This is a genomic window from Streptomyces aurantiacus (assembly GCF_001418335.1).
GTDB classification, from domain to species: domain Bacteria; phylum Actinomycetota; class Actinomycetes; order Streptomycetales; family Streptomycetaceae; genus Streptomyces; species Streptomyces aurantiacus.
The window spans coordinates 1-51,422 of record NZ_LIPP01000102.1 but is presented as its reverse complement, the minus strand read 5'-3'; the positions used below and the strand labels follow the sequence as shown (position 1 = coordinate 51,422).

49 protein-coding genes, 1 tRNA gene and 10 pseudogenes are annotated in these 51,422 nt (G+C 69.8%); 28 read left to right on the top strand and 32 right to left on the bottom strand.

The window, feature by feature from the left end; translation table 11 throughout:
- A pseudogene (locus AOK01_RS41155) lies at positions 1-262 on the bottom strand (hypothetical protein); the annotation flags it as partial.
- A 124-nt stretch (positions 263-386) separates the two neighbouring features.
- Positions 387-899: a DinB family protein gene (locus AOK01_RS15240; RefSeq protein ID WP_055511808.1), complete on the bottom strand. Its 513-nt coding sequence runs from the start codon at positions 897-899 to the stop codon at positions 387-389.
- A gap of 137 nt (positions 900-1,036) precedes the next feature.
- Between AOK01_RS15240 and AOK01_RS15235 the strand changes: the two genes are divergently transcribed.
- Entirely contained in the window at positions 1,037-1,942 is a 906-nt protein-coding gene (locus AOK01_RS15235; protein ID WP_055511806.1) for a Gfo/Idh/MocA family protein, read from the top strand.
- Here the strand turns inward: AOK01_RS15235 and lnt are convergent.
- The 3 genes from lnt to AOK01_RS15220 form a co-directional block, all read right to left on the bottom strand.
- Complete coding sequence (gene lnt / locus AOK01_RS15230; RefSeq protein ID WP_055511803.1) at positions 1,866-3,566, bottom strand: apolipoprotein N-acyltransferase; 1,701 nt, start codon at positions 3,564-3,566, stop codon at positions 1,866-1,868. The genes AOK01_RS15235 and lnt overlap by 77 nt on opposite strands.
- A gap of 108 nt (positions 3,567-3,674) precedes the next feature.
- The gene (locus AOK01_RS15225) at positions 3,675-4,160 is read right to left on the bottom strand and encodes a nuclear transport factor 2 family protein (RefSeq protein ID WP_055511801.1); all 486 of its coding nucleotides are present in this window, start codon (positions 4,158-4,160) and stop codon (positions 3,675-3,677) included.
- Positions 4,161-4,262: 102 nt separating this feature from the next.
- On the bottom strand, positions 4,263-4,844 hold the full coding sequence (locus tag AOK01_RS15220) for a TetR/AcrR family transcriptional regulator (RefSeq protein WP_055511799.1): 582 nt from the start codon (positions 4,842-4,844) through the stop codon (positions 4,263-4,265).
- A gap of 108 nt (positions 4,845-4,952) precedes the next feature.
- Between AOK01_RS15220 and AOK01_RS15215 the strand changes: the two genes are divergently transcribed.
- Positions 4,953-5,381: a nuclear transport factor 2 family protein gene (locus AOK01_RS15215; protein WP_055511822.1), complete on the top strand. Its 429-nt coding sequence runs from the start codon at positions 4,953-4,955 to the stop codon at positions 5,379-5,381.
- Entirely contained in the window at positions 5,378-6,256 is an 879-nt protein-coding gene (locus AOK01_RS15210) for an NAD(P)H-binding protein (RefSeq protein WP_055511797.1), read from the top strand. The genes AOK01_RS15215 and AOK01_RS15210 overlap by 4 nt, the downstream gene beginning before the upstream one ends.
- A 22-nt stretch (positions 6,257-6,278) precedes the next feature.
- On the opposite strand, the gene AOK01_RS41150 is transcribed toward AOK01_RS15210, so the two are convergent.
- Positions 6,279-6,458 (bottom strand): hypothetical protein, encoded by a 180-nt coding sequence (locus AOK01_RS41150; protein ID WP_079103436.1) that lies wholly within the window; start codon positions 6,456-6,458, stop codon positions 6,279-6,281.
- Between the two features lie 198 nt (positions 6,459-6,656).
- Between AOK01_RS41150 and AOK01_RS43555 the strand changes: the two genes are divergently transcribed.
- A tRNA-OTHER gene (locus tag AOK01_RS43555) sits at positions 6,657-6,716 on the top strand.
- A 175-nt stretch (positions 6,717-6,891) separates the two neighbouring features.
- Here AOK01_RS43555 and AOK01_RS41145 read toward each other — a convergent pair.
- Positions 6,892-7,029, bottom strand: coding sequence for a UDP pyrophosphate phosphatase (locus AOK01_RS41145; RefSeq protein ID WP_079103433.1), 138 nt, complete (start codon positions 7,027-7,029; stop codon positions 6,892-6,894).
- A gap of 88 nt (positions 7,030-7,117) precedes the next feature.
- Between AOK01_RS41145 and AOK01_RS15205 the strand changes: the two are divergent.
- From AOK01_RS15205 to AOK01_RS41140, 4 genes and pseudogenes are all read left to right on the top strand, one after another.
- Positions 7,118-7,932: pseudogene (locus tag AOK01_RS15205) on the top strand (IS5 family transposase).
- Positions 7,933-8,034: 102 nt separating this feature from the next.
- Positions 8,035-8,586 carry a hypothetical protein gene (locus AOK01_RS15200; RefSeq protein ID WP_055511794.1) on the top strand — a complete coding sequence of 184 codons (552 nt, stop codon included), beginning with the start codon at positions 8,035-8,037 and terminating at the stop codon, positions 8,584-8,586.
- Positions 8,583-9,005 (top strand): hypothetical protein, encoded by a 423-nt coding sequence (locus AOK01_RS15195; protein WP_055511792.1) that lies wholly within the window; start codon positions 8,583-8,585, stop codon positions 9,003-9,005. Before AOK01_RS15200 ends, AOK01_RS15195 begins: the two co-directional genes overlap by 4 nt.
- Before the next feature lie 256 nt (positions 9,006-9,261).
- Positions 9,262-10,205 (top strand): IS5 family transposase gene (locus AOK01_RS41140; RefSeq protein WP_425424737.1). Its coding sequence is split into 2 segments (ribosomal slippage): positions 9,262-9,678 and positions 9,681-10,205, totalling 942 coding nucleotides; the frame shifts between segments, so codons are not numbered across the junction.
- A 9-nt stretch (positions 10,206-10,214) separates the two neighbouring features.
- Here AOK01_RS41140 and AOK01_RS45055 read toward each other — a convergent pair.
- Both AOK01_RS45055 and AOK01_RS15175 read right to left on the bottom strand, forming a co-directional pair.
- A pseudogene (locus AOK01_RS45055) lies at positions 10,215-10,417 on the bottom strand (IS1380 family transposase); the annotation flags it as partial.
- Positions 10,418-10,554: 137 nt separating this feature from the next.
- Positions 10,555-11,457, bottom strand: a complete 903-nt coding sequence (locus tag AOK01_RS15175) for an AraC family transcriptional regulator (RefSeq protein ID WP_055511784.1) — start codon at positions 11,455-11,457, stop codon at positions 10,555-10,557.
- A 139-nt stretch (positions 11,458-11,596) separates the two neighbouring features.
- Here AOK01_RS15175 and AOK01_RS41135 point away from each other — a divergent pair, with 139 nt between their 5' ends.
- Both AOK01_RS41135 and AOK01_RS15165 read left to right on the top strand, forming a co-directional pair.
- On the top strand, positions 11,597-12,436 hold the full coding sequence (locus AOK01_RS41135; RefSeq protein ID WP_157871321.1) for a class I SAM-dependent methyltransferase: 840 nt from the start codon (positions 11,597-11,599) through the stop codon (positions 12,434-12,436).
- Between the two features lie 207 nt (positions 12,437-12,643).
- Positions 12,644-13,426, top strand: coding sequence for an alpha/beta fold hydrolase (locus tag AOK01_RS15165; protein ID WP_198427948.1), 783 nt, complete (start codon positions 12,644-12,646; stop codon positions 13,424-13,426).
- A gap of 171 nt (positions 13,427-13,597) precedes the next feature.
- On the opposite strand, the pseudogene AOK01_RS45050 reads toward AOK01_RS15165, so the two are convergent.
- Positions 13,598-14,066, bottom strand: a pseudogene (locus AOK01_RS45050) (ISAzo13-like element transposase-related protein); the annotation flags it as partial.
- A gap of 6 nt (positions 14,067-14,072) precedes the next feature.
- A pseudogene (locus AOK01_RS15160) lies at positions 14,073-14,354 on the bottom strand (helix-turn-helix transcriptional regulator); the annotation flags it as partial.
- A 534-nt stretch (positions 14,355-14,888) separates the two neighbouring features.
- Here AOK01_RS15160 and AOK01_RS15155 point away from each other — a divergent pair.
- A complete protein-coding gene (locus tag AOK01_RS15155) occupies positions 14,889-15,548 on the top strand; it encodes an MBL fold metallo-hydrolase (RefSeq protein WP_157871319.1) in 660 nt (219 codons plus the stop codon).
- Here AOK01_RS15155 and AOK01_RS15150 read toward each other — a convergent pair.
- Positions 15,545-15,979, bottom strand: coding sequence for a DinB family protein (locus AOK01_RS15150; protein ID WP_382033429.1), 435 nt, complete (start codon positions 15,977-15,979; stop codon positions 15,545-15,547). The two genes, AOK01_RS15155 and AOK01_RS15150, sit on opposite strands and share 4 nt — an antisense overlap.
- A gap of 39 nt (positions 15,980-16,018) precedes the next feature.
- Between AOK01_RS15150 and AOK01_RS15145 the strand changes: the two genes are divergently transcribed.
- Entirely contained in the window at positions 16,019-16,714 is a 696-nt protein-coding gene (locus AOK01_RS15145) for a hypothetical protein (RefSeq protein ID WP_245702262.1), read from the top strand.
- A gap of 360 nt (positions 16,715-17,074) precedes the next feature.
- Here AOK01_RS15145 and AOK01_RS45045 read toward each other — a convergent pair whose 3' ends face one another.
- The 4 genes and pseudogenes from AOK01_RS45045 to AOK01_RS15125 all read right to left on the bottom strand — a co-directional run bounded on the left by AOK01_RS45045 (position 17,075) and on the right by AOK01_RS15125 (position 19,487).
- A complete protein-coding gene (locus AOK01_RS45045; RefSeq protein ID WP_245702261.1) occupies positions 17,075-17,761 on the bottom strand; it encodes an IS4 family transposase in 687 nt (228 codons plus the stop codon).
- Positions 17,686-18,186 carry a transposase domain-containing protein gene (locus AOK01_RS45040; protein WP_245702264.1) on the bottom strand — a complete coding sequence of 167 codons (501 nt, stop codon included), beginning with the start codon at positions 18,184-18,186 and terminating at the stop codon, positions 17,686-17,688. Before AOK01_RS45040 ends, AOK01_RS45045 begins: the two co-directional genes overlap by 76 nt.
- Positions 18,187-18,525: 339 nt before the next feature.
- Positions 18,526-18,969, bottom strand: a pseudogene (locus tag AOK01_RS15130) (transposase family protein); the annotation flags it as partial.
- Positions 18,970-19,046: 77 nt separating this feature from the next.
- Positions 19,047-19,487, bottom strand: a complete 441-nt coding sequence (locus AOK01_RS15125) for a MarR family winged helix-turn-helix transcriptional regulator (RefSeq protein WP_055511775.1) — start codon at positions 19,485-19,487, stop codon at positions 19,047-19,049.
- Between the two features lie 197 nt (positions 19,488-19,684).
- Between AOK01_RS15125 and AOK01_RS15120 the strand changes: the two genes are divergently transcribed.
- Positions 19,685-20,668 carry an amidohydrolase family protein gene (locus AOK01_RS15120; RefSeq protein WP_055511773.1) on the top strand — a complete coding sequence of 328 codons (984 nt, stop codon included), beginning with the start codon at positions 19,685-19,687 and terminating at the stop codon, positions 20,666-20,668.
- Positions 20,669-20,745: 77 nt separating this feature from the next.
- Complete coding sequence (locus AOK01_RS15115) at positions 20,746-21,453, top strand: SDR family NAD(P)-dependent oxidoreductase (protein WP_055511772.1); 708 nt, start codon at positions 20,746-20,748, stop codon at positions 21,451-21,453.
- Between the two features lie 208 nt (positions 21,454-21,661).
- Here AOK01_RS15115 and AOK01_RS15110 read toward each other — a convergent pair whose 3' ends face one another.
- Entirely contained in the window at positions 21,662-21,820 is a 159-nt protein-coding gene (locus AOK01_RS15110) for a hypothetical protein (RefSeq protein WP_213862099.1), read from the bottom strand.
- 10 nt (positions 21,821-21,830) lie between these two features.
- Here AOK01_RS15110 and AOK01_RS15105 point away from each other — a divergent pair, with 10 nt between their 5' ends.
- Positions 21,831-22,010 carry a helix-turn-helix domain-containing protein gene (locus AOK01_RS15105; protein ID WP_055511767.1) on the top strand — a complete coding sequence of 60 codons (180 nt, stop codon included), beginning with the start codon at positions 21,831-21,833 and terminating at the stop codon, positions 22,008-22,010.
- Between the two features lie 295 nt (positions 22,011-22,305).
- On the opposite strand, the gene AOK01_RS15100 is transcribed toward AOK01_RS15105, so the two are convergent.
- The 6 genes from AOK01_RS15100 to AOK01_RS41125 all read right to left on the bottom strand — a co-directional run bounded on the left by AOK01_RS15100 (position 22,306) and on the right by AOK01_RS41125 (position 26,493).
- Positions 22,306-23,142: an oxidoreductase gene (locus tag AOK01_RS15100; protein WP_055511765.1), complete on the bottom strand. Its 837-nt coding sequence runs from the start codon at positions 23,140-23,142 to the stop codon at positions 22,306-22,308.
- A gap of 184 nt (positions 23,143-23,326) precedes the next feature.
- Positions 23,327-24,247 (bottom strand): helix-turn-helix transcriptional regulator, encoded by a 921-nt coding sequence (locus tag AOK01_RS15095; RefSeq protein WP_079103431.1) that lies wholly within the window; start codon positions 24,245-24,247, stop codon positions 23,327-23,329.
- Between the two features lie 132 nt (positions 24,248-24,379).
- Positions 24,380-24,619 carry a hypothetical protein gene (locus tag AOK01_RS46335; protein WP_342671044.1) on the bottom strand — a complete coding sequence of 80 codons (240 nt, stop codon included), beginning with the start codon at positions 24,617-24,619 and terminating at the stop codon, positions 24,380-24,382.
- A 475-nt stretch (positions 24,620-25,094) separates the two neighbouring features.
- Entirely contained in the window at positions 25,095-25,565 is a 471-nt protein-coding gene (locus AOK01_RS46330; RefSeq protein ID WP_063792801.1) for a hypothetical protein, read from the bottom strand.
- Entirely contained in the window at positions 25,478-26,026 is a 549-nt protein-coding gene (locus tag AOK01_RS41130; protein WP_063792800.1) for a trimeric intracellular cation channel family protein, read from the bottom strand. The genes AOK01_RS46330 and AOK01_RS41130 overlap by 88 nt, the downstream gene beginning before the upstream one ends.
- Before the next feature lie 173 nt (positions 26,027-26,199).
- Positions 26,200-26,493 carry an MDR/zinc-dependent alcohol dehydrogenase-like family protein gene (locus tag AOK01_RS41125; RefSeq protein ID WP_055511764.1) on the bottom strand — a complete coding sequence of 98 codons (294 nt, stop codon included), beginning with the start codon at positions 26,491-26,493 and terminating at the stop codon, positions 26,200-26,202.
- A 682-nt stretch (positions 26,494-27,175) separates the two neighbouring features.
- On the opposite strand from AOK01_RS41125, the gene AOK01_RS46145 reads away from it, so the two are divergent.
- Complete coding sequence (locus AOK01_RS46145) at positions 27,176-27,310, top strand: bacterioferritin-associated ferredoxin (protein WP_281181358.1); 135 nt, start codon at positions 27,176-27,178, stop codon at positions 27,308-27,310.
- A 589-nt stretch (positions 27,311-27,899) separates the two neighbouring features.
- Positions 27,900-28,181, top strand: coding sequence for a hypothetical protein (locus AOK01_RS15080; protein WP_055511761.1), 282 nt, complete (start codon positions 27,900-27,902; stop codon positions 28,179-28,181).
- A gap of 778 nt (positions 28,182-28,959) precedes the next feature.
- On the opposite strand, the gene AOK01_RS15075 is transcribed toward AOK01_RS15080, so the two are convergent.
- On the bottom strand, positions 28,960-29,835 hold the full coding sequence (locus AOK01_RS15075; RefSeq protein WP_055511760.1) for an undecaprenyl-diphosphate phosphatase: 876 nt from the start codon (positions 29,833-29,835) through the stop codon (positions 28,960-28,962).
- 398 nt (positions 29,836-30,233) lie between these two features.
- On the opposite strand from AOK01_RS15075, the gene AOK01_RS15070 reads away from it, so the two are divergent.
- Genes AOK01_RS15070 through AOK01_RS43545 form a run of 3 tightly spaced genes read left to right on the top strand, consistent with a single transcriptional unit; the run spans position 30,234 to position 32,529 of the window.
- The gene (locus AOK01_RS15070) at positions 30,234-31,421 is read left to right on the top strand and encodes a Gfo/Idh/MocA family protein (protein ID WP_055511814.1); all 1,188 of its coding nucleotides are present in this window, start codon (positions 30,234-30,236) and stop codon (positions 31,419-31,421) included.
- The gene (locus tag AOK01_RS15065; RefSeq protein WP_055511758.1) at positions 31,418-32,380 is read left to right on the top strand and encodes a DUF6807 domain-containing protein; all 963 of its coding nucleotides are present in this window, start codon (positions 31,418-31,420) and stop codon (positions 32,378-32,380) included. The genes AOK01_RS15070 and AOK01_RS15065 overlap by 4 nt, the downstream gene beginning before the upstream one ends.
- Positions 32,377-32,529, top strand: coding sequence for a hypothetical protein (locus AOK01_RS43545; protein WP_157871315.1), 153 nt, complete (start codon positions 32,377-32,379; stop codon positions 32,527-32,529). The genes AOK01_RS15065 and AOK01_RS43545 overlap by 4 nt, the downstream gene beginning before the upstream one ends.
- 36 nt (positions 32,530-32,565) lie before the next feature.
- Here the strand turns inward: AOK01_RS43545 and AOK01_RS15060 are convergent, their stop codons facing one another.
- On the bottom strand, positions 32,566-33,351 hold the full coding sequence (locus tag AOK01_RS15060; RefSeq protein ID WP_055511756.1) for a TVP38/TMEM64 family protein: 786 nt from the start codon (positions 33,349-33,351) through the stop codon (positions 32,566-32,568).
- A 625-nt stretch (positions 33,352-33,976) separates the two neighbouring features.
- Between AOK01_RS15060 and AOK01_RS15055 the strand changes: the two genes are divergently transcribed.
- From AOK01_RS15055 to AOK01_RS15045, 3 genes are read left to right on the top strand one after another with little or no spacing between them, the layout of a single operon-like run.
- On the top strand, positions 33,977-36,229 hold the full coding sequence (locus AOK01_RS15055) for an MMPL family transporter (protein WP_055511754.1): 2,253 nt from the start codon (positions 33,977-33,979) through the stop codon (positions 36,227-36,229).
- Between the two features lie 7 nt (positions 36,230-36,236).
- On the top strand, positions 36,237-37,616 hold the full coding sequence (locus tag AOK01_RS15050) for a sensor histidine kinase (RefSeq protein WP_055511752.1): 1,380 nt from the start codon (positions 36,237-36,239) through the stop codon (positions 37,614-37,616).
- Positions 37,613-38,287: a response regulator transcription factor gene (locus AOK01_RS15045; protein WP_055511750.1), complete on the top strand. Its 675-nt coding sequence runs from the start codon at positions 37,613-37,615 to the stop codon at positions 38,285-38,287. Before AOK01_RS15050 ends, AOK01_RS15045 begins: the two co-directional genes overlap by 4 nt.
- A gap of 51 nt (positions 38,288-38,338) precedes the next feature.
- Here AOK01_RS15045 and AOK01_RS15040 read toward each other — a convergent pair whose 3' ends face one another.
- Positions 38,339-39,574, bottom strand: a complete 1,236-nt coding sequence (locus AOK01_RS15040; protein WP_055511748.1) for an FAD-dependent monooxygenase — start codon at positions 39,572-39,574, stop codon at positions 38,339-38,341.
- On the bottom strand, positions 39,571-40,974 hold the full coding sequence (locus AOK01_RS15035) for an MFS transporter (RefSeq protein WP_079103430.1): 1,404 nt from the start codon (positions 40,972-40,974) through the stop codon (positions 39,571-39,573). Before AOK01_RS15035 ends, AOK01_RS15040 begins: the two co-directional genes overlap by 4 nt.
- 464 nt (positions 40,975-41,438) lie before the next feature.
- Here AOK01_RS15035 and tuf point away from each other — a divergent pair, with 464 nt between their 5' ends.
- The gene (gene tuf, locus AOK01_RS15030) at positions 41,439-42,620 is read left to right on the top strand and encodes an elongation factor Tu (protein WP_055511746.1); all 1,182 of its coding nucleotides are present in this window, start codon (positions 41,439-41,441) and stop codon (positions 42,618-42,620) included.
- Positions 42,621-42,682: 62 nt separating this feature from the next.
- Positions 42,683-43,540: a spermidine synthase gene (locus AOK01_RS15025; protein WP_055511744.1), complete on the top strand. Its 858-nt coding sequence runs from the start codon at positions 42,683-42,685 to the stop codon at positions 43,538-43,540.
- A gap of 16 nt (positions 43,541-43,556) precedes the next feature.
- On the opposite strand, the gene AOK01_RS15020 is transcribed toward AOK01_RS15025, so the two are convergent.
- Together AOK01_RS15020 and AOK01_RS15015 are read right to left on the bottom strand one after the other, a co-directional pair.
- Positions 43,557-44,870 (bottom strand): MFS transporter, encoded by a 1,314-nt coding sequence (locus AOK01_RS15020; protein ID WP_055511742.1) that lies wholly within the window; start codon positions 44,868-44,870, stop codon positions 43,557-43,559.
- A gap of 151 nt (positions 44,871-45,021) precedes the next feature.
- Positions 45,022-46,047, bottom strand: coding sequence for a DUF8017 domain-containing protein (locus tag AOK01_RS15015; RefSeq protein WP_055511740.1), 1,026 nt, complete (start codon positions 46,045-46,047; stop codon positions 45,022-45,024).
- A 181-nt stretch (positions 46,048-46,228) separates the two neighbouring features.
- Here AOK01_RS15015 and AOK01_RS15010 point away from each other — a divergent pair, with 181 nt between their 5' ends.
- Positions 46,229-46,666, top strand: coding sequence for a DUF4442 domain-containing protein (locus AOK01_RS15010; RefSeq protein ID WP_055511738.1), 438 nt, complete (start codon positions 46,229-46,231; stop codon positions 46,664-46,666).
- Positions 46,667-46,739: 73 nt separating this feature from the next.
- Here the strand turns inward: AOK01_RS15010 and AOK01_RS15005 are convergent.
- Positions 46,740-47,413 (bottom strand): annotated as a pseudogene (locus AOK01_RS15005) (substrate-binding domain-containing protein); the annotation flags it as partial.
- Between AOK01_RS15005 and AOK01_RS15000 the strand changes: the two are divergent.
- Together AOK01_RS15000 and AOK01_RS14995 are read left to right on the top strand one after the other, a co-directional pair.
- A pseudogene (locus AOK01_RS15000) lies at positions 47,411-48,148 on the top strand (Gfo/Idh/MocA family protein); the annotation flags it as partial. The pseudogenes AOK01_RS15005 and AOK01_RS15000 sit on opposite strands and share 3 nt — an antisense overlap.
- A pseudogene (locus tag AOK01_RS14995) lies at positions 48,145-49,112 on the top strand (Gfo/Idh/MocA family protein). The pseudogenes AOK01_RS15000 and AOK01_RS14995, both read left to right, overlap by 4 nt.
- A gap of 182 nt (positions 49,113-49,294) precedes the next feature.
- Here AOK01_RS14995 and AOK01_RS14990 read toward each other — a convergent pair.
- Together AOK01_RS14990 and AOK01_RS14985 are read right to left on the bottom strand one after the other, a co-directional pair.
- Positions 49,295-50,324: pseudogene (locus AOK01_RS14990) on the bottom strand (Gfo/Idh/MocA family protein).
- Complete coding sequence (locus AOK01_RS14985; RefSeq protein ID WP_079103428.1) at positions 50,324-51,319, bottom strand: ATP-binding cassette domain-containing protein; 996 nt, start codon at positions 51,317-51,319, stop codon at positions 50,324-50,326. The pseudogene AOK01_RS14990 and the gene AOK01_RS14985 overlap by 1 nt, the downstream one beginning before the upstream one ends.
- Between the last annotated feature and the right edge of the window lie 103 nt (positions 51,320-51,422).

Genomic DNA, 51,422 nt, shown 5'->3' with positions numbered 1-51,422 from the left:
CCTTGGGATGCGTACGGGCCGGTGTGGACGCGGGTGCCGAGGGGCGGCGGGACGGGCCGACGCGTTCCAGGGCCTCGCGGGCCGGGGCCTGCACCACCCGCGGTGCGGCGCTGCCGTCCGGGCGGGGCTCCGACACCGGGGGCGGCGGGGGAGGCGGGCCGGACGAGGGCGGTCGCTGGACGGTCACACAGCCCGAGACGGCCGAGGCAGCCAAGACGGCCACGGTGACCAGGAGCGCTGCGGTGGTCGCGGTTCGAGGCACCCCGCAACTCTGCTGTGTCCTACGGGGTTTGGGGTGCCGGCCGGCGGACTGTGCCCCACACGGGTGAACGCCCGGCGAGCAGTGACCCGGGCGTCGGGCGCCGCCTCGGTCGCCGGTGGCTCCGTCAGTCGCCGGTGGCCCCGTCGACGCGCTCGCGGAGCAGGTCGGCGTGACCGTTGTGGCGGGCGTACTCCTCGACCATGTGGGTGTAGATCCACCGCAGGTTGAAGGGCTTGTCGGTGAATCTGCTCCTGCCCTCGGACAGGTCGTCCAGGCCGAAACGCGCCGCGTTGCGGCGGGCGACCGCGATCTCGCCCTGCCAGGTGGTGTACGCCTCCTCCCAGGTGTCCGCCTCGCCGAGATGGAACTCGCCGTCCGGGTCCTCGTCGCTGTAGTAGAGCGGACCGGCGTCGTCGTTCGCGAGGACCCTGCGGAACCAGCTGCGTTCCACCTCCGCCATGTGCCGGACGAGACCGAGCAGGGACAGCTCGGAGGGTGGCACCGAGGCCGTCCTGAGCTGGGCGTCGTCCAGGCCCTCGCACTTCACGGCGAGGGTGGCGCGGTGGTAGTCCAGCCAGCCCTCCAGCATGGCTCGCTCGCCGGCGTCCGTCGCGGGTTCCCTGCGCTCGATCGTCATGGCCGCATCATCGCGGACGACCGAGCCCCCGGCCCACCTCTTTGTTTCGCCGGCCGGCGGCCACCGCGGTCGCCGTATGCTTCCGGCGAGACGGGCGTACGCGTGCCCCGGACCCGCACTGCTCGAAGGAGATCCCTGTGAAGGTCGGCTGCATCGGACTCGGCGACATCGCGCTGAAGGCGTATCTGCCGGTGCTCGCCACCCGCCCGGGGCTCGAACTGCATCTGCACACGCGGACGCCGGCGACCCTCACCCGGGTCGCCGAGGGCCTGCACGTTCCGGCGGAGCGGCGGCACACGGACCTCTCCGCGCTGCTCGCGCAGGACCTCGACGCGGCGTTCGTGCACGCGCCCACGCACGCGCACCCCGAGATCGTGTCCCGGCTGCTCGAAGCGGGCGTCGCCACATATGTCGACAAGCCGATAGCGTACGAACTCGCCGAGTCGGAGCGCCTGGTGCGGCTCGCGGAGGAGCGGAACACCAGCCTGGCCGTCGGTTTCAACCGGCGTCACGCGCCCGGGTACGCGCAGTGCGTCGAACACCCCCGTGAGCTGATCCTGATGCAGAAGAACCGCGTCGGCCTGCCGGAACAGCCCCGCACGATGATCCTCGACGACTTCATCCACGTCGTGGACACCCTGCGGTTCCTGGTGCCGGGAACGGTCGACGACGTCAGCGTGCGGGCCCGCGTCGAGAACGGGCTGCTGCACCACGTCGTGCTGCAACTGGCCGGGGACGGCTTCACGGCGCTCGGCGTGATGAACCGGCTGAGCGGCTCCGCCGAGGAGATCCTGGAGGTGTCCGGGCAGGACACCAAGCGTCAGGTGATCAACCTCGCCGAGGTCGTCGACCACAAGGGGCAGCCGACGACACGGCGGCGCGGCGACTGGGTGCCGGTGGCCAGGCAGCGCGGTGTCGAGCAGATCGTGCTTGCCTTCCTCGACGCCGTACGCGCGGGCAAGGTCCTCAGCGCCCGGGACGCGCTGGCGACCCATGAACTGTGTGAGCGAGTGGTGCGTGCGGTGACGGAGCGCTCCGCCTGAGCCGCAGCGACCGTACGCCCTCGGTGGCGCCCAGGGCGGCGAGGATCAGCAGGGCCGCGCCGACCGGCCATTCGCCGAAGCGCGCGTACGGGGTGACACCGTGGGCCAGCGGCAGGTCGTACACGGCGGACGCGCTCGCGTCGGTGCCGAGTCGGGGGCCGACGCGCTCGCCGCTCGGCCCGTAGACCGCCGAGACGCCGGTGAGTGTGGCGTGGACCATCGGCCGGCCCGTCTCGGCGGCCCGCAGCGCCGCGAGCGACGCGTGCTGTTCGGGGGCCCAGCTGCTCTGGAACGAGGAGGTCGACGACTGCGCGAGCAGCACCTCGGCGCCGTCGCGCGCGAGATGCCGGCTGATGTCGGGGAACGCCGATTCGAAGCAGACCATCGGGCCCACCCGCAGTCCGTCGCCGGCGCCGGCTCGGTCGCCCGGTCCCTCGTCCCGTCCCTCGTCTTGTCCCTGCTCCTGTCCCTGGTCCTGTCCGTCGCCGACGGTCATCACGACCTGTTCGGTGCCGCGCATACGGTCCTCGCCCGCCGCCTTGCCCACGGAGGTGGCCCAGCCGAGGAGGGCGCGGGCCGGTACGTACTCGCCGAAGGGCACGAGCCGCATCTTGTCGTAGCGGTCGCCGGTCGGGCCCTGCGGACCCACGAGCACGGAACTCTTGTATATGCCCGGCCGGTCCGAGCGGTGCGCGTCCACGTTGACCATGATGTCGGCGTCGATCTCACGGGAGAGTGCCGCGAGCCGGTCCGCCAGATCGGGACGGTCGGCGAGGTCGAAGCCGACACTGCTCTCGCCCCACACGACGAGATCCACGTCCTGCCCGGCCAGTTCCCGGGTGAGCGCCTCCTCGCGCGCGAACCGCTTCTCCGGGCCGCTACCACCGCTACCACCACCACCGCTACCGCCACCACCGCCGACGCCGATCACGCCCGGCTGCACGACGGCGATCCGGGCCTGGCCGTCGACCGCCGGACGCGGTGACCAGGCCCAGACCGCCGAGGTGACCGCGGCCGTCGCGACGAGCCCGGCGACGGCCGGGACCCGGGAGGACCGCACCGCGACGAGGACGGCGAGTGCCACGTTCACGCCGACGAGCAGGAAGCTGAGCAGCCACACGCCGCCGACCGAGGCGAGCCGCAGCGCGGGCTCCACGTCCCACTGGCTCGACCCGAGCAGACCCCAGGGCCCGCCCAACCCCTCCCAGGACCGCACCAGTTCGACCATCAGCCAGCCGGAGGGCAGGACGAACAGGGCGGCCACCAGGCGGCCCGGCGAGGGCGCACCGGCCAGGAACCGGCGTACCAGCCAGCCCCACGGCGCCCAGAGCGCGCCCAGCAGCGCGGCTATCACGACCGTGAAGACATGCAGGCTCGGCAGCAGCCAGTGGTGCACGGCCAGCATGAAGCCGAGCCCGCCGAGCCAGCCGTCGTACGCCGCCCGCCGCCCCGTCGGAGCCGAGCGCACGAGCAGGATCCACGGCACCAGGGCGACGTACGCGAACCACCACAGGGACGGCGCGGGAAAACTCAGCATCGGCAGCGCACCGGCGAGCGCCGCCGCGGTGCCGCGCCACCACGGAGAGCCGAGGCGCCGGCGCCAACCAGTGGCGGACAGGTTCATCCAGCGCCTCCATCGACCCTCGAAGCACAGTGCGTGACCCAAGTGTGCGCGCCCGCGGACGATCTACGTAAGGGGGTCGGGCCGCGTGAGGGGAGGGACCGGGCCGGCTCAACGTGCGGCGGGCTCCTGGCGCGGCTGCGCGGTCCGGCGCCACTTCTCCTGCACGACCACCTCACGCAGCCGCCAGCCGTCGTCCGTACGCAGCAGCCCGAAGTCGTACCGGCCGCCGCACACGAAGTCGGGCTCGGTGGATCCGCCGTCGCGTCCCGCGAAGCGCATCGGGTTCACGTAGTCGGCCCTGACCCGGGCCGTGTCACCCCTGTCCTGCTCCAACAGGCCGAAGCGGACCCGCCGGTTGACGATCAGATGCTGCCGCATCGGGAACAGCTCCATGGTCTGCGAGAGCCATCCGGCGATCTGTCCGGCATCCCCTTCGACACCGCCTGCGGACCGGTAGTCCGCCCGCCCGTCCGGCGCGAACAGCTGCCGGTAGGCCTCCCAGTCCCCGTCGTCGACCGCCACCGCGTACTCGGTGACCACCTCGTCGACCGCGAGCCGGTCCATCACCGTCGCCAGTTCCACGCGCTGCGTCATCGGCTCAGTGTTGGCCACGGGGCGGACCGCGCCAAGGGGGCGTGCGGCGCTATTCACCGGCCGTCCGCCGTACCTGCGGTCGGTTCGCTTGTGTACGGACCGTTACGGGCTGTTCAGTACCTTTGTGGTGTAGGTGGCCAGGTCGGCCCGTAGCCGCTCGCGGGGGATGTTCCGGCGCCCGGCCAGGTGGTCGACGAGGTCGGCGCGGACCGCCGCGAGCAGGGCGTGGGCGGCGAAGTCGCTGCCGTCGAAGCCGGGAATCTCTGCGAGGACGCCCCGGAGTGTGCCGTGCCACCAGTCGTAGTGCTCGGCGCCGTAAGGGCTGCCGGTCGCGGCCTCCTCCAGGGCCAGCGAGAGGTGCCGGTGGTCGAGTTTGAAGCACAGGAGGGCGTCCAGGACGGCCGCGGCACGCTGAACCGGCGGGGTGCCGGGCCCGAGGGGGTGCGGGCCCTCCGCGACGGTTCGGCGGATCGGGTCCAGCCGGGCCTCGTAGAGCGCCTGGATCAGACCGGTGCGGTCCCCGAAGCCGCGGAAGAGGGTCCCTTTGCCGACGCCCGCCTCGGCCGCGATGTCGGCCATGCTCACGTGCTCGGGGCTGTCGCTGCGCGCGAAGAGCCGGTCGGCCGCGGCGAGTACGGCTTCCCGGTTGCGCACGGCGTCCGCACGGGGCCTGCGCTCGGGCATGGGGCACCTCCGGGTGCTGGGGGTTGCATAAACGGACCGACGGTCCGTATGGTTCGAGTGAAGCGGACCGCGGGTCCGTATCGTATCGTGATCGTATCGGAGGACCTCATGACCATGACCACGCGACCGGCGGACCTGTTCCGCCAGGGACTGCGACTGCTGCTCGACAAGGACATCACCGCCTGGGTCGACCTGTGGGACGACGCCGGTGTCCTGGAGTTCCCCTTCGCGCCCGAAGGGTGGCCGAAGCGGCTTGAGGGCAAGGCCGCCGTCCTGGACTACCTGCGCCACTATCCCGAACACATCGACCTGCACGACTTCCCGGACCTGGAGATCCACGAGACCACCGACCCCGGGCGGATCGTGGTGGAGATGCGCGGGGTGGGGCTGCTGGTGGAGACCGGGGCTCCGTTCGACCTGACCTACGTCGCCGTGGTGACGGTGGCCGACGGCCTCATCACTCACTACCGGGACTACTGGAACCCGCTCGTCGTCTCCCCGGGCGGCGCGGCCGACTTCACGCGGAGCAGCCGATGACGGCCCCCGGCGCCGCCCTCGCCCCTGGCGCCACCCTCGTCCTCGGGGCGACCGGCACCACCGGCAGCCGCGTGGCCTCCCGGCTCGCCGGACTGGGGCACAGGGTCAAGGCCGCGAGCCGACGGGCCACTCCCGTCGACGGCACGGAGGCCGTCCGCTTCGACTGGCACGACCCGGCCACGTACGAGGGGGCGTTGAGCGGCGCGGACCGCGTCTACCTCCTCGCGCCCGTGGACTCCGCGACCCCGGCCGAGGTCATGCTGCCCTTCCTGGAGCAGGCGCGTGCGTCCGGACTGCGCCGAGCGGTCCTCCTCAGTTCCTCCGCGATTCCAGCGGGCGGCCCGGCCGTCGGGCAGGTGCACCAGGCCCTGCCCGGCCTGTTCGACGAGTGGGCGGTGCTGCGGCCGTCATGGTTCATGCAGAACTTCACCGGCGACCACATGCACGCCCGGAGCATCCGGGAGGAGGGGGTGATCCGCACCGCGGCGGGAGAGGGGCGGGTGGCCTTCGTCGATGCCGACGACATCGCGGCCGTCGCCGTGCACGCACTGACCGATGTCCGGGCGCCCGGCACCGACCTGGTCATCACCGGCCCCGAGGCGCTGAGCCACGCCGACGTCGCGGCGTTCCTCGCCGACGTGACCGGGCGCGTGGTGGCTCACCGGCCGCTGACGTACGAGGAGATGAGGGATCACCTGGCTGCCTCGATGCCGATCGAGTACGCCGCGATGCTCGCTGGCCTGGACCGGTCGAACGCGGCGGGAGCCGAGGACCGCACCACCGACACGGTCCGACGTCTCACCGGCCGTCAGCCGCGCACCTTCCGTGACCACGTGACACGGGCGGTGCGAAGGGCGGTGCGAGGGGCGGTGTGACGGGACCCGCGGGCCCCGGAGGTCAGGCCGCTTCGACCATCTCGTCGCGTACCGCGGCGGCCCACTGCACGACCAGCAGTTCGTACTCGGCGCGCTCCTGGGGCGTGAGCGAACCGCCCGCGCGTATCCATAACGCTCGGATCTGCTCATTCAGCACGGCCGCGGACCGCACGGAACCAGGGGTCAGAGAATCGGGGGACATGCGCATCAGCGTAAGGCCAAGGACTGACGGTGCGCTACCGGATGACTACCGATGCCGTATGCGGTTGGTCACGCCATAGACGCCATAGACGCCATGGACGCCTGGGAGCCGCCGAGTTGGCGCCCGGTGCGACAGGAGCCCGTGCTTTATTCGGGTGCCCGCCACGACCGGGACCGCTACCGTCGTATCCGTCCAGGTGCGAAGGCAGCGGTTACTTCTCCTCTCAAGAGAGAAACGCGGGTTCGAATCCCGTCGCCGGCGCGAGTCGGTGTCGTCCAGCGGCCCAGGACACTTACGTCGCCGCCGCCGAGTCGGATCTCTGGACACCGAGCACGAAGCCGCCCGCCACGGGGGAATGAGGCGGGCGGCTTCGTCATCTGCGGATTGCCCGTACGTACGTAAGTCCGGCAGGGCGTTCGTGCGTGCGAGGGCGTCAGCCCGACGACTCCGCCGCGTGCGGGCTCAGCGCGCCCATGCTGACCAGCACGGTGATCAGGATGCCCAGCAGGACCCGGTAGTAGACGAACGGCATGAAGCTCTTGGTCGTGATGAACTTCATGAACCAGTTCAAGCATCGAAGTCCTGGCGGCTTGACCTGTTGTTTCCGTCATTCTTCAAGTTCGAATGGGAGATGGCACACTTTCCAGTGCCCTCCCTCGCTGGCTGCGAAGGAGCAGCCACCTGGTTTGCAGCGAACCACGCTCACCGCTTGGCGGGCCGAACTCAGAGGCAAGAGCTTGGACATCGGCCGCCCACCCGAGCACGACCTGCGCCGGATCATGGACGCCATCTTGTACGTCGACCGCACCGGGATCCCCTGGCGGTACTTGCCGCATGACTTCGCGCCGTGGGCAACGGTGTACGGCTACTTCGCCGCCTGGCAGAAGGAGGGCGTCTTCGACCAGCTCAACGGCCTGTTGTGGCGCCTGGTGCGTGAAGCCGAAGGCCGGGATGCCGAGCCGAGCGCCTGCGTGCTGGACGCACAGAGCATCAAGACTTCCGCCAATGTGCCGGCCGTCGGCCAGGGCATCGATGTAGGCAAGAAAAACGCAGGCCGCAAGCGCCACATTGGCGTCGACACCCTCGGGCTGCTGTTGGCCGTCTGGGTGAGCGCAGCGAGTGTCTCCGACAACATCGGCGGCATCCACCTGCTCTCCCAGATCTCCGCCGCCACCCCTCAAGTGACCAAGGCATTAACCGACACCGGCTACCGGACCAAGCCATCGACCACGGAGCCCGCCTCGGTATCGACGTCCAAGTCGTCCAACGCGACCCCGGCGTCAAAGGGTTCAAGGTGATCCCCCGACGTTGGGTGGTCGAGCGAACCTTCGCCCGGCTGATGCACCACCGCCGTCTCGCACGCGACTACGAGATCCACTCCCACCGATCCGAAGCCATGATCCACGTCGCAATGATCGACCTCATGAGCCGACGACTCACCAGCGAATCCACTCCGAACTGGCGTGACACCTGAACCTCAAACCAAACAACCTCGCAGAGACAAAACGCCCTTTAACCGCGTTCGGGCGCCTGTATCTGCAGGGTCGTATGCGGTTCTGATGAGTGGCGTGCCCAGATGATGCGCGGGGAGAGCCGCGAGGTGTTCGCCACCGCGGAGGGTGAGCTGGAGGCGCGTGAGTACGTGCGTCCCGTTTGGGCTCGCACCCAGGGCGGCTGGATCCGTGTCGACACGAGCCTGGCGGCCACTGCGGACGGAGCTATCGCGCCGAAGGCGTCGACGGTCGGGACGGAGTTCTCCGGGGGTGGTGGCACGCAGCCGTTGGTCCGGATGGAAAGGGCTGGGCGTGAGCTGAGTCTGTCGTGGCCGACGCCACTGCCGAAACCGCAGCTCGAAGGGGCGGTGGCCACCTATGCGTCGGTGCTGCCCGATGTGGATCTGCGGATGACGGCACAGGAGGACGGGTTCACTCAACTGCTGGTGGTGAGGACGGCCCGGGCTGCGGCGAGTGAGGACCTGGCCGAGTTGTGGCTGAAGCTGTCCGCCCAGGACCTGGACGTCCAGGAGACGGACGAGGGTGGTCTGCGGGCCCTGGACTTCGGCGCCAAGGGCGCTGTCTTCGAGGCTCCCAAGCCGATGATGCCCGATACCGAACCGGAAACGACATGAACGAGATCGCTGACGAGGACGTTCCCGCCCTCCTGCTGCGCACGGTGCCCGAATCCGCACCGTTCATTGCCGACAAGTACGGTCTGCCGGCGGAGCGGGCCGTCCTGACCCAGGACGCGGTTCTGGACCTGTACGAAGTGCTCACCGAGTGCTTCACTACACCTGTGCTGATGCCTCAGCTGCAGAGTTCCGTCCCGGACGCGGGCCTACTGCAGAGGTGCTGGGACTTCGTGGAGCCAATTGTGGACCATTCCTCGAATCACGTCCGGGGCGCCGTGTACTTCGAAGTGCTCGAACCACTCCTGAATGCCCACGGGCTGATCGAGAGATCCTGGCCGTACATGAAGGAGCGAACGCGGCAACGCACCCTTCTGATGCTCCACTCGTACGGTACTTCCGTGCCCGGTGTCACCTCGTAGCGGTCACGGTCATGCAATGACCAGAGGTGTGCCGTCGGACGAGAGGACCGAGGTAGGAGTCGGAAGGGCTCCGTCCCGGGCCCAGGGCCGTCCCCGATCCGTGCCGTAACAGTCGGCCGAGCTGGAGGAGCAGGAGGCGATCGTCCCTGTCCCCGGCGTGTTCGGTGCCGGGGACGCCGGTGACCACACTTAGGTCGTTTCTGATGGCTCTTGGTGGGCTGGGTGGATCTTGTGGTCGTCCGGGCAGGACGCTCATATGGTGCGGCGACACGAGCTCACGGACGCGCAGTGGCGGAAGATCGAGCCTCTTTTGCCTGGTAACGGAAGGCCGGGCGGTCAGTGGGCCGATCACCGGAAGGTCGTCAACGGAGTGTTGTTCAGGGCCCGGACCGGTGTTCCCTGGCCTGATCTGCGCGAGCGGTACGGTCCCTGGCAGACCGTCTATGAGCGTCATCGCCGCTGGTCGGCCGACGGGACTTGGCACAACATTCTGGAAGAGCTGCAGATCGAAGCAGATGCCGGCGACCCGGACGAAGCCCACGCCCGTAAAATCTCGCGGCAGGAATGGGCGGTCAACATCCACTCGACGTCCTGCCGGGCGCATCAGCATGCGGCCGGGGCGCCCCGCAGGGCTCCGGCCGACTACCCGCAAAAGGGGGCGGGGCGCGTGAGGAGGCGGATGGGCGCGAGGCGCTGCGGCGCTCGCGGGGTGGGCTGACCAGCAAGGTCCATCTGCTCTCCGACGACCGGGCCCGTCCGCTGCACTGGCTGACCTCGCCCGGTCAGCGGGGTGACAGCCCGATGTTCGCTCCGGTGCTGGACGGTTTACGCATCCGGCGCCGTGGTGCGGGCCGCCCGCGCAGCCGGCCGGACCGGGTGCGTGGCGACAAGGCGTACTCCAGCGGCGACAACCGCACCTACCTGCGACAACGCGGCATCAAAGCCACCATCGCGCAGCCTGATGACCAGCGGGCTCACCGCAAGCGCCGGGGACGAGTCGGCGGTCGGCCCCCGGCCTTCGACAAGGCCCAGTACCGTCGCCGCAACGCGGTCGAGCGGTGCGTGAACAAATGGAAGCAGTTCCGCGCGGTGGCCACCCGCTACGACAAACGTGACTACATCTTTAACGGCACCCTGGCCGTCACTGCGGTCGTCATCTGGCTCCGCGACACAGTCCAAGAGCCATCAGAAACGCCCTAGGGCACCTCGGGCCCGTGCGACGCGGACCGTCCGAAGGGCGTGCCGTCGGAGACGACGAGGGTATCGACCAGGCTGGAGGCCGTCGGGTCGCAGGCAACCGGCCCGAACACGGCCGGCCCGGTCCGTGGCGTGCCGACATCGACCAGGCAGTCCCCGCCCGTCGCGACTGCCAGCGCGAGGTCCAGCGGAACGAGACCGGGATCGTGGACGGCTCACGGCTCACGGCTTCCGCCGGCGCCGAACGCTCGTCGCCGACGGCCACAACGCGTTCCGACTGGTGAGGACGCGGCGAGTTCATGAAGCCTGGAGCCCCGTCAACAAACTGACGGGGACGCATGAACGAGTGAAGCTACCCCAGTTTGTCGCCTGGCGCCTGGGCGCGGCGTCGGAAGCGGCCGGGCGAGACACCGAACTCGCGTCGGAAAGCTACAGCAAAAGCGTATTCGGATGAGTAGCCGATCTGCCGCGCGATGGCGGAGAGCGGGGCTTCGGTCTCACGCAGCAACTGGGCGCCCCTGACCATCCGCCAACCGATCAAGTACGCCATCGGCGGCTTGCCCACCGCCGACGTGAATCGCCGGGTGAACGCGGTACGCGACATGCCCGCCATCACGCTGAGCTGTTGCACCGTCCAAGGGGTTTGCGGGCTCTGATGGATCTCCCGCAGCGCAGCGGCCACTGCCGCGTCGATTGCCGGCCAAGCGGCTGAGCCCTGCTCCTCCTGCCATAGACGCAGCACGTGCACGAGAAGCAGGTCAACAAGCGCGGAGCGCGTCACCCCGATACCCAAACGCGACTGGGTAACGTCGATATCGAGCAGGTCGATGAGTGAACGGAGTTCTGGGTGACGGCCGTAGTCGGGCGACACGCGGATGACTGCCGGCAGCTGGCGCAGAAAGAGGTGTACCTGGCCACCGTCCAGCCGGTAAGCACTACAGAGCATCTCGATGGCGGCGGGGCGCGGGTCGTGCTGCCGCGAGCCCATCGCCGACACTGGGAGGTCACTCAGGACACCAGGGGTGTGGCTGAGCCCGTGCTCCGCGCCATGCCCAGCTAAGACGATGTCGCCTGATCGCAGCGCGACTGGCTTTTCGGCGGCGGAGATCAGCCAGCCGGAACCCTGCAGAACAGCATGGAATCCGACGCCTGTGAAGGCTGGGAACCGCATGCCCCAAGGTCCGGACTCGCGAATCCGGCGGGCGAAGGCCCGCCCGGCTCGCGCACTGCCGACGACCTCCTCGATCACGTCCACAACATCCACTGTACCTCGGCGTGCGCACACGGTCGTATCTGAAGAGGCCAGACGAACATGGTCACTTGAGGTGCCTCAGTGTTTCGATCGAAGCCTGCTCTTCGACGTCCCCATGACACCAGGTGAAGGGAAACACACAATGACGAGGTCAACCATCCCGATGCCGCAACGCGGTACCCCGGAGGTGGAGTGGCAACGAGCAGGGGCGGCGACGGACACCACGCTCCCGGACACCACCCCCGTCGTCGAGGCCATTCTCGAACGGCTACCGGCGCTACCGGTCGGTTCAGTCGTATTGGACCTGGCCTGTGGTACGGGCCAGCCCACATTTGTTCTGGCGCGGGATCGTCCAGGACTCAAGGTGCTCGGTGTCGATGTGACTCCGGTACTGATCGAGCAGGCTCAGGAGAAGGCGCGCGCGAATTCGGTGCAGAATGCTAGCTTCGGTGTCATGTCCGTCGACCAGCTGGAGCTGGAAGACCGGAGCATGGACGCCGCGATCTCTCATTTCGGCCTGCTGCAGGAGGGAAATCTCGCGGCATCCGGACACGAACTCGCCCGGGTACTGGCCCCTGGTGCGCCTTTCAGTTTCGCGACCTTTGACGACATGGCGTTGAACACGCTCATGTCAACGATAGAGCGAATCCTGTCCGGACACGTACCGGCGGATACCTTGCCCGACTTTGACTACCTGACGCGGCTGGCAGTACCCGGCCTGCGGGAGCGGGTGTTGCGCGAGGCGCGACTGGAGCAGTTTCACACCGCAATCTTCCGCTGGTCTGTTCCCCTGCCGTCATTCGATGCCGTGTGGCAGATCGCGTCCGGCCCGGTTCCCTTCGCCCGAGCGTTCGACGCTCTTGATAGCGCCGACGTCGGCCGGGTCCGGTCGGATCTGGAGGATGCGGTGTCGCAATATCGCAACGACGGCGGGGCCTTCGTATTCCCGATGGCTTGCCGCCTGTTCTGGGGACACAGGTGATGACCTATCTCCTGGTCAAGCTTGATCAAGAATTCTTGAAATCCTCCGTACGGTACCGAACGATGGTGGACAGGCGTACCCGGCTGATGGTCCGAAGACCATCACGCCCTCGAAAAACCTACTCGGCCCCGCACTGGACACGTCCACAGCAGGGCGGGCCACTGCCCAAACGACGACAGTGGCCACTACCAATGAAAAGAGACAAGAGTGGCAATCAACCGCCGCCAATTTTCCGCACTGGGCGCGGGAGTCGCTGCCGCTGCCACACTGACCGGGGCCTCGACCGCTCAGGCGGCCCCTCGTTCGCGTCAGCGCCCAGCGATCCGCAATGTCGTGCTCGTGCACGGCGCTTACGCGGACGGATCCTCCTGGAGGAAGGTCATCTCGCTCCTTCAGGCCGCGGAGGTGAACGTCACTGCGGTACAGAACCCGCTCAGCTCCCTCGCTGATGACGTTGCCGCTACCAACTTCGCACTGGCGCGGCAGGACGGACCCACTATCCTCGTCGCACATTCCTACGGCGGCACTGTCATTTCCGAAGTCGGACTCGCCCCGAACGTCGCCGGGCTTGTCTACATCGCTGCGCGTGCCCCAGAAGCGGGTGAGGACTTCGCCGCACTCTCCGCGCAGTTCCCCACGCCTCCGGTCACCCGCGGAATCATTACTTCTGGCGGCTACAAGTTCATCGGGAGGACAGCGTTCCTTCAGGACTTCGCCAACGGCCTGCCCCGGAAGGAGGCACTTACCCTCTTCGCCGCGCAGGGACCGCTCTCGACGGCTGCGCCCACGACGAGTGCCGCCGCCTGGCAACAGAAGCCTTCTTGGTACGCAGTGTCGAAGAGTGACCGTACTATCAACCCCGACCTACAGCGTTTCATGGCCAAGCGCATGGGCGCCACGACCGTCGAGGTCAACTCCGGCCATCTTTCCCTCGTGTCGCACCCGGAGACGATCACTCGGCTGATTCTGGAAGCCGCAGCCAGCGTCTGAGGGGCCGCCACCGCGGAGCACTACCGGCTCGCACGCGAAAGAGGATCGGCGGTGCCATCGGCGCGATGTCCGCCGATGGCACCCGGAGGGGCCGCTGGCGGGGCGGCAACATCGACGCCGCCAGCCGATCAGCTTGGACACCAAGAAGGAGGTACTCGTCGGCGGCTATAACTGGGCCCCACGGTCGGGGTCCTGCTCGCCTTCCATGGTCTTCGCGCCGGCCCGCAGACTGAATCCCTCCTCACGCAGCAGGTCACGGACTGTGCCTGCGCTCGCTCCGTGGCCCAGCCCGGTGGCTTGCCGCGGGGCTCCTGGTCGACAGCGCGGGCAGCAGTTTCTGCTCAAAGTGCACGATCTTCCTCCGGCCTGCGTATCCGGCCCAGAGGCTCCTCGCCGGCCTCCATCTCGTCCACACCCTTGCGGACCGTCGTCTCGCTGACCTGGGCTGCCCGGGGGACCGCCGGGATACCGCCGTGCCCCAGCAAACTGGCCTCGGCCCCCTCGTCAGCCGCCGCTGCTGTTCGTCCAGATGAGGAGACAACGCCTCCAAACGCGCGGCGAGTTGACGACAGACCGACTCCGAGACACGCGTATCACACCAGCGAGTCGGATCAGGGGAAGCAACAGGTTGATTCTCCACGAGCCCTTAACTCTGGTCGCGGTTCCGCAGCCGGTAGCGGCCCGGAGAGACGCCGTGCTCCCGCTTGAAGGCGGCGAAGACGAAGTCCGAACTGTAGCCGACGCGTTGGGCGATCGGAGCCGGGGCGGTGTCGGAGTTGCGCAGAAGTCGCGCCGCCACGGTGAGCCGCCACCAGGTGACGTAGGCCAGAGGGGGTTGGCCGACCAGTGCGGTGAAGCGGCGGGAGAACGTTGATCGCGACAGGTTCGCCAATTTTCCCAGGGTCTCGACAGTCCAGGGCTTTGCCGGGATGGTCTCCGGCAGGATGCCCAGCAAGGGGTGCGGCCGGGAGCGGTCAGGGTGTGTCGGGTCTGTGCGGAGTGAGCACGACGTCCCCCGCGGTGAGGTTCACCGCGGGCGAGCAGGCAGGCCCGCTGCAGGACGATGTGGAAGCCCGCTCCGGTGAAAGGCTCAAAATGCGTGCGCCACACACGCCCTCTCTGTCCTCACGGTTGGCGAACGGGCTGCCGGTCCGCACGGCGGCGACGACATTACTGAGGACATCCATACCCGCAACGACAGGTGGTGAGACGAACACATATCAAGTGAGCACGATCGCTTATAACCCGTCTCGCCGCGCGTCCATACGCTGGAGAACATGGAAACGATAGAGATCGGCAACATCGAGGTCACGCGCATCGTGGAGTGGCAGGGGCCCGTCGCTCCGGTCGGGGTGGTCTTCCCAGACTTCGCCCTGAGAAGTGGCAGGAGCACAGCTCGTGGGTCGCTCCCCACTTCTGGGCCGGCGAGACCGACAACTACCTGGCCGCCACCCAGACTTGGGTGGTGCGCAGCACGGGAAGGGTCATTCTGGTCGACACCGGGCTCGGCAACCACAAGGAACGCTCGCACATGCCGGCGTGGACCCACCTGGAGACCGACTTCATCGACCGCCTGGCGGCAGAGGGCGTACGGCCCGAGGACGTGGACGTCGTGGTGAACACCCATGTGCATGCCGACCACGTGGGATGGAACACCACGCTTCGCGACCGTGAGTGGGTGCCGACATTCCCCAACGCCACCTGTCTGATCCACCGGGATGACTTCGAGTACTGGAATCGCCGGAATGGCGTACCCAAGCGGGGGAGGCATCGGGGGTGTCAACGCCGGCGTCGCCAACGGGCCGATGTCGAGGACAGCATCGATCCCGTTCACCGTGCCGGCCAGACCCTGCTGTGGGAGAGCTCTCATCACATCGACGGCAATCTCCAGCTGGAACCCGCCCCTGGGCGCACTCCGGGCTCAGCGGTGCTTCACTTGCGGTCCGGTACCGAATGGGCCTTGTTTGTCGGTGACTTGCTCCGCACCCCCCTGCAGATCCTCGAGCCGCACGTCGACACGTGCCTGAGCGAGGATCAGCGGGCTGCGGCGAAATCCCGTCGGCGTGTCCTTGAGTACGCTGCGGACACCAACGCCCTACTGGGTCCACCTAAGCCGCCCTAGGCGCCCGTGACGCCGTCGACGGCTTCGCGTATCAGGTCCGCGTGACCGTTGTGACGGGCGTACTCCTCGATCATGTGGAGCAGGATCCAGCGCAGGAACTCACTGTCCTTGCCGAGGACGGTGGCGTTCTCCTGCGACAGTCTGCCGGGGGCGTCGAGCGGAGCGTCGGCGATCAGCTCACGGCTGCGTTCCACCTCTGTCTGCCAGGTCGCCAGCGCCTCCTGGAGGGTCCGGTCCGGGTCGAGGGTGAATCCGAACCCGCCGTGGTCCCCGAACAGCAGCGCCACGTCCTCGCCAGCGAACACGCGGCTGAACCAGTTCCGCTCGATTTCCGCCAGGTGCTGGCCCAGGCCGATCATCGTCATGGACGAGGGCACTACGGCCGTCCTGCGCGCCTGCGTGTCGTCGAGGCCCGCGCACTTCAGCGCCAAAGTGGACCGGGCGTTCCGGCCGCCTCGTATGCTGCGCGGATGAGCGATCAGAGGATGAACGCGCCCGTGGCGGGCGGCGTCGGGGACACGGCCGGGGCCGGAGTGCCCGCTCCAGGTGGGCAGCGCACGGGAAGGAGCGCCGGGGCGTCCGTACTCGCCACGCTCTGGGCGCTGCTGGTCGCCTGGGGGATCGCCGCCGGCAACACCGGACTCGCCTACATCACGCTGGGCATGGACTTCATCCCGATCGCGGCGGGCGTGCTCGGCTGCCTGGTCTTCGTGATCGTGCTGCGGCTGCTCCACAGGGCGTGGTGGCTCGCCGTCCTCTCCGTGGTCCCCGCGCTCTTCATTCTCGTCGGGTCCGTCCAGTACGCCCCCGAGGCGGCGCTCGACCGACGTGGCGTCCGCGAGACCGTCACGATCACCGCGGACAGCGCGGCGGGAACGGCGAGCAAGAACCACCGGTTCACACTGGTCGGGCCGGGCGGTGAACTCGACGAGACCCTCGAGTACCGGGGGAGCAACCCCGGTTACCGGGTGGGCGACCGCATCGAGATCCTCCGCGACCCGGAAGGCGCCGTCCCGCTGGAGGACGCCGTGGACGTCGACCCCGAAAGCAGGCTCGGCGGCCTCGTCACGGGAGTCGCCGCATGGACGGGCATGACACTGCTCGCGGGCTGGCGCGGCCATGTGCGCCGACGGGAGAACCGCCAGGCGTGGAGCGGCACGATCTAGGAAGGCACGGGCGACAGGGGCCCCGTGCGGGACAGGGACTTGGGGACGGCGCCGTCGCAGCCCACCTCGTCGGCTTCCACCTGCGCGCCTCGATGATCTGGCTCAGAGAACTCACCCGGACCACCTGGTGATCGCAACCACATACGCTCCCTAGTAGCAATGCCGTTGCGTTACGTGTCTGCGTGTTGGGCTCGGGTGCCGGTGCGGGTGGGCTGCTGCCACGCGTGGTGCTCGGCCCGTTTGAGCCAGTAGTTGGACATCTTGCGCTTCACGACACGAGGCTGGCTGCGGAGCCGTCTGGCGGGCAGAAGCCTTTCCAGAAGGTCCTCTTGAAGGACGTGCAGTGCTTTCACCAGGAGCTCAGGGGGAAAAACCGCCCGGGGTGGCAGTCACGCTGCGCCGGGCGGAGCACAGAGTATCGGTGAACGAGATCCGGCCGGGGTCGAGTTTACGGGTGGCAGCGGTTCTCACCATGAGTTCCCGCAGTGCGTGGTGGACCAGGAGGTGAGCCCAGATCTGCTGGAGGACACCGTCAGGTGTCTTGCTGCTGAGGACGACTTTCGCGCCGCGCTGGTAGGTCTTGAGCTCGGCGAATACAGCTTCGGTCTCCCAGCGCTCCCGGTAGAGCGCGGCCAGCTGCCGGGCCGGATAACGGCGAGGATCCAGCAGGGTGGTGACCAGCCGGTAATCACCCGCCGCGGCAGCAGGGCCCGCGTCTTTGAGCTGGTAGGCCAGGACGCGTCCCTGCACCGGATCGCGTTTCGCCCGGTCGGTGCCGGCGTGGATGTCGGAAAGCCAGGATCCGTCCCGCAATGGTGTGCGCACCGGCATGATGCGGTTGGCCGGCACGCGCCACAGCAGGTCGGCGCCGGTCGCGGTGAAGGCCCGCCACAGCGGGACGCCCAGGAACTCACGGTCGGCCATAATCAGCTGACCTGTGCTGCAGGAACGGGGCAGGCGGCCCACGAGGGTCACTTCACCGGTGCGGCAGCCGGCAAGTTCTGCATCCAGCACCGCGTGGCTGCCCACTTCCACCAGGGCTGCCATCCGCACCTGGACGAAGGCACTGCGACCCGTTCCGCGGCCTTGCCAGGGCGGCCGAAAGCCATCTGGTTGGCTCCGGTGTCGGCGACGTCCCAGCAGGTCCCGTCGACGGCCAGCAGCCGCAGGCCCCGCCAGAACGCCCCCGGCGTCGACTCGGTCGCCATGGGTTTCGCAGTCGCCGCGAACAGGACCTGCAGCGGTTCGGATCCCAGCCTCTGGCGGGCTCTGAACAGTGAGGACTTCGCCGGAACGTGCCACTCACCCAGCTGCCCCAGCCCCCGCAGACCCGCCACCAGATGACGCATGACCTCCAGATACGGAGCAGGAGAGAACAGCGCCAGCCCCAACACGAAGTACACCACCAACCGCGCGGGCAGCAGGCGCTTGCGTTGCTCGACACGTCCGCACGCAGCCACCACCCGGTCCACCAACCCTGGCGGATACACCCAGGTCAACAAGCCCAGACCCGATAAGTCAGACGCACTCGCAGTCATCCGCACCACTCCCGGCACCGACTCCCAACCAGCCTACGCCCACGACAAAAGCAACGGCACTTTGCCTAGTCCCTGCGCACTTCACCGGACCTGGAGCCGCTGAGGTCCGCCGTGACGGATCGTCCTTCGCTAGCAAGAAGTGGGCGCCATTCCCCCCTTGGAACTGATCACTTAAAGGCTCCGAGACCGCATACACGGGTGCTCACATTGCACACACCAGCGGGCGACTGCGGGCCATAGCCACAGGTCGGAGCGGTGTTCGGGCGTGTGTGGTCATGCGGCGAGGGCGAGGTTGTTGTGCATGCGGGCGACAGCCTGGACGGCGTGGTGAAGACCGTCGCCGCGTTGCCGGCAGTCGCGGAGGATCTTGTAATTCTTCATGCGGGAGACGGTGTGCTCGACGCGGGCGCGGACCTTGCGGTGCTGCGCGTTGTCCTCTTCCTCACCTTTCGGCAGGGGGCATCCGGGGCGTTTGCGGTGCGGGACGATCAGGCCGGTGTCGATGTGGGCGCCGTGGCCGATGGCTGTCGCACCTTCGCAGTGCGCGGCCAGGCCGGAGTCCCGGCAGGCTGTCGCGTCCGCCGTATTGCCGGGCACAGGACGAGCCGCGGCCACCACCAGACGCGTCTCCGCGTCCACGATGACCGACGACACACCGATCTTGCGATCGCGGACCGGGACGAGAGCGCCGTCCACGATCCACAGCCGCTCGGCGGCTCATCACGACTTCTGCGACACCCCGAGCGTCCCGTTTCAGGGGCAGCTGGTGCCTCCCGCGACCCGCTGCCGTCTGTTCAGCTCCGGCTCACGCGGGCGAGTAGCTGCGACTCGATACGTCGTAGCGTAGTAATTGCCGCCTCCGCCTCAGCGGTGTCAGGGACGGCCTCGTCCAGGAGACGGCTCCACGCGTCCTCAAGGTGGCGCAGGTTTTCGCCCGCCTTCTGCGTCGGATACAGACGCACGCGCCGGGCGTCGCCGGGGTCGGCTTCCCGGCGGACCAGACCCTTCTGCTCCAGCTTGCGTAGTGCCCGACTGAAGTTGCTGGAGATCAGCTGGGTTGCCTCGGCCGCCTGGGTCGGTGTGGTGCCCGGCTGGTGGTCGATGTAGCGCATGACGGCCGCTTCGAGCGGCGTCCACGACTCCGCCGCGTCCGTCTTGGCGGCGTGAAGGTGCCGACTGATCGCCAGGATCAGGTCGGCGAGCTCGAACAGTCTGGCTCTCTGCTTTTCGTCCACACCCACAGGGTAATTTACCCATCAGTAGATTACTATCATTTGACAGGTAACTCGAACACGCCTACCTTTGCCACGAAGAGTAGGAGTTATCCCATCGGAGCTGCACTCGCAGGGCTCCTCCACAGCAGGTGAGACCCCGCACCCCCGCCCCGGCAGCGCGCGGAGTGTGCGCTCGCGACACCGAAGGAACACAGACCATGACCCTGACTGGCATCGAAGAACATTGGATGCTGCCGGAGCTGACCTCGGCCCTCAAGGCCGTATCCCACCCGGACGAGAGCCTCTTCTTCAACGCGCGCGGTGACGCCGGCGAGCGCCTTGAAGATCTTGGCGCGGGCCGGATCGCCACCATGGACGCCCAGGGTATCGACCTGGCCGTTCTCGCCCTCACCCCGCCGGGAACCCAGGCCCTGCCCGCGCGGGAGGCCGTCGCGCTCAGCCGTCTGGCGAACGACACCGCCACCGAAGCGGTCCGCACCCACCCGACAAGGTTCCGGTCACTGTCGACTCTGCCGCTGTCGTCCCCGCAACATGTCGCCGCTGAGCTCGAACGTGCCGCAGCCCAGGGCCACGTAGGAACCATGGTCTACGGCCGCACCGGCGACCGGTTCCTCGACGACCCCGCCTACGAGGACTTCTTCGCCGCAGCCGCCGAGCTGGGTCAGCCAGTCTTCATCCACCCGCAGATCCCCACCGCCGCCCTGCGCGACGCTGCCTATCGGGGCTTCGACCCCATGACCGACCTGGGTCTGGCCACCTTCGGCTGGGGCTGGCACGTGGAAGCGGCGACCGCGGCACTGCGGCTCATCCTGCGTGGCACCTTCGACCGGCACCCCGGTCTGCAGATCGTGCTGGGCCACTGGGGCGAGCTGCTTCCTTTCTGGCTCGACCGGGCTGACAGCCTCACCCACATGGCCGGACTCAAGCGTTCAGTCTCGGACTGCATCCGCACCAACGTCTTCCTGACGACCTCGGGAATGCTCAACCCCGCCCTGCTGCACCACGCCCTGACGGTGACGACCACCGACCGCCTGATCTTCTCCACCGACTACCCCTTCCAGCAGCCCACCCGAGCAGAGATCGATACCTTCTTCGGTCACCTCGCCACCGACGCCGACCGTCACAAGGTCAGCTCGGCCAACGCCGCCGCCCTCTTCGGCATCGACCCCGCCACGTCCTGACCGACGGCCAGAAGGGGACCACTCTCACGACCCCGATCACACGAGAATCCGCACCAGTAACACGGAGATGATGCAACGTGTCGCAGTCCACCACTGATGCCCGAACCGCCCTGATCGTCGGAGCGTCCCGAGGACTCGGATGCGCGATGGCGGCCGAACTCGCCGACCGAGGATGGTCGGTCATCGGCACCGTCCGCGGCAGCGCCCGCACACCGCTGCACGACCTCGCCGACCGACACCCCGAGAACATCCGTATCGAACACCTCGACATCACCCAGCCCGAAGAACTCCCGCCTCTGCGCGATCGGCTGACCGGAACTGAACTCGACGTGTTGTTTGTCAACGCGGGCACCACCAACAACGAACAGACCCCCATCGGCGATGTCCCCACCAAGGACTTCATCGACGTCATGGTGACCAACACCCTCAGCCCTCTGCGCGTCATCGAAGCACTCGATGAGCTGGTCATCCCCACCGGCCTGATCGGTGTCATGTCCTCAGGTCAGGGCAGCATCACCAACAACACCAACGGACTCCGCGAGGTCTACCGCGGCAGCAAGGCCGCGCTCAACATGTTCATGCGCAGCTACGCCGCCCGCCAGACCGCCACCGACCGCTCACTGCTGCTCATGGCCCCGGGCTGGATCCGCACCGCCCTCGGAGGTGACGACGCCCCGTACACGGTCGAGGAGAGCACCCCGCTCCTTGTGGATGTCCTGCTCTCACACCTCGACAACAAGGGTCTGGCCTTCCTGGACCGAAACGGCCAGCCCGTCCCCTGGTGACTTGGTGGTCGGCGCTGGAAGTTCTGCGGGGGTGGACTTGAAGCACTCGTCTTGTGGAGTCCAGGTAGCGGAGCGGACGTGCCACTGGTCTCGTTTCGCATGACGCCAGCGTGGCCCACTGGGAGATCCGGACCTGGACCCGGTCTGTGGCAGCGGGTGCGCCCAGTTTCCGTCCACGGTTTCCGGGCTGGTTACCAGCCGCAGCGGGTCAGCCGCGCACCGCAGCCAGGCACTCGTCGTACATGCCCATGATTTCGCCCTCGCCGTCGTTGGCGACCCACGTGATCGATGCGGCATCCAGGCACCCGAACGCCGTCGCAGATACCGCGCGGGCCTTCGCGCCCTCGTTGCCGGTAGCTGCCTCCATACGGGTCTCGATGAGCGGCATCGATCTCGCCGAGCAACTCCTCGAAGCAGGCGATCTCACTGTCGACGACGTCACCCGGCGGTTTGGCCTCGGAACCGCCGCCAACTTCCGCACCCGGTTCCGCAAAGCGACAGGTACCAGCCCATCCGCCTACCGCACGGCCTTCGTCCGCCGCCTGGTAACACCGTAGCCCGGTCTCGCCCAGGTGGCGCCGACCACCGGCCTCACCGCCCCGGACCGGCCCGCTTGCCTCAGCTTCAATTGGGCCTGTGCCGCTCAACCACGCTTTAGGGGAGCATTGTCGGCAATCGGCAAAAAAGGTGGCCTCTGCCGTTGCCGTGTGCGAATCGACCTCAAGCGTGGGACGCCGGGGCGGAGCAGCCAGCCTCCGGGCCGGCGGGCACATCGTCGCCAAGCAGGACGAGGACATCGCCCTGGTCAACATGTGCAGGATGCGCGCGGTCACCGTCGACGCGCGGGCGGCCTCAGTCTTTCTGGAAGTCGGTAGACACCGCGAGGGCGCGCCACAGGTCGAGTTCCTCGGCGACCGAGGCGAGCTTGCCCTCGACCAGGCCGACGCAGTCGCTGCCCAGTTGCAGGCGCAGCGGCGGCCGGTCGGCGGCGGCGAGTTCCAGGATGACGGCGGCAGCCTTCGCCGGGTTCCCCGGCTGGCGCCCGTCGTTGCCGTCGATCGCGGTGTGGAGCGCGCCGACGGTCTCGTCGTAGTCGGGGATGCGGACCGGCGCCTGCTGCTTGCTCACCGGGCTGAGGAACCCGGTGCGGAAGGAGCCGGGCTCCACCACCGTGGCGTGGACGCCCAGTGGCGCCAGTTCGCCGCGCAGCGCCTCGGTGATCGCCTCGACCGCGAACTTGGACGCCCCGTACAGCCCGCGGCCGGGGCCCGCGACGAATCCGGCGCTGGAGCTGATGTTGACGACGTGTCCGGCCCGCTGCCGCCGCAGCGTCGGCAGGGCGGCGCGGGTGACGTTGAGCATGCCGAACACGTTCGTGTCGAACAGGGCGCGCACCTGGGTGTCAGAGGTCTCCTCGACACTGCCGAACAGGCCGTAGCCGGCGTTGTTCACCAGCACGTCGATCCGTCCGAACCTCTCGACGGCCGCGTGGACGGCCGTGGCCGCCTGTTCGGGGTCGGTGACGTCGAGCGCGACGGCGAGCAGACGATCGCCCGCCTCGGGAAGCGCCTTCTCGACGGCGTACGGGTCGCGCGCGGCGGCGACAACCTGATCGCCTTGAGCGAGCGCCGCTTCGGTCAGCTCCTTGCCGAACCCGCGCGAGGCGCCGGTGATGAACCAGACAGACATGAGTACTCCGTAAGTTGCTGGGTGGCCCGGCCGATGGTCGGCCCGGCTGGTGGTGGGCCCGGCCATCGGTCGCGCCCGGCGCTCGCACAGCGCCGCAGGCAAGGAAGCCGCCTCCGGCCGTCGCGCCCCGCACGCAGCGCTCGCCTCGGTGCGGCGGTGTGCCCTCCCGCGGCGGGCAGGGTGGTCAGCGGTCGCCGTCTTCGGCGGCGCTGCCCTCCCGCGCAGCGCGACCCGCGCTTCGCGCGCTCCCGTCGCCCGGGCGGTCCGGGGCGGTGGCCGGCGGGCTGGAGTAGCTGCCCAGCAGGGCGAGGGCGTCGTCCTCGCGGCTGCCCGGCTCGGCGTGGTACACCACCAGGTGCTGGCCAGGAGCGCCGGGTATGGTCAGGTTTTCGAAGCGCAGCGCCAGCTCACCGACCAGCGGATGGCACAGATGCTTGACCTCCGCCGTCTTGGCCCGCACCTCCTGTCGCGCCCAGAGTTGGGCGAACCGCGCGCTGCCCAGTGACAGCTCCCCCACCAGCTCGGCGAGCCGGCGATCGCCCGGGTCAGTGTTCGCGGTGCGCAGCGCCGCCACGCACCCCTCGCCGATCCGCTCCCAGTCCCGGTAGAAGCTCCGGGCCGTCGAGTCCAGGAAGATCGCCCGCAGCAGGTTGTTCTCCTCGCCGAGCCAGGAGAACAGCGCCTCGCCGAGCGGGTTGGCGGCCAGCAGGTCCATGTACCGGCCGTAGACCAGGGCGGGGGTCTGCTGCCAGACCTCCAGCAGGGCGACGAGCCCGGGAGCGGCCCGCTCGCGGCGGCGCGTCCGGCGCGAGCGGGCCGACACGGCGGGCTCGGCCAGCTCCCGCAGGTACGCCACCGCCTCCTCGTCCAGCAGCAGCGCCTGGGCCAGCGCGGCGAGGACCTGCGGCGAGGGGTGCTTGTCCCGGCCCTGTTCGAGCCGCACGTAGTAGTCGGTGCTGACGCGCGCCAGCATCGCCACCTCTTCGCGCCGCAGGCCGGGCGTGCGGCGCGTCCCGGCGGGCATGCCGTGATCCTCGGGCCGGACCAGGGCACGCCGGGCCCTGAGGAACCCGCCCAGTCCGTGCACCGCCTCCTGCTCGCCCATCACGCACCTCCTCCTCCGCGACCTGGTCTTTCGCCTCCTGCCCTCTCGACACTACGAAACATCCGCCCACGCCGGGTGGCCCCACCAGGTCCCCCCAGCCCGCCTCTGCCGCCGCCCGGTCCGGTCTCCTTGCTACGCCGGGGGCTGTTCCCGGGCGCCGTAGCGGATGGGGAGGGTCAGTACTCCTCGCATCATGCCGGTGGAGATCCACGGCAGGTCCGAGGACAGGGCGACGAGTTCGAGGTCGGGCAGGCGGCACAGGACGGCCTGGTGGGCCACCGTCGCCTCCAGCCGGGCCAGCGGCGCGCCAAGGCAGTGGTGGATGCCGTGGCCGAAGGACAGGTGGCGCGCGGACGGCCGGGTGACGTCCAGCTCGTCGGCGGGCCGGCCGTCGGGATTTTCTGGACGTCAAGCCTTCTGAGAGTAGTGCGGGGGAAGGCGTGCTGTATGGCATTCTCGGTGTCGTCTCGCAAAGACATGGACGCTGTCAAGGCCCGCTGAAATCACGGGTGGTGTCCGGAACCGACCTCCAATCGGTGCCAGCGAACCCTCCAGGATTGCCCGTCTTGGGGGCTTTCGTATGCTTGGCTCTGGCGGAGACTGGCATCCTGATCGGGTCGGCCAACTCGGGCCCACTCAAAGGCAGGCTCAGGGGGATCGCCTCAAGCTGCCCCCGATCGTCTCTGCATCCGTCCTAGCAGGTCACAGTCGTTTCGGCTGCCATGATGCCGGAGGGCGGCTCACGCATTACCAGCGCGAGTCTGCGTTTTCGTTGCCGAGGGCGAAACACCAGCTCGCCGAATACACCTCGGTACGGGCCCTCGCAAGGTTCTCGAAGAGCATGTGCCTACGAGCGCGGGTGTAGACCCCTGTTCCCGTCCTCGCTCTTCTCGGGCGGCAGCTCGCGGTGCGGGCCGTCCGGGCGCAGGGGGCGGGGCGTTGCGGGGCCGCGTAACAGGATGCGCGGATCGGGTACCGGTTCGCGGCCATGCGGCCGCAGGTTCGGGCGCTGCAGCCTGATCGTGTCCGCCTCTACCTGACTCAGGGCCACCGTGTCCGTCTCGGTGGGTGGAGTCGCCGTGTACGGGCTCGGTTTGGTGGTCGGTGCCTGGCGCAGGTCCGAGAAGGGGTGGCGCCAGAAGTGGGAGCGCGGGGTGCGCCAGCGGTAGCGCAGGGCGAGCAGGCGCAGCAGGAAGGCGAAGACGGCCGCGCCGACGGTGGAGGCGACGTTCAGCAGGCCGGCCAGGTGGAGTACGGCGACCGAGCCCGCGCCGACGAGCGCGGGCAGCGCGTACAGGTCCCGGTCCCACCGCAGCAACGAGGGCACCTCCAGGGCCAGCAGGCTGGCCAGCACCCCGCCCCCCCCACGGCACTCGCGCAGCCCAGGGTGACCGCGGCCGGGACGTTCAGACCATGCGCCAGCGCCTTGATGGTGCCGGAGACGCTGAACAGCCCGAGCGCTCCGGCATCCGACACGTCGAACAGGGCGCTGCTGCTGACCAGACGGCCGGTGGAGAGCCGGTGACCGAAGTAGACCAGCGCGGCCGCGCCGATCGGGGTGAAGAAGTAGCCGAGATCGGTGAAGGCGACCGGCTGCACCCGCAACACCAGGTCCCGGAAGAAGCCCCCGCCCAGCCCGGCGGCCTCGCTCAGGATGACCGTTCCGAAGATGTCGAAGTCCCGGCGCACCGCGATGAACGCACCGGACAGCGCGAACGCGAAGATGGCCACCAGGTCCATGACGTACTGGGCGACGCCGCTCAGATCCTCGATCGGCATGGGACGGGGCCTCCGTGAGGTGATGAACAAGGGATACGAAGCGATACGGATGCGGCGAACGTCACGCACCGGGGCACACACCCGAACAGGGCGCCCCGAAACCACAGATGCCTCGCTCGCCCGTCAAGTTCCCACGGACCGCCTGTTGTTACAAACCATGGTCAGAGACCTTGTCAAAGGGTGGAGGCGTCCAGGACCAGGCGGTAGCGGACGCCGCCTGCCTCCAGACGCTTGAACGCGGTGCACATGGCCTGTTCGGCGGTGATGATTCCGGTCACGGCCGTGATGTCGCGCGCCGCGCACAAATCCAGCATGTCGCGGGTCTCCTGGACGCTTCCCATCGAGGTGCCCGTCAGGCGCCGGCGACTGCTGATCAACTGGCCCACGGGAACGGTCAGCAGTTCGCTCGGCGTACCTGCCATGACCAGCGTGCCGTTGACGTCCAGCAGAGCGAGCAGCGGAGCCATGTCCGAGACGGCCGAGACGGCCGAGACGGCCGAGATGATGGGTCGAAGACGTCGATGGGTGCGTCCGCGACCGTGGAGAAGACGGTGGCGCCGAAGCGTCGGCCGTCGTCCGCCTTGGCCGGTCGCGGTTGAGCACGGTGACCTGCGCGCCCATCGCTGCCGCCAGCTTCGCGCCGAGGTGCCCGAGCCCGCCCATGCCTGCGATCGCCCCCCGTGTGCCCGGACCGGTCCGCCACTGCCGCAGTGCCGAGTACATGGTGATCTCCGCGCACATCAGGGGCGCCGCCGCCATGTCCAGGCCCGGGGGAAGCCGGTGCACCAACCCCCAACTTCCATGGTCGTCCCTCGCCCATACCGGCCTGACCATCCGCCCGCCACACCCACCGAACTTACAAAGAGATCAGTAAGGCCCGTCTCATAGATCACGCCTGTGAGAGGCGGCTTGGCCCGCCCATCTGCAGCGTTACCATCAGCCGTCATGGTTTCGCCTCATCGGGTCCCCAGCCATGGCGGAGACAGGCGCCACACCGCCTCTCAAGGGCGCGTGTTTCGGCCCGGGCGTAGACGGCCTGATCCCCGGACACCGCCTAGGTCGTTTCTGACGGCTCTTGGTGGACTGGGTGGATCTCGTAGTCGGCTGGGCAGGACGCCCGTATGGTGCGGCGACTGGACGGCGCGGAGATTGTCGACGGTCCGTGTCCACTCGATCTGCGGGGGGACCGACCTGCCGCACGGCCAGGTGATCGGGGTACTGGTGGCGAACCGGCTGACCGCTCCCGCGCCGCTGTTCCGCGTCGCGGACTGGGCGAGCGCGTGAGAGGCCGCCAGAGGTCTGGTTGGAGGCCGATACGTGTCCCCGCTGGTGCCTTGACGAGCCTCATCGGTGTCTTGCTCGGGGCTTCGGCGATCAGTGTCGTTGCCGCGTCAGGCCGGTGGCAGCAGAACGTCTCCTGATGGACACCACCGCAACCCGGGGATGCCCATGACGAGACGCCGACGTGACAATCAGGTAGGAAGGCCGGATCGTCCGGCCCTCCTACCCGATTGCTACTCCGGCAGAAGAGCAGCTCAAGCTCAACTTCCGAAGACCATCCGCAGGACGAAGAATGAGCCGACGCAAAACGCTGCCATGCTGATCAACAGACAGCCGGGCATCCCGCAGCTGGTCTTCTCGACCGGATACGACTCCGCTGCAGTCATGACCTTGTGGTCACCGACCACCGCCTGGACATGGGCCAAGAACACATCCCCGTGTCGAGGTGTTTGAGCTCACGTATCTACGACGCCGAAATCGCACGTGTACTCCGACGAGCCGCCGTTCGACGGATGGGGCGACCCCCGGCCCGACACTGACCTGCCGCGACCCACCGTGCGGCTCTGACACCTCGCGACGCGGAGCGACGTACGTGACCACGCCCCTCAAAGCCCTCCCCGATTACGGGCCGCGCCAGTTCGGCGACCGGATCGCCTTCTCGGAGTGGCAGTTCGAGCGGGCCCTGCGACTGGGGCTGATCCCCGCCGCCGACCGGGCCGGCCGCTGGTCGGCGGCCGTCTTCGACGACGTCCTCGCCCGCCTCGACGCCATACGTGCAGTTGTCGGCAGCGTGCCCGATGTCGGGGCGACCTGCGCGGAGGAGTACCTCGCGGATCCTCGAAGAGCACTCACGGACCGCCGCCCCGTTGCCTGACGCATCCCAGCGCAGGAACTTCAAACGACCGAGAACTGCGGCTGCTCATGCCAACGAATATCGATCGAAGAGGCGAGGCCTTCCAGCGATTCGAGGCACTTCTCCCGGTTCGCCTCGGAGGGCGGCGACCGCGAGGCGGTCTGTGGACGAGGACTTCACCGAGAGCCTTCATGACCGCGGCCTGCGCGTCCACGTCGTCGAGCGCCGTCCATGCGGCGGTGGGAGTGGATGCACTCATCAGCCGCATGAGGGCGTTGGACGACCCGATGCGAGCCAGACGGGACTCCATATCCGCGAGTTCGCTCACGGTGACCTCTGTCGCCACCTCCAGCTGCCGCGCACTCAGCTCTCCTGCGGCGTAGTCCATCGTGATCTGGTCGAGCCGGGATCGCAGTCGGTTCGCCTCGTCACGCAGGCGTCGAACTTCCCCCACGGGGTTGTTCTCCGGCTACTGGCGGATCGCGGGCTCTCCCGTCCTGCGGCGGGCCCTGCGCAACGCCTACTGGGACGACTTCGGCCTGCACATGCTCAAACCGACCTGGCACCGGTTGAGATCAGCTCGGTGAACCGCCGGATGCGGGCCCGCATGTCCGGTGGTGCGAGAGGAGGGCCGGGCGACCCGGCCCTCCTGCTCGATGCATCCCTTGCTTTGCGGGCGCTCACGTCCTGGGGGAGTGCATCCCGACTCCCAAGTGGGAGACGAGTGGGAGATGATCATGGCGTGGTGATGCAGTCAGGCGCTAGAAAATGCTAGGTAGCGCTACATCTGTGCACTGCCTCAGCCCGCCGACTCCGCCGCGTGCGGGCTCAGCGCGCCCATGCTGACCAGCACGATGATCAGGATGCCGAGCGCGATGCGGTAGTAGACGAACGGCATGAAGCTCTTGGTCGTGATGAACTTCATGAACCACGCGATGACCACGTAACCCACCACGAAAGCGATGACCGTGGCGAAGGCCGTGGGGCCCCACGAGACATGGCCGCCCTCACTCGCGTCCTTCAGTTCGAACGCGCCGGAGGCGAGCACCGCGGGGACGGCGAGCAGGAACGAGTAGCGGGCCGCGGCCTCGCGGTTGTAGCCCATGAGGAGGCCGCCGCTGATGGTGGCGCCGGAGCGTGACACGCCGGGGACGAGGGCCATCGCCTGGCAGACGCCGTAGATCAGACCGTCCTTCACACTCAGGTCCTTGAGCGTCTTGCGCTCTCTCGCGGCCCGGTGCTTCCCGCCGATCTCGTCACGCGCCGCGAGCCGGTCCGCCACGCCCAGAATGATGCCCATCACGATCAGCGTGGTCGCGGTGACGCGCAGATCGCGGAACGGGCCCTCGATCTGGTCCTTGAGCGTGACGCCGAGCACGCCGATCGGAATCGAGCCGATGATCACGAGCCAGCCCATCTGGGCGTCGTGGTCCTGGCGCATCGCCTTGTTCGTGAGCGAGCGGAACCAGGCCGAGACGATCCGGGCGATGTCCTTGCGGAAGTAGATCAGCACAGCGGTCTCTGTGCCGATCTGCGTGATCGCGGTGAAGGCCGCTCCCGGGTCCTCCCATCCCGCGAACGCCGCGGTCAGCCGCAGGTGCGCGCTGGAGGAGACGGGGAGGAACTCGGTCAGCCCCTGGACGAGTCCGAGGATGAGGGATTCAAACCAAGACATGAAGTTACGTGATCCAAGTGCTGATGGCGTGAGCGCAGCGAATGGGCGGACGGACGTGCCGTGTTGTCGTCTGCGGTGATCAGGCGCGTCCGGGGCAGCGTAGCGCCCCCGGATGACGGTGTGACGACAGGGCCTCCCCAGTGGATGTCCCGAGAGCCGACGGGGTGTCTACGGGGATGTCTACGGGGGTGTTGACCCGCGACGATGCCGCCGCTTACGTTTCCGCGAGGAGTGAAAGCGCTTGCTGTCATCGAGGGCCGTCTCGTGGTCACCGTCACGGGCAGGCGTCCGCCAGGTCCGCTGTCACGTCCGATGGAGCGCTGATCCCGTCCATGCGTACTTCCCGCGACGCCCCCACCAGCAAGCCGACCGAGCACCAGGACACGGAGCCGCACGGCATGGAGCCCCGGGACACCGTGCGCCGGAGCGCCGCGTACGCGAGGCGGGCCGGCGCCCCGTTCGACGGCCGTCGCATCAGGGCCGCCGTCATCGGCACCGGAGCCATCGCCTCCGGCAGCCATCTGCCCGCGCTGGCCGCCCTCGCCGCCGAGGGAGAGGTGGAGATCGTCGCCGCGGTCGACATCGACGCCGACGCGGTGAAGCGGTTCCGCGCGGACAGCGGAGTCCCGCACGGATACACCGATCTCGACCGGATGCTGGCCGAACAGCGCCCGGACCTCGTCTCCGTCTGCACCCCGCCGACCCTGCACCGCGCGCAGAGCGTCGCCGCGCTGCGCGCCGGTGCCTGGGTGTGGTGCGAGAAGCCGCCCGTGCCGAGCCTCGCCGACTTCGACGCCGTGGAGGCACAGGAGGGCACCGAAGGCGGCCCCTACGCCTCCATCGTCTTCCAGCACCGCTTCGGCTCCGGCGCGCGGCACGTACGCCGCCTGATCGCCGACCGGGCCATGGGGCGGCCTCTCGTGGCCCACTGCCAGACCACCTGGTACCGCGACGCCGCCTATTACGCCGTGCCCTGGCGCGGTCGGTGGGAGACCGAGGGCGGCGGCCCCGCCATGGGTCACGGCATCCACCAGATGGACCTCCTGCTCGACCTGCTCGGGCCGTGGAGCGAGGTGCGGGCCATGGCCGGACGCCTGGTGCACGACGTGCAGACGGAGGATGTCTCCACCGCCCTGGTGCGCTTCGGGAGCGGCGCCCTCGCGACCGTCGTGAACAGCGTCCTCAGTCCCGACGAGGTCAGCCGCATACGGATCGACTGCGAGCGCGCGACGGTCGAACTCACCCACCTCTACGAGCACAGCAACGACAGCTGGCGGATCACCCCGGCGCCCCACACGCCGGCCGACGACGTGGCGGCCTGGCGGGACTTCGGCGCCGACGAGCCCAGTTCGCACCTGGCCCAGTTGCGTGACCTCGTCGCGAGCATGCGCGCGGGCGAGCGGCCGCGCAGCAGCGGCGCCGACGGGCGTACCAGCCTCGAACTGATCACCGCGCTCTACAAGTCGGCGTTCACGGACACGACCGTCCGCGCCGGCGAGATCGGCCCCGGCGACCTCTACTACACGGCCCTGCACGGCGGCGCGCCCGGCTGGGCACCCGCGACGCACGAGGAGGCATCGGCATGACGGCACACGGCGGACTGCGCATCGGGCACGCCCACGGCGACCGCGTCACGGTCACCGAACCCACCACCGGCGTGGAGCTGTTCAGCTATGTCTACGGTCCGGAGGCGGCCTGGGAGGCGCCGAAGCCGTATCTGCACCCGCTCAGGACGCTCGCGGGCAACGTTGTCACGGACTACCGGCCCAACGACCACCGCTGGCACAAGGGTCTGCAGATGACCGCCTCGCATCTGTCGGGGGCGAACCTGTGGGGCGGCAACACATACGTTCACGGAAAGGGGTATCTCGAACTCCCTGAGCGTGTCGGGTCGATGCGGCACGTCAAGTTCGACCAGTTCGACCAGACCGACCAGATCGAGGTGGACCGTACGGGGACGGGTGGTGCGGTCATCGTCGAGCGGCTCACCTGGCATCCGTACGACGGCTCGCTCTGGGCGGCGGAGGAGCGCCGTGTCGAGGTGCACGACGTGGCCCCGGAGTCCGGCTCCTGGGCGCTGACCTGGACGACCTCCGTCACCAACCGGCGGGACGAACCGCTGCGGTTCGGCAGCCCCACGACGGCCGGGCGCGAGATGGCCGGCTATACGGGCCTGTTCTGGCGCGGCCCCCGCGGTTTCCGGAGCGGGCGGATCATCGGCCCGGACGCCGGGGGGCCGGAGCTGATGGGGCAGCAGGCGCCATGGCTGGCGTACTGCGCGGAGCACGATGTCAGCGACGGGTACGCGACGCTCGTCTTCGCGCACGCACCCGAGAACGACCACACGGGCGAAGGCGGCGCCCACCCCGCCCACTGGTTCGTCCGCAACGAGCCCTTCGCCGCCGTCGCGCCCTCCTTCGCCTTCTTCGACGAGCTGGAGCTCGCGCCCGGCGACACGCTCACGCGCCGCTACCGTGTCGTCGTGGCCGACGGTGCCTGGGAGCGCGAGAAGATCGCCAAGTACCTGGCGGAGCACCCGTGGTGAGCCGCGCGGAAGGTGCCACGGCGCTGCCCGGCGGGGTCGCCGTCTCGCATCTCTTGGTCTACGACCGGCCCGCCGACTACGCCGAACAGCCGTCGGCGCACGGCAGGTTCGGGAGGTGCGGCCGACTCGACGTGTACCGGACGACGTAGGCCGGGGAGAGCGGGAGGCCGGAAGAGGGGCCTGGGTCAGTGGGCGCGGAAGTGGTGGCGTTTGCGCCAGGCGACGATCGCGCCCGCCAGCGCCGGGAGCGCGATGAAGGCCATGGCGATCAGGAAGGCGGGGGAGGTCGGAGCCGAGGCACGGGCGCCGGCGACGGCGTACGCGGCGGTGTTGGGGATCGAGCCGAGGCCCGTGGCGAGGAGGAAGGCGAACCAGCCCATGCGGGACACGGACGCGCAGTAGTTCGCGGCCCAGAACGGCACGCCGGGGAAGAGCCGCGCGGCCATCATCGAACGGAAGCCGTGCCGGCTGAGCTGTCCGTCGGCGGCCTGCAGCCAACGCCCGCGCAGCAGGGGGCGCAGCGCGTCCTGTCCGAGCATCCGGCCGAGCCCGAAGGCGATCCCGGCCCCGAGGACCGTACCGGCGAGCGCGGTCCCGAGCCCCAGCTGCGAGCCGAAGAGGGCACCCGCCCCGAGGTTGAGGAGCGGCCTGGGCACGAACGCGACCGTGCACAGTCCGTACGCCACCGCGAAGACCACGGCCGCCGCGGCACCGTTCAGCTGGGGCGGCCAGCCGTCGGCCAGCAGCTTCTGCGGCTCGAACAGCAGCACCGTCGTGGCGGCCGACACCAGCAGCGCCACCAGCAGCGAGAGCCGGGACCACGGCGACAGCAGTGCTCTTGTGCAGCGGGCGGCCAGGCCTGTCGGCGCGGCGGCGAACTCGGCGGCGAACTCTGCGGAGACGAGTTCCGTTGCGGGAAGCGGGGGAGTGACCGTGGCGGTGCCCCCAGAGCGGGTGGTGGCATCGAGCATCCGGCGACACTAACTGACCCATGTATGTGATCGCCGTATGGTTCGTCTCACGGGCGTCACAGCTTCCGGAACGTCGGATGACGGTTCGAGGCCGCGGCACAGGGTTTTCGCGGACACCGTGCCGCGGCGGCCGGCCGTCACGTACGCCGCCGCGGCCGGTTCGCAACGGGCCGGGTCGGTACGCGCGTACCTGTGGGACATCGCGCTCTTTCCTGGACCTGACCCCACGACCGACCATGTCTGACCACGCCTGATTGCCGCATGCGCCCCCCGTACGGTCCTGGCCTGGACGTCCCGGACGGACCGCGCGGCGGTGGCGTCGCGCTGCCGATCGGACGGGGTCGGCCGGCGACGGTTGCCCTGGCGCGAGGACCCGTACTTCGCCGTCGACTGTCCGCGCCGGCATGTGAGGCGTCTCTCGTCCGGCTTGCCGCTGTCGCGGTCCACTGCCGCCGTCCACGTCGGTCTGGTGCGTAGGCACCAGGACACGCGAGCGGCTGGTCCGGCCGCACCAGGGGAAGACGGCGACGGAGGACGATGCCCCGCCGGGCGCCGGAGGGAAGTGTGGGAGGCGCGTGACTTCCGCGCATTTCCCCTTGTCCAGCGGTGTTTGGAGTGACAACAGGTGGCGACAATTCTTTACCGGATCGGACGGTGGGCCTTCCGGCGGCGTCGGCTCGTGGGTGGCGTGTGGCTGGGTGCCCTCCTGGTGGCCGTCCTCGCCGCCGCCGTGGCGCCGGCCGGGGAGGAAGAGGACCTCTCCATGCCCGGCACAGAGTCGCAGAAGGCGTTCGACCTGCTGGACGAGCGCTTCCCCGAGAGCAACTCCCAGGGTGCCGACGCCCGCCTGGTGTTCCAGGCCCCGGACGGGCAGCGGGTGACGGCCAGGGAGAACAAGGCGGCCGTCGAGGACACGCTCGGCTCGCTGGACGGGGGCAGTCAGGTCGGGTCGACCACCGACCCCTACGAGACCGGCGCTGTCAGCGAGGACGGCACCATCGCCTACTCGACGATCACCTACACCGCCGACGCCGTCGACCTGACCGAGTCGACGAAGAGCGCCCTTGAGGACGCCGCGGGCCAGGCCCGGGACGCGGGGCTGACCGTGGAGATCGGCGGCTCGGCCCTGGAGGCCGAAGAGGAGCCGGGCGGCACGACGGAGATCATCGGTGTCGTGGTGGCGGCGGTGGTCCTGATCGTCACCCTCGGGTCGGTGGTCGCGGCCGGACTGTCGCTGCTGACCGCCTTCGTGGGCGTGATCATCGCCTTCTGCCTGGTCGCCGCGCTGGCCGTGCCGCTGGGCCTGACGTCCACCGTCTCCATCCTGGCGCTGATGCTGGGTCTCGCGGTCGGCATCGACTACGCGCTCTTCATCACCTCCCGCTTCCGCGACGAGCGTGCCCAGGGCCGGGAGCCGGAGGAGGCCGCGGGCCGGGCGGTGGGCACGGCGGGTTCCGCCGTCGTCTTCGCCGGCGCGACCGTCTTCATCGCCCTGGTCGGGCTGGGAGTCGTCGGAATCCCCGAACTCACCAAGATGGGCATGGGCGGCGCGGGCGCCGTGGCCCTTGCCGTACTCGTCGCGCTGACCCTTGTACCCGCGCTGTTCGGCTTCTTCGGCCGGCGGGTGCTGTCCCGCGCCGCCCGCAAGGCCGGCCGGCCGCGGAACGGGCGCCCGCACGCGGTGCCCGCCGCGGCCGGCAGGCCCGGGCTCGGCACCCGCTGGGCGCGCTTCGTGCTGCGCCGGCCGGTGGCCGTGCTGGTGACCGCCGTACTCGGTCTCGGCGTCGTCGCCCTGCCGGTGCTGAGCCTCGAACTCGGGCTGCCCGGCGACGAGTCCAAGTCGGTGGAGACCACCCAGCGCCGCGCCTACGACCTGCTGTCGGAAGGCTTCGGCCCGGGCTTCAACGGCCCCTTGACCGTGGTCGTGGACACGGCAGCGTCCTCGGGGTCTGCGGACACCCAGGCCACCACGGACCTGGTCGTCAAGACCGTACGAGCAGTGGACGGGGTCGCGTCGGTCGGTGATCCGGTGCTCAGCGAGGACAAGGACACGGCCCTGCTCACCGCCGTCCCGAAGACGGCCCCGAACAGCGGTGAGACCAAGGACCTGGTGCACACGATCCGGGACGCGCTCTCCGGCGTCGAGGCCGACACGGGCGCCGATATCGCGGTGACCGGCACCACCGCGCTGAACATCGACATCTCCGAAGCCATGTCCGACGCCCTCCTCCCCTATCTGACCGTGGTCATCGGCCTGGCGGTGCTCCTGCTGACGCTGGTCTTCCGCTCGGTCCTGGTCCCGGTCAAGGCCGCGCTCGGATTCCTGCTGTCGGTGGGTGCCGCCTTCGGCGTCCTCGTCGTCGTCTTCCAGTGGGGCTGGGGAGCGGACCTGATCGGCATCGAGCAGACCGGACCCGTCATGTCGCTGATGCCGATCCTCATCATCGGCATAGTCTTCGGCCTCGCCATGGACTACGAGGTCTTCCTCCTCACCCGGATGCGAGAGACCTACGTACACGGCGCGTCCCCCGAAGAGGCGATCGTCAACGGGTTCCGGCACAGCGGACGCGTGGTGGCCGCGGCGGCGATCATCATGATCAGCGTGTTCGCCGGATTCATCGGGATGAGCAGCCCGACCATCCAGACGATGGGCGTCGGCCTGGCCTCCGCCGTCGCCTTCGACGCCTTCGTGGTCCGGATGGCGATCGCACCCGCGGTCCTGGCACTGCTCGGCCACCGGGCCTGGTGGCTGCCCCGTATCCTGAACCGCGTGCTGCCGAACGTGGACATCGAGGGCGAGGCGCTGAACAGGCACGACCCGGTCGCCACGGCCGGGCCGGACACGGCGGTGCCGCGGTTCCCCGTCGGCCGGGGCTGAGCCGGCCATGACGTACCCGGGCGGCGATGGCCCGCGACCACGCGGCGCGTGGTGGCGGGAGGCAGCTGTCATCGCGACGGCGTTCGTGATCTGCCTGCTCGGCGGCGTGGTGCACGACGACGCGCTGGCACCGCCGCCCGCCACCACCTACCTCCTGGCCGTGGTGTCCTGTGCCCTGCTGCCGCTACGGCACCGGGCACCCCTGGCGGCCCTGGCGGCCACGACAGGGTGCGGCATGCTGGCCGTGCCCCTGGATCTCATGCTGACCCCGCTCATCGTGGCCCCCGCCGTGATCAGCGCCTACTCACTCGCCGAGCGCAGGGAACGGCGCACGACGGGTGCGGCGTTGCTCGTCTGCGCCGCGCTGCTGGTCGCCTCCACCCCCGTGTTCGAGGACCTCTCGTGGACGGACACGAGCAGGTTGGGGGTGGTGGCGGCGTTCCCGCTGGTGGCCGGCGTACTCGGTCACTCGGTGCGGAACCGGCGGGCCTACCTGGCGGCCGTGGAGGAGCGGGCCCGGCGGGCCGAGGAGAGCCGGGACAGCGAGGCACGCCGGCGCGTGGCCGAGGAACGGGTGCGCATCGCCCGGGAACTGCACGACCTCGTCGCCCACCAGATCACCCTCGCCAACGCGCAGGCCACGGTCGCCGCCCACCTCTTCGACACCCGCCCGGAGCAGACCCGCAAGAGCCTCGCGGAACTCGTCGCGACCACCAGCGACGCGCTCGACGATCTGCGGTCCACGGTCGGTCTGCTGCGCCAGTCCGGGGACACGGCCACGCCCGCCGAACCGCCGCCCGGTCTGTCCCGGCTCCCCACGCTCCTCGCGTCCTTCCGCCGCGCGGGTCTGGAGGTGTCGGTGCACCAGGAGGGCACGGCCAGGCCGCTGCCGCCGGGAGTGGACCTCACCGCCTACCGCATCATCCAGGAGGCCCTGACCAACGTGACCAAGCACGCCGGTACCGGCAGCGCCCGGGTGCGCCTCGCCTGGGGCAGCGATCGCGTGACCATCACCGTCGCCGACGACGGGCGGGGCGCCCGCACGGCGCCGACCGCGCTCACGGGACCGGGTTCGGCCAGGGGACCGGGCGGTTCCCCGGTGCCGGTGCCGAGTGCGTTCACGGTGTCGGACCGTTCGCCCGGTTACGGTCTGATCGGCATGCGTGAACGCGCCACCGCGGTCGGTGGACACCTCTTCGCGGGCAGGCGCCCGGAGGGCGGTTTCCTCGTCTCCGCCCAGCTGCCCCTCCCGCCCGCCAAGGAGCCGCCGCGGCCGGCCGACGGAGCAACGACCGTGGAGGGGCAGACGGCTGACGGCCCGACAGGTGAAGGACGGACCGGACGGACCGGACGGACAGGCGGTGGAGAGGCCGGTGAGGCGCCGTGACGCTCCGCGTGCTCCTCGCCGACGACCAGGCCCTGCTGCGCGGCGCCTTCCGGATGCTTCTCGACAGCGCCGACGACATCACCGTGGTCGGCGAGGCCGCCGACGGCAGGGAGGCGGTGAGACTCACCCGGGAGCTGCGCCCGGACGTGGTGGTCATGGACATCCGGATGCCCGAGGTGGACGGTCTCACCGCCACGTCGCAGATCTGCGCGGACCCCGAGCTGCGCGACAGCCGCATCCTGATCCTCACCACCTACGAGACCGACGAGTACGTCGCCCAGGCGCTGCGCGCGGGGGCCGGCGGCTTCATCGGCAAGGGCATCGGGGCGGAGGACCTGCTGGACGCCGTGCGGACGATCGCAGGCGGCGACACTCTGCTGTCGCCCGCCGCGACCCGCTCCCTGGTCGCCCGTTTCCTGTCCACACCGGACGACACCCTGCCGCACCACCCCGAACAGCTCGCCGTGCTCACCCCGCGCGAACGCGAGATGGTGGCCCTGGTCGCGACCGGCCTGTCCAACCAGGAGATCGCCGAGCGGATGTTCCTCAGCCCCTTCACCGTCCGCGCCCATGTGCAGCGCGCCATGACGAAGCTGGAGGCCCGCGACCGGGCCCAACTCGTCGTCATCGCCTACCGGACGGGCCTGGCCCACGCCGCCCCCGACGACTGAACCGCGGGGTCGGCGCTTGCGGCCGGCGGTCTGCGGCCCCGGTGCATCAGGTCACGGCCGGCCGAACTCCGGCAGCGTCAGGGCCGAGTGGGCCGGTCGCGCCGTCGCGGAGGGCATGGTGACGAGGCCACGCAGCATGGTGTCGCGCTGCTCCAGGGCCTCCGCCGTGGTGGGGAAGAGCGTGGCCGAGCCTTTGTCGACCAGTACTTGGTTCATGGCCACGAACTCGCGGGTGTCGCGTTCGTAGGCGGCGAGGGCCGCGGTGTGGTCCCGGTGCGTGGCCAGGGAGTGGGCGAGCATGTAGGCACCGACCAGCGCGAGGCTGGAGCCCTGTCCGGTGAGGAACGAGGGTGCGTACGCGGCGTCGCCGACGAGCGCGACGCGCCCGCTGGACCAGTGGGGCATGCGCATCTGACCGGCCGTGTCGAAGAACAGGTCGTCCGCGTCGCGCATGGCGTCGACCATGTCGGGGACCTTCCAGCCCGCGTCCGCGAAGACCGTGGCGACCAGTTCCCGTTGGGCGTCGGGGTTCCGGAGGGCGTGGAGCGGCGGTTCCGGCCGGTGGAAGTTCAGGAAGGCGTGCAGCTCGTCGTTGTCCCCGACGGCGTACAGGGCCGCGGCCTTCCCCGGGGTGTTCCACAGCACGACCTCGCGGGAGAGCCCGAAGGTGTTCGGCATGGTGAAGATGGCGAAGGCGTAGCCGAGGTAGCGGTGGAACTGTTCCTCGGGTCCGAACAGCGCCTCCCGGGTCTGCGAGTGCATACCGTCGGCGCCGACCACCAGGTCGAACGAACGCCGTCGCCCACTGCGGAACGTGACGTCGACCCCTTGCCCGGACCGGTCCTGTCCGGACTGGTCGAGGACGTCGATGGAGTCGTTGAACAGGAACTCCACGTCGTCGCGCACCGTCGCGTAGAGGATCGTGGCCAGATCCCCCCGACGTACCTCAAGGTCCTGGCCCTCGACGCTGCCGGCGACGGCGCCCGCGCCGACCGAGGCCACCTCGCTGCCGCCCGCGGCGAGGAAGGTGAAGCGGCGCGAGTCGATGTGAGCGTCCCGCAGCCGCGGCAGGACCCCCATCCGCCGGACCACCTCTGTAGCGGTACCGCGGATGTCGATCGGGTAGCCGCCGCCACGCAGCGCGCCTGCCTTCTCCACCACCGTGACCGCGAATCCGGCCCGGTGCAGCCAGTACGCCAGCGCGGGCCCGGAGATGCTGGCCCCGGAGATCAGGACCGTGCGCTTCGTGGCGGTACTCACGTCCATCGACAGACCGGTACGTGTCATGCGTGGGCCTCTTTGCTCGTGATGCGGACAACGATCAGTGACAGTGCGGCGACGAGGCCGGCGACGACGAAACCCGTGGCGAAGGCCGATTCGGTCGGCAGGCCCGTCAGCGAGTCGGTCCTGGCGTCGAGGATCGCGGCGCCGAGCTGGGCGCCCAGGGCGACGCCGATCACGCGGGTCACCACGAGCAGGCTGGTGGCGATGCCGGTGTCCTTCGCGTCGACGGCGGTGGCGATGCCGGCGAGCAACGCCGTGGTAGCGACGCCCGCGGCGAGCGCGGTCAGCACCTTCGCGAGCGAGAGCTGCCATTCCGCGCTGTGCAGCGATGCCAGGGCGATCATCGTGGCCGTCGTGACGACGGTGCCCAGGACGACCACGAGACGCGGACCGAAACGCCGCGCCGCGATCCCGCCGACCGAGTCGCTCAGCGCGCCGGCGATGGCGCCGGGCAGCAGGAGCAGCCCGATGTCGGTGGTGTCGGCTCCGAAGCCGTACCCGTCGGCCGACAGCCCGAACAGCTGCGGGAGCAGAAAGACCACCATCCCGGAACTGGTGGTGATGACGAAGGTGAGCACGAACGCGTTGCGCATCGCGGGCCTCGCCAGCATGCGCAGATCGACCATCGGCGAGGCCGCCCGGCGCTCGACGGCGACCCATCCGCTCGCGAGAGCGATCACGACCACCGCGATGGCGCCGACCGCGAGGGGCGGCAGGCCGCCCTCCCGGGTCACCGTCACGAGCCCGAGCATGAACGCGAGCAGCGTGCCGCTCAGCAGGACCACGCCGGGCCAGTCGATGCCGTGGTCCGTCCGGATCGGCGGGTCGTGCGGCATCAGCCACATCACGACCAGGGTCGTCGCGATGATCAGGATCGTGGGCAGCGCGAACATCCAGTGCCAGGACAGCGTTTCCGCGAGCGGCCCGGCGAACAGCATCCCCGCCATGCCGCCGCCCGTGAACAGCGCGACGACCACACCGATCGCCACCTGTGACTCCCGTGCCGGGAGGTGTTTGCGCACCAGGATGAACGACAGCGGCAGCGCACCCACCATGACGCCCTGCAACACCTGGCCGAGCAACAGCACCGGCAGGTTCGGCGCCAGGCTTGCCAGCAGACCACCGGCCGAGACCACGGCCATCAGCCAGACCAGCACCCGCTTTCCGCCGAAGCGGTCACCGAGTTTGCCGGCGACGGGTGTGACGACCGCGCCGGTGATGAGCAACGTGTTGCCGATCAGCGCCCCTTCGGAAGGGCTGACGTCCAACTCGCGTTGCAGCAGCGGGAGCGCGGGCTCCACCACCGACTGCAGGGTGCCGAGGGAGAGCGCCAGGATGCCGAGGGCACCGATGGACCATCTCCCGATACGGACCGGGGAAATCACGGTTTCGGACGCCGCCACCTGTTGATCACTCCAGACATGGTTGGCAAGGGGAACGCGCGAGATGCGCGCGTCTCCAACATGTCCTTCCGGTGTCCGCCGGGCATCGTGCCCGGCCGCCGTCTTCTCCTGGTGCGGTCGGACCAGCCGCTCACGTGTCTGGTGCCTGCGCACCAGGCCGGCCGGCCCGGGCCGCCCCGCCGCCGGGAAAACCATTCGACGCGACCGGGCCCGTCGGCGATGATCGCCTCATGTTCCGGTACGCCTTCCCTCACGCAGCATCCGCAGTCGCGGATGCCACGAAGGCTGCCGTCCTGATCACCGTGGCCGCCGCAGAAGGCGCGCGAAGCTGACCCTCCCCGGATCGTCCGGCGGACCCCCCAGGGGGAGGGTCGGCAAGTCCTCGGGGTCCCTGTCCCGGCCGTTCTGACGCCGGGGCCATTCACTCAGCTCCGCTGACACCGAAGAGGCTTCGAGGTACAGCCATGCCCAAGACGGCTTACGTGCGCACCAAACCGCATCTGAACATCGGCACCATGGGTCATGTCGACCACGGCAAGACCACCCTGACCGCCGCCATCACCAAGGTCCTCGCCGAGCGCGGCTCCGGCACCTTCGTACCGTTCGACCGGATCGACCGGGCGCCGGAGGAGGCCGCGCGCGGCATCACCATCAACATCGCGCACGTCGAGTACGAGACCGACACCCGCCACTACGCGCACGTGGACATGCCGGGCCACGCCGACTACGTCAAGAACATGGTCACGGGCGCGGCCCAGCTCGACGGGGCGATCCTCGTGGTCTCCGCGCTCGACGGGATCATGCCCCAGACCGCCGAACACGTGCTGCTCGCCCGGCAGGTGGGCGTGGACCACATCGTCGTGGCGCTCAACAAGGCCGACGCCGTCGACGACGGCGACGACACCGTGCTGGCCGACCTCGTGGAGCTGGAGGTCCGCGAGCTGCTGACCGCGCACGGCTACGGGGGCGACTCCGTACCGGTCGTACGGGTCTCCGGACTCAGGGCGCTGGAGGGCGACCCCCGGTGGACCGAGGCGATCGGCGCGCTGCTCGACGCCGTGGACACGTACGTGCCCATGCCCGAGCGGTACGTGGACGCGCCGTTCCTGTTGCCGGTGGAGAACGTGCTCACCATCACGGGCCGCGGCACGGTCGTCACGGGCGCGGTCGAGCGCGGCACGGTCAGGGTGGGCGACCGCGTCGAAGTGCTCGGCGCCGCCGTGGAGACGGTGGTCACCGGGCTTGAGACGTTCGGCAAGCCGATGGACGAGGCGCAGGCCGGCGACAGCGTGGCGCTGCTGCTGCGCGGCGTCCCGCGCGACGCCGTGCGCCGCGGTCACATCGTCGCGGCACCCGGCAGCGTCGTCCCCGGCCGTCGCTTCTCCGCGCAGGTCTACGTCCTGTCGGCGCGCGAGGGCGGGCGGACGACGCCGGTGTCCACCGGCTACCGGCCGCAGTTCTACATCCGCACCGCGGACGTGGTCGGTGACGTCGACCTCGGTGAGAACGCGGTCGCGCGGCCCGGCGACACCGTCACCATGACGGTCGAGCTGGGGCGCGAGGTACCGCTGGAGCCGGGGCTCGGCTTCGCGATCCGTGAGGGCGGCCGCACGGTCGGCGCCGGCACGGTGACCGCCGTCGGCTAACCGGCGCCGGCCGGGCAGGTGCCATGATGCCCGCCTTCTGTACCCCACGGAGGGCGGGCACAATGGGACCCGTGGACGACGAGCCGATACCCGTGACCAGGACCGTCGATCACGGGACCGCCAAGCTGATGCCGGACGTCGACCGGAAGCGGGCCTGGCTGCTGACGGTCGACGGGGCCCCGCAGTCGTACGTCGACCTGGACGAGCCGACGTACCTGGAGTTCGAGTACGCGCGACGGCTCGGGCACGTCCTCGACACGGTCGCGGAGCCCGGGCGTCCGCTGGACGCGCTGCACCTCGGCGGCGGGGCGCTCACCCTGCCCCGGTATCTCGCCGCGACCCGGCCGGGGTCCCGGCAGGACGTGGTCGAGGCCGACAGCGGGCTCCTTGACCTCGTCGTCGAGCGGCTGCCCGTCCCCGCGGAGGCGGGCATCGCGCTGCACGGCGCGGACGCCCGGGCCTGGCTCGAAACCGCCCCCGCCGCCTCCGCGGACGTCCTGGTCGCCGACGTCTTCGGCGGCTCCCGGGTGCCCGCGCATCTGACCTCGGCGGCGTACGCGCGACAGACCGCGCGGGTCCTGCGGGCCGACGGCGTGTACCTGGCCAACCTCGCCGACGCCGCGCCCTTCGCCTTCCTGCGCTCCCAACTCGCCACGTTCTCCACCGTGTTCGAGGAGCTCGTGCTGATCGCCGAGCCGGGGGTGCTGCGCGGTCGCCGCTTCGGGAACGCGGTGCTCGTGGCCTCGCACCGGCCGCTGGACACCGCCACCCTCATGCGCCGCACGGCCTCCGACGCCTTTCCGGCGCGGGTCGAGCACGGGGACACGCTGCGGGTCTTCATGGGGGACGCCAAGCCCGTACGGGACGAGGACGCGGTGCCGTCGCCTGAGCCGCCGGCCGGGGCGTTCAGCATCGGCTGAGCGCCGGGCCCGGCGCTCAGCTCTCGGAGAGCACCGGCTCGCTCTTCGCCGGCATGCCCTGCGTCACTTCCTTCGTCACTTCCCTCGTGACTTCCTTCGTGCGCCGCGTCAGATTGCGCACGTCGGGCACGAACAGCACCGCCGCCGTCACCACGACGACCAGGACCGCGCAGCCCCACAGGGCCGCCGTACGGCCGAAAAGGGACTCCGCCGGGCCCGCGAGGGCGGTGGCGAGCGGGACCATGGCGATCGAGCCGAACCAGTCGTACGCCGAGACGCGGGAGAGCTTGTCCTCCGGTATCTCCTGGTGCAGCGCGGTCATCCAGGAGACGCCGAACACCTCTATGGCGGCGCCGGTCACGAACATCACCGCGCACAGGACACCCACCGGGACCGGTACGGCGAGCGCGGCAGGCGGCAGGGCGAGCGGGAACACGCAGAGCGTGCCGGCGAACAGCAGCCGCCGGGGCTTCCAGCGCATCATCAGCAGCGCACCCCCGACGGTGCCGGCGCCGAACGCGGCGAGGGCCAGGCCCCACGGACCGGCGCCGCCGAGACTGTCCCGGGCGACCAGGGGGCCGTACACCGCCTCGGAGGCGCCGACGACGGCCACCACGACCGAGAACTGCGCGACGATCGTCCACAGCCAGGGCCGCCCGACGACCTCCTGCCACCCCTCGCGGAGGTCGGTGAGCATGCCGGTGCCCGGCACCCGGGGCGGTATGTGGCCGACGTCGAGGAAGGCGCGCAGGGCGCCGGCGACCGCGAAGGCCAGCGCGTCCACGGCGAGCACCCAGCCAGGACCGACCAGCGCGACCATGACGCCGCCGAGCGCCGCGCCGCCGAGACCCGCGCCGTGCATCGCGAGGCGGAACACGGCGAAGGCGCGGCCGGCCTGTTGGCCGCTGACGGAGGAGAGCAGCATGCCCTCGGCCGCCGGGTTGAAGAACGCCTGGCCGGTGCCGCCGAGCGCGGTGAGGAGCATCATCTGCCAGAGCCGGGGCTCACCGGAGAGCACGAGTGCCGCGAAGGCCGCCTGGGAGAGGCAGTTGAGGGTGTTGGCCGCGACCATCACGCGGTGCCGCGGGAGACGGTCCGCGACCGCGCCGCCGATCAGCAGGAAGAGTACGAGCGGCAGGGTGCGGGCCGCCGCCACCAGACCCACGTCGCCGCCGTCGCCGCCCTCGTCCAGGACGGCGAACGCCGCCGCGATCAACGCGCCCTGGCTGCCCAGGTTCGTCACGACCGCGGCGGCGGTCAGCAGGGTGTAGTTGCGGCCCGCCCAGGAGGGGCGGCGCGAGCGGGCGGGGGAGTCGGCAGCGGGGTCCACCCGGCGACTATCCCCGGCGCCCGGCCGACTTGCCAAACGAGTTGTCGGTCTCCCGCACGGTTCCCGCCGTTCCGCCACGGAGCGCGGCGGAAAGAGGATCGGGCAGGTGTCCGTAAAGGGAAAGGGTGGGCCGGGAGTTACGGGACAGCCCTTAGCTGTCCGTCGGTGCGTCCTTGGTGAGGCGCACGGTGTTCAGGATCTTCTGGACGGTCGCCTCGGGAATCTCGTCCTTCACACCCTTGGCGCCGTACAGGTTCCAGGTGACGAAATCGCCCGCGCCGTTCTTGAACGCGAAGGTGATGGCCTTGCCCTCGCTGTCGCACTTCTCGTTCTGCGGCGTGTTGCTGGAGTGCGCGGTGGCGACGCTGCCCTCAAGGCCCGACTTCGTCGTGTACGACTTCGCCTTGTCCCACTTCACGCTCTTCTTGTCGGGCTGCGTGTAGCCACCGAAGATCCACCACGGCACGCGGGTCTCGGCCGCCTCGCCCGCGTCCTTGGCGCCGTTCTCGCCGCGTGTTCCGACGGTGGCGAGGGCCGTGTCCTCCTCGCGGCCGTCCTTGTCGCTGTCGCTGGTGCACCACTTGGACTTGAGGTAGGCGGGGGCGGTGACCGTGGTGCGGTCGGTCTTGCCCTTCTCCTCCCACTCGAAGCCGACGCTCGTGTCGGTGCTCTCGATCTCCCACTCGGCGGGCACGTCGAACATCGTGCCGAAGCGGGGATTGATGACGACCTTCCAGCCCGCGATCGTCGGCTGCTCGGCGTCCGTGCCGCGCGGGTTGTCCTCACCGGTGGACGCGGACGCGCTGGGGTCCTTGGCCGCGCCGGTGGACGGCGACTGCGTCGCCTTGCCCTTGTCGCCGTCGGCCTCGTCGTCCTTGTCGCCGCCCAGGACCAGCACGCCCGTCACACCGGCCGCGACGACCACGGCCGTCGCGGCCACGATCGCGACGATCTTCGTCCGGTTCCGGCCACCGCCCTCCGGCGGCTGCGGCGCACCGGGCGCGCTCCAGCCGGGCTGCCCCGGCTGCGGGTACGGAGCCTGCTGCTGAGGTCCGGTCTGCTGATATCCGCTCTGCTGATACGGATTCGGCTGCTGGTACCCCGGCTGCTGGTACGGATTTCGGTTCGGGTCCTGCGGGTTCTGCTCGCCCCCGGGCGGCTGGTTTCCTGGCCACATGGCCAGTAACCCTAGTGCCGCCCCGGACACGGTTCGGTCACTGCCCCTCGTCAGGCACGTACCGGATCGGGCGTCGGATGGGCCCTTATGCGGACGTACCGGTGCCAAGGGTCCTCCTGCGGAACTCGCGGGTTCGAGATTCTCTACTCGTGGGTAACATGCGGTCATGAGCGCAGATCAGATGTCGATCGGCGAGATGCTCGCCGCCACGGTGCCGATGGTCAGGACCCTGAAGCTGGAGTATCTCCACACCACCCCGGAGAAGGCCGTGCTCGCGCTGCCCGATCAGAGCGAGTACCACAATCACGTGGGCGGGCCCCACGCCGGAGCCATGTTCACGCTCGGGGAGTCGGCGAGCGGGGCGGTCGTGCTGGCCGCGTTCGGGGACCAGCTCGCGCGGGCCGTGCCGCTGGCCGTGTCCGCCGAGATCGCGTTCAGGAAACTGGCCAGGGGACCTGTCACCGCCACCGCCACACTGGGGCGCCCCGTCGCCGACGTCGTCGCCGAACTCGACGCGGGACAGCGCCCGGAGTTCCCGGTGGCCGTCGTCATCCAGCGCGAGGACGGCGCCGTGACCGGCGAGATGACCGTCGTCTGGACGCTGCGTCCCAACAGCTGAAACCCCCGGCCGGCTGAAACCTCCGGCCGCCGGGGCTCGCCCGGCCGGGGCGCGGCCCGGTCCACCACGTCCGTCACCCCTGAGCGCCGGCGCGGCCGTCGGTCAGGGGTGGCTCGGGCGGCATGTTGTACGGCGTCACGACCTGGATCGCCGACGGGAGCAGGGGCGCCGGGTCGACGGGCAGGGCGTCGTGGGCCCGCATGACGGCCTGGCAGGCGGTCCGCATGTCCTGGCGCAGATCGTGGTGGAGCACCGCGGACAGGCGCCCGGCGCGCAGCAGCCGGGCGTTGTCGTGGTCCAGGTCGTGCGCGACGAAGACGGCGCACTCCCGGCCGACGGCGTCGAAGGCGTCGAGCGTGGCGTTGTTGCCCCCGCCCATCGAGTAGACGGCCCTGATGTCCGGGTCCTGCCGGAGCGCGGCGAGCACCAGGTCGTACTGGGTGGCGTCCAGGCCGTCGCTGTCGGTGACCTCGGCCAGCCGCCGGGCCGGACGCAGCGTCCGCAGGGTGGCCCTGAACCCCATCTCGCGCTCCTCCTCGCCGCGGTAGAAGCCGCGGTTGATGGTGGTCAGGACGTGCCCCGGGCCCTCGCCCAGCCACTGGCGGGCAGGTCGGTCACCAGGGTCACCACCGGGATGCCCGCGCCCACCAGCCTGCCGACGGCCGCCGTGACCTCCGGTACGTCCGGGACCTTGAGGGTCACGCCCTGCGAGCCGCGCCTGGCGATCCGGCCGAGCGTCGCGATCAGAAGCCCGTCGCCCGCACCATGAAGGAGGGCGTCGACGTCCTCGACGCCGTGCGTGACAGCGGTGTCGAGATCCAGATCGGCTACAACCGGCGCTTCGACGCCGGGTTCGTGGCCGCCCGCGACGCCGTCCGAAGCGGCGAACTGGGCCCGCTGCACACCGTACGGTCCACCACTTTGGACCCGGCGCCGCCCCCGGCCGCGTACATCGCCTCCTCCGGAGGCATCTTCCGCGACTGCTCCGTGCACGACTTCGACATCATCCGCTGGGTCACCGGGCGCGAGGTCACCGAGGTGTACGCGACCGGCAGCAACTGTGGGGAGCCCTACATCGCCGAGGCCGGCGACGCCGACACCACCGCGGCGATCCTCACGCTGGACGACGCCACGCTCGCCGTGGTCTCCAACTCCCGCCACAACGCGCGCGGTTACGACGTGCGCATGGAACTGCACGGCTTCCAGGACAGCATCGCCGTCGGCCTGGAGGACAAGCTGCCGCTGCGCTCCGTCGAGCCCGGCGTCACCTTCCCCGCGGGCACCCCGCACGACTTCTTCATGGACCGCTTCGCCGAGGCGTACCGTGCCGAACTGAGCGCGTTCACCGAGGTCGTCGCCGGCCGGCGGACCTCGCCGTGCACCGTCGCCGACGCGCTGGAGGCGGGCTGGATCGCCGACGCCTGCACCCTGTTCCTGCGTGAGCACCGCACCGTGACGATCAAGGAGGTACGCGGCGCATGACGATCCCGGTCGAACCACTGCGCATCGGAGTGCTGGGCGCCGCCCGCATCGCCGAGCTGTCCCTCGTCGGCCCGGCCCGTGCGACCGGCCACCGTCTCGTGGCGGTGGCCGCCCGCGACCGGTCCCGGGCCGAGACCTTCGCCGCCGAGCACGACGTCGAACGGGTCCTGGACTCGTACGCCGAACTGATCGCCGACCCCGGGGTCGAGGTGGTCTACAACCCCCTGGCGAACGGCCTGCACGGGCCGTGGAACCTCGCCGCGCTCGCCGCGGGCAAGCATGTGCTGACGGAGAAGCCCTCCGCGAGCATCACCGAGGAGGCCGTCGAGGTCCTGGACGCTGCCGGCAAGGCGGGCACCGTCTGTCGGGCGAGCTCGGGGAGCTGCGGCACGTCGAGACGCTCGTCGCCGTTCCCGCCCCGCCCGCCGAGGACCCCCGCTGGTCGCTGCCGCTCGCCGGCGGCGCCCTCATGGACCTCGGCTGCTACGGCCTGCACGCCCTGCGTGCGCTCGCCCCCTGGGCGGGCGGGGAGCCCACCCTGGTCGGCGCCAGGGGCGGTGGGCGCGCGGGCGCTCCTGAGGTCGACGAGTGGCTGGACGCGGACGTGGCGTTCCCGGGCGGCGCCACCGGTACGGCCCGCTGCCACATGGACCACGGCGAGGTCCGGATGACCTGCCGGATCGTCGGCGCCCGTGGCGAGGCGACCGCGATGAACTTCGTCCTGCCGCACCGGGACGACCGTGTCGTGGTACGTACTCCGGAGGGGGAGCGGACCGAGCAGCTCGGCAAGAGGCCCTCGTACATGTACCAGTTGGAGGCGTTCGCGGCGCATGTGCGGGGTCGGGCGCCGTTGTCGCTGCCGCTCGATGCGGCGGATGCGGTGGCGACGATGCGGCTGATCGACGACTGCTATCGGGGTGCGGGGTTTCGGCCCCGGCCGCGTACGGAGTTGCGGGGCGTGTAGTCGTCCGACGGTGGAGCCGCCAGGACCTGCCGGCCTTGGCGGCCCCCGTCTGTTCGGCGTTCGTCGTCCTCAGGCCGTCGTCGGCTGGTCGCGCAGTTCGCCGCGCCCCTTAAAAGCGGCCTGCTCGGCGCAGTTCCTCGCGGCCCTGAAGGGGCGCGCCCCTTAAAAGCTTCCTGCTCTGCTCAGTTGTAGAAAGGTGGGCGAGGGAGGAGGTCCACCTCTATGCGGCCGCCCTCCTTTTGGGCGCGGATGCCTGCATCGACGATCGCGGTCGTGGCGTAGCCGTCCCAGGCGCTGGGGCCCGTGACCTCGCCGCGTCGGGTGGCGTCCACCCAGGCCTGCATCTGGCGGTCGTACGCGTCCTCGAAGCGCTCCACGAAGTCCTGGGCGATGGTGCCTCCCCAGTGGCCCGCCATGTTCGTGACCAGGGCGTGCCCGTCACCGATACGGGCCGTACCGCGCTCGCAGACCACCTCGGCCTGCACCTGGTACCCGAAGCCGCAGTTGACGTTGATCTCGACGTCCACGATCGCGCCGCCCGAGGTCTCGAACAGCACGAGCTGCGGGTCCTGCACGCCCTGCGGGGCGTTTCCCGACGGCGTCGGCTTCAGCACGGTGACCGCGGTGATCTCCTGACCGAGCAGCCAGCGGGTGATGTCCATCTCGTGCACGACGGAGTCGCTGATGAGCATCTCGCTGGTGAAGCCGGGCGGGGCCGACACATTGCGGTGCCGGTTGTGCAGCATCAGCGGCCGGCCAAGGCGGCCCGTCTCCAGCAGCGACTTGAGCTGCGTGTACTCGGCGTCGTACCGGCGCATGAAGCCCCACCTGCAGCCGGCGGTGTCCGAGCCGCTGTTCGGCGTCCATGATGCGCAGGGCCGAGGCCGGGCCGGGCGTGAGCGGCTTCTCGCACAGGACGGGCAGGTCGTGCCCGAAGGCGGTGAGCAGGGCCGCCTCGTGAGCGGGCCCGGGGGAGGCGATCAGCACGGCGTCGACGCCGTCCGCTGCCATCGCGGCGGCCGGGTCGGTGTAGGCGGAGCAGCCCTCGATGCCGTCGGCGATCCGCTTGACCCGTTCCGCGTCGATGTCCACGACCGCGGCCACCCGGGCCCCGTTCGTCACCTCGTGGAGCCGGCGCACATGGTCGGCTCCCATCCGGCCGGTGCCGATGACGGCCACGCCGAGTGTTCCGCCAGTTCCGCCAGAGGCCATCAGGACTTTCCCTCCGATGCCGCGAGGGGCGCCTTGAGATCCTGCTCCTCGGGGAGTTCGTCGACGTCGACGCCGCGGACCTGGGCCAGTTCGTGCTTGAGTGCGGCGAGTTCGGCGCCGCCGGCCATGTGGTTGGTGAGTTCTTCGAGGGTGACGTCGGCGCGGGAGGCGGAGAGTTCCATGGTGCCCAGGCGCAGGACGCTGAAGTGGTCGCCGACCATGTAGGCGTGGTGGGGGTTGTGGGTGATGAAGATGACGCCCAGGCCGCGGTCGCGGGCGGCGGCGATGTACTTGAGGACGACGCCGGACTGCTTGACGCCCAGGGCGGCGGTGGGCTCGTCCAGGATGAGGACGCGGGCGCCGAAGTAGACGGCGCGGGCGATGGCCACGGACTGGCGCTGGCCGCCGGAGAGGGTGCCGATGGGCTGGTCGAGGTCGTCCAGGACGATGCCCATGGCGCGCAGTTCGGTGTCCGCGGTCTCCTTCATGGCAGCGATGTCCAGGCGGCGGACGGGCCAGGGCCCCTTGGTCATCTCCGAGCCGAGGAAGAAGTTGCGCCACACCGGCATCAGCGGGACGGTGGCCAGGTCCTGGTAGACGGTGGCGATGCCCCTGTCGAGGGCCTCGCGCGGGGTGTTCAGCCGTACCGCCTCGCCGTCGATGAGGAAGGCGCCCTCGGTGTGCTGGTGCAGGCCCGAGATGATTTTGATGAGCGTCGACTTGCCGGCGCCGTTGTCGCCGAGGACGCAGGTGACCTGGCCGGGGTGGACGGCCAGGTCCACGCCGTGCAGGGCGCGGACGTTGCCGTACGCCTTGCCGGCCGCGCGCAACTGGACGATCGGCTGCCCGTCCTCGGCCGTGCGGTCGGCCGCGGCGGGGGCCTGGGCCTTGTCCGTGCCCGTGTCCTGGACCTTGTCCGTCGTGTCGGCGGGCGCGGTGCTGTCGGCGCCGGTACCGGTGTCCGTGTCGGTGGAGGAGGTGGTGTTGTCGGTCATGGTGGGTTACCTCCGGGTTGCCTGGCGGCGGACCCACAGATTGACGAGGGCGGCGAGCAGGAGCATGACGCCGAGGAAGGCTTTGAACCAGTCGGGGTTCCAG

Bases quoted from the DNA above. Each gene is read 5' to 3' on its own strand.
- AOK01_RS15240 (WP_055511808.1), bottom strand. From the start codon at position 899: ATGACGATCGAGCGCAGGGAACCCGCGACGGACGCCGGCGAGCGAGCC.
- lnt (WP_055511803.1), bottom strand. From the start codon at position 3,566: ATGAACCTGTCCGCCACTGGTTGGCGCCGGCGCCTCGGCTCTCCGTGG.
- AOK01_RS15225 (WP_055511801.1), bottom strand. From the start codon at position 4,160: ATGACGCAGCGCGTGGAACTGGCGACGGTGATGGACCGGCTCGCGGTC.
- AOK01_RS15220 (WP_055511799.1), bottom strand. From the start codon at position 4,844: ATGCCCGAGCGCAGGCCCCGTGCGGACGCCGTGCGCAACCGGGAAGCC.
- AOK01_RS15215 (WP_055511822.1), top strand. From the start codon at position 4,953: ATGACCATGACCACGCGACCGGCGGACCTGTTCCGCCAGGGACTGCGA.
- AOK01_RS15210 (WP_055511797.1), top strand. From the start codon at position 5,378: ATGACGGCCCCCGGCGCCGCCCTCGCCCCTGGCGCCACCCTCGTCCTC.
- AOK01_RS41150 (WP_079103436.1), bottom strand. From the start codon at position 6,458: ATGTCCCCCGATTCTCTGACCCCTGGTTCCGTGCGGTCCGCGGCCGTG.
- AOK01_RS15200 (WP_055511794.1), top strand. From the start codon at position 8,035: ATGATGCGCGGGGAGAGCCGCGAGGTGTTCGCCACCGCGGAGGGTGAG.
- AOK01_RS15195 (WP_055511792.1), top strand. From the start codon at position 8,583: ATGAACGAGATCGCTGACGAGGACGTTCCCGCCCTCCTGCTGCGCACG.
- AOK01_RS41135 (WP_157871321.1), top strand. From the start codon at position 11,597: ATGACGAGGTCAACCATCCCGATGCCGCAACGCGGTACCCCGGAGGTG.
- AOK01_RS15145 (WP_245702262.1), top strand. From the start codon at position 16,019: ATGAGCGATCAGAGGATGAACGCGCCCGTGGCGGGCGGCGTCGGGGAC.
- AOK01_RS45045 (WP_245702261.1), bottom strand. From the start codon at position 17,761: ATGGCAGCCCTGGTGGAAGTGGGCAGCCACGCGGTGCTGGATGCAGAA.
- AOK01_RS15120 (WP_055511773.1), top strand. From the start codon at position 19,685: ATGACCCTGACTGGCATCGAAGAACATTGGATGCTGCCGGAGCTGACC.
- AOK01_RS15110 (WP_213862099.1), bottom strand. From the start codon at position 21,820: ATGGAGGCAGCTACCGGCAACGAGGGCGCGAAGGCCCGCGCGGTATCT.
- AOK01_RS15105 (WP_055511767.1), top strand. From the start codon at position 21,831: ATGAGCGGCATCGATCTCGCCGAGCAACTCCTCGAAGCAGGCGATCTC.
- AOK01_RS15100 (WP_055511765.1), bottom strand. From the start codon at position 23,142: ATGTCTGTCTGGTTCATCACCGGCGCCTCGCGCGGGTTCGGCAAGGAG.
- AOK01_RS15095 (WP_079103431.1), bottom strand. From the start codon at position 24,247: ATGGGCGAGCAGGAGGCGGTGCACGGACTGGGCGGGTTCCTCAGGGCC.
- AOK01_RS41130 (WP_063792800.1), bottom strand. From the start codon at position 26,026: ATGCCGATCGAGGATCTGAGCGGCGTCGCCCAGTACGTCATGGACCTG.
- AOK01_RS41125 (WP_055511764.1), bottom strand. From the start codon at position 26,493: ATGGCTCCGCTGCTCGCTCTGCTGGACGTCAACGGCACGCTGGTCATG.
- AOK01_RS15075 (WP_055511760.1), bottom strand. From the start codon at position 29,835: ATGTCTTGGTTTGAATCCCTCATCCTCGGACTCGTCCAGGGGCTGACC.
- AOK01_RS15070 (WP_055511814.1), top strand. From the start codon at position 30,234: ATGGAGCCCCGGGACACCGTGCGCCGGAGCGCCGCGTACGCGAGGCGG.
- AOK01_RS15065 (WP_055511758.1), top strand. From the start codon at position 31,418: ATGACGGCACACGGCGGACTGCGCATCGGGCACGCCCACGGCGACCGC.
- AOK01_RS15060 (WP_055511756.1), bottom strand. From the start codon at position 33,351: ATGCTCGATGCCACCACCCGCTCTGGGGGCACCGCCACGGTCACTCCC.
- AOK01_RS15050 (WP_055511752.1), top strand. From the start codon at position 36,237: ATGACGTACCCGGGCGGCGATGGCCCGCGACCACGCGGCGCGTGGTGG.
- AOK01_RS15040 (WP_055511748.1), bottom strand. From the start codon at position 39,574: ATGACACGTACCGGTCTGTCGATGGACGTGAGTACCGCCACGAAGCGC.
- tuf (WP_055511746.1), top strand. From the start codon at position 41,439: ATGCCCAAGACGGCTTACGTGCGCACCAAACCGCATCTGAACATCGGC.
- AOK01_RS15025 (WP_055511744.1), top strand. From the start codon at position 42,683: ATGGGACCCGTGGACGACGAGCCGATACCCGTGACCAGGACCGTCGAT.
- AOK01_RS15015 (WP_055511740.1), bottom strand. From the start codon at position 46,047: ATGTGGCCAGGAAACCAGCCGCCCGGGGGCGAGCAGAACCCGCAGGAC.
- AOK01_RS15010 (WP_055511738.1), top strand. From the start codon at position 46,229: ATGTCGATCGGCGAGATGCTCGCCGCCACGGTGCCGATGGTCAGGACC.
- AOK01_RS14985 (WP_079103428.1), bottom strand. From the start codon at position 51,319: ATGACCGACAACACCACCTCCTCCACCGACACGGACACCGGTACCGGC.